This is a genomic window from Streptomyces sp. NPDC021080 (assembly GCF_044333225.1).
Classification (GTDB): domain Bacteria; phylum Actinomycetota; class Actinomycetes; order Streptomycetales; family Streptomycetaceae; genus Streptomyces.
Genome location: NZ_JBIRQM010000004.1, coordinates 304,069 through 361,739 on the forward strand (window position 1 = coordinate 304,069; position 57,671 = coordinate 361,739).

A 57,671-nucleotide genomic window follows, 5' to 3' on the forward strand; every position below is an offset into this window, starting at 1 on the left:
CGGCCCGCCGCCGGGCTCGTGGCCGCGCCCCCCCCCCCCCTGGTTCTTGGGGTACGGTGGGGCCCCCCCCCCCCCCCCCGCCCCCCCCCCCCCCCCGGGGGGGGGGGGGGGGGGGGGGGGCCCCCCCCCCGCCCCGGTGCGAGCAGGTCATCCGTCAGTTCGACGGACGCGGTGCCCTCAGGCCCAGGAACAGGCGGTCTCCGCGACGTCGTACTTGACGCCGGCGATCACCAGCTTCTGCAGACACAGCGCGTTGGGCGTGCCGTTGAGACTCGGCCAGCTGCAGGCGGTCCTCACCTTCGGTCCGACCACGTAGCCGTTGCCCCTCACCACTCCCTCGCACTGCTTGGGGGTGGCCGAGGCCGGGCTCGCCGCCACCAGAGGCACAGCCCCTACTGCGGCAATCACGCTCGCGGACAATACGATCCGCCTGATCTTCTGCGACAGCATGCCGCACCCTCCCGTTTCACTTCACCGAAAACCGAACACATGGTCGATGCGGTCGAGTTCAGTCGATCATCGGGGGAGGACCGCTTTCAAGGCCCGCCGTGAATCTGGCTCGATCGCTTCGCTCAGCGGGAGCCGGACCGGGCGGCACCAGCAACAAGAAGACGCCCGGCGGTCGTCCGCCGGGCGTCTTGTCGTTCTGGGGTGCGTCGACTACGCGGTCTTCGCCTCGCCCGGGCCGCCGCGGCGGGCGTCCCTCGGGATCAGGGTCGGGTTGACGTTGCGCAGGACGACGTCGGCGGTGATGACGACGCGGGCCACGTCCTTGCGGGACGGGACTTCGTACATCACGGCCTGGAGGACTTCCTCCATGATGGCGCGCAGACCGCGCGCGCCGGTCTGGCGCAGGATGGCCTGGTCGGCGATGGCCTCCAGCGCCTCACGCTCGAAGTCCAGCTCCACGCCGTCGAGTTCGAAGAGCCGCTGGTACTGCTTCACCAGCGCGTTGCGCGGCTCGACCAGGATCTGCAGGAGCGCCTCGCGGTCCAGGTTGTGGACCGAGGTGATGACCGGCAGACGGCCGATGAACTCGGGGATCATGCCGAACTTGACCAGGTCCTCCGGCATGACGGCCTCGAACTGGTCCTTGGACTCCAGCTCGCGCTTGGAGCGGATCGTCGCGCCGAAGCCGATGCCCTTCGCGCCGGCCCGGGACTCGATGAGCTTCTCCAGGCCCGCGAAGGCACCGCCCACGATGAACAGGACGTTCGTCGTGTCGATCTGGATGAACTCCTGGTGCGGGTGCTTGCGTCCGCCCTGCGGCGGCACCGAGGCCGTCGTGCCCTCGAGGATCTTGAGCAGGGCCTGCTGGACACCCTCGCCGGACACATCGCGCGTGATCGACGGGTTTTCGCTCTTACGGGCGACCTTGTCGATCTCGTCGATGTAGATGATCCCGGTCTCGGCCTTCTTGACGTCGTAGTCCGCGGCCTGGATCAGCTTCAGCAGGATGTTCTCGACGTCCTCGCCCACGTACCCCGCCTCCGTCAGCGCCGTCGCGTCGGCGATGGCGAACGGGACGTTCAGCATGCGTGCGAGGGTCTGGGCGAGGAGCGTCTTGCCGGAGCCCGTGGGACCCAGCAGAAGGATGTTGGACTTCGCCAACTCGATGGCGTCCTCGCGGTTCTGGCCCGTGCTGTTCTCGCCGGCCTGGACGCGCTTGTAGTGGTTGTACACCGCGACGGAGAGCGCCTTCTTGGCCGACTCCTGACCGACCACGTACCCCTCGAGGAACTCGTAGATCTCGCGGGGCTTGGGAAGTTCCTCCCAGCGCACCTCGCTCGTCTCGGCGAGTTCTTCCTCGATGATCTCGTTGCAGAGATCGATGCACTCGTCGCAGATGTACACACCGGGGCCTGCGATGAGCTTCTTGACCTGCTTCTGGCTCTTGCCGCAGAACGAGCACTTGAGCAGATCGCCGCCGTCACCGATGCGTGCCACGGTGTGCTTCCCCTTCGCCTGGGAGCCGCCTGGATCCAGCGGCTCCTGGTGCTGCCTTATGTCCGACGGTACCTTGCCGAGCCCCTCGTTCGGGCCCCCCTTGGCGCGGTTCACTTTGTCGTGAACCGCGCCAGGGAACGGCAGACGATACTGCGATACGTCACACGACCGCGGAGTTGTTCATCTTCCGGGTGGAGATGATCTGGTCGATCAGGCCGTAGGCCAGTGCGTCCTCGGCCGTGAGGATCTTGTCGCGCTCGATGTCCTCGCGGATCTTCTCGATCGGCGTGGTCGAGTGCTTGGCCAGCATGTCTTCCAGCTGACCGCGCATCCGGAGGATCTCGTTCGCGGCGATCTCGAGGTCCGAGACCTGACCGCGTCCGGTCTCGCTGTAGGGCTGGTGGATCAGCACACGCGCGTTCGGGAGCGCCATGCGCTTGCCCGGGGTGCCGGCGGCCAGCAGGATCGCGGCGGCCGAGGCGGCCTGGCCCATGCAGACCGTCTGGATGTCCGGCTTCACGAACTGCATCGTGTCGTAGATGGCCGTGAGGGCCGTGAACGAACCGCCGGGGCTGTTGATGTAGACCGAGATGTCACGGTCGGGGTCCATCGACTCCAGGCACAGCAGCTGCGCCATGACGTCGTTGGCGGAGGCGTCGTCGATCTGCACGCCGAGGAAGATCACGCGCTCCTCGAACAGCTTCGCGTACGGGTCGTACTCGCGCACGCCCTGCGAGGTGCGCTCGACGAAGCGCGGGATGACGTAGCGGGACTCCGCGCGAGGACCGGTGTACTCGGCCTGCGTGCGGGCGAAGAGGCCGCTGCCGGGGAAGTCGTTCACTGTGTCTCCTGGAAAACCTGAAAGGGCTGAGCGGTCGGCTGAGGGCACGCTGGGGGCCTCGCCCCACCCGGAGGACGGGAAGGGGCCCCGCGCCGCTCTCGGGGGCGCTGGAGGGGCTTACGACGCCCCGGTGCCGCCGCCGCCCGGCATTCCGGCAGCGGTGGGCACGATGTCGTCGATGAGGCCGTACTCCTTGGCCTCGATCGGGTCGAACCAGCGGTCGCGGTCCGAGTCACGCGTGACCTGCTCGACGGTCTGGCCGGTGTGGAAAGCGGTCAGCTCCGCCATCCGCTTCTTGGTGTGCAGCAGCCGCTCGGCGTGGATCTTGATGTCCGACGCGGAGCCCGCGAGACCCGCGGAGGGCTGGTGGATCAGGATCTCGGCGTTCGGCAGGGCGAAGCGCTTGCCGGGCGTACCGGCGCTGAGCAGGAACTGGCCCATCGAGGCCGCCATGCCCATGGCGATCGTCACCACGTCGTTCTTGATGAACTGCATGGTGTCGTAGATCGCCATGCCGGCCGTGATCGATCCGCCGGGGCTGTTGATGTAGAGGTAGATGTCCTTGTCCGGGTCGGCGGCAAGGAGCAGCAGCTGCGCCGTGATCTTGTTGGCGATGTCATCGTCGACCGCCTGGCCGAGGAAGATGATCCGCTCGCCGAGCAGTCGGTTGTAGACCTGGTCGCCGAGGCCACCACCGATAGGGTCGCCGGCAGCTGTGGGCATCAGATTCGTCACGTATCCACCTGCTCGTCTTACGACGGCGCCGGGCCGTCTCACGTCTTCTGCAGGGCCTGGGACCCCGGGTTCCGCGCCGCCTCCCGACGACGTCCGGAAACTCCCCTGCCCTCGTATTCATGGACCCTAACGCGCGGGTCCCTCCGGGGAATCCCGCAGAGGGAACTGTTCGCTGTGAGCGCATGTGCTGCGCCCGCCTCACCAGGTCCCGGTCCCGCCTCCCGGGAGGCCCGCGGAACTGGTGGCGCCCCCGGAAGGACCGCACCCGCCGAGGGCCCGGGGGCCTGGACGCGGCCGCGGCACCGTGGGGGTTGCCCGCGCAGTTCCTCGCGCCCCTGGGCATGCCCGTGGGGACCGGAGGAGAGATTCCCCGCCCGGGTACGCCGACGGGCCCCCGGGGACGTGAAGTCTCCGGGGGCCCGTCCAGGATTACTGCCGGGGCGATCAGGCCTCGGTGGTCTCCTCGGCGGCGTCGGTGGCCTCGACGGTCTCGGCCGTCTCGTCCTCCTCGTCGTCCAGGTCGACGATCTCGCCGTTGGTGTCCTTGACCGTGGCGGCCTCGACGACGACCGCGAGGGCCTTGCCGCGGGCGACCTCGCCGACGAGCATCGGGACCTGGCCGCCCTCGACGACGGCCTGGGCGAACTGGTCGGGGGACATGCCGGAGGAGGCCGCGCGCCGCATGAGGTGCTCGGTGAGCTCCTCCTGGTTGACGTTCAGCTTCTCCTTGTTGACGAGCTCGTCGAGGACGAACTGCGTCTTGATGCCCTTGACCGCGGCTTCCTTGGTCTCGGCGTCGAACTCTTCCTCGGTCTTGCCCTGGATCTCCAGGTACTTCGCGAGGTCGAGGCCCATCTGGCCGAGCTGGTGGTGCTCGAGGTTGTGCTTACGGGTGTTGATCTCGTCCTCGAGCAGCTTCTCGGGGACGGGCACCTCGACGAGCTCCAGCAGCTTCTCCAGGACGCGCTCCTGGGCCTGCGTGGCCTGGTCGTACTGCTTCATGTTCTCGAGGCGCTTGCGGCTGTCGGCCTTCAGCTCGTCGAGGGTGTCGAACTCGGAGGCGAGCTGCGCGAACTCGTCGTCCAGCTCGGGCAGTTCACGCGCGGCGACCTGGGTGACCTTGACGGTGACCTCGGCCTCCTTGCCGGCGGCGGAGCCGCCCTTGAGCTCGGAGGTGAAGGTGGTCTCGCCACCGGCCTCCAGGCCCTTCACGGCCTCGTCGATGCCGTCGAGCAGCTCGCCGGAGCCGATGGTGTACGAGACGCCGCTGGCGACACCGTCCTCCAGGACCTCTCCGTCGACCTTGGCCTCGAGGTCCAGGGTGACGACGTCCTCGTCCTGGGCGGCGCGCTCGACCGGGGAGGTCGAGGCGAAGCGCTCGCGCAGGTCCGAGACGGCCTTCTCGACGTCCTCGTCGCTGACCTCGATGGCGTCGACCTCGACCTCGATGCCGGAGTAGTCCGGGATCTCGATGGTCGGGCGGACGTCGACCTCGGCGGTGAAGTTCAGCGTCTCGCCGTCCTTCAGCTCGGTGATGTCCACCTCGGGCTGGCCGAGGACGTTCAGCTCAGCCTCGTTGACCGCTTCGGTGTAGAACTTCGGGAGCGCGTCGTTGACGGCCTCCTCGAGCACGGCGCCCCGACCGAACCGCTGGTCGATGATGCGCGCCGGGATCTTGCCCTTCCGGAAGCCCTTCACCGTGACCTGCTGGTTGATCTTCTTGTACGCCGCGTCGAGGCTGTCCTTGAGCTCCTCGAAGGGCACCTCGACAGTGAGCCGAACCCGGGTCGGGTTCAGGGTCTCCACGGCGCTCTTCACGGTTCGGTCTCCTTGTGGCTGACTTCTTGGGGGGTTCTGCTGCGTGCGCTGCCGGCCGGGCGGAGCCCTGGGCGGATTCCGCGGCCCTTGAGAGACGTAACAGTGCAGACATACGGGCACGCAGCTTGCATAGTAACCGCAGGCGGTACACGCCCCAAAAGGTGATCTTGTCCGGGCGGATCCTGAGCGGTCCTGCCGGTGGTCGGGGTGGCGGGATTTGAACCCACGGCCTTCCGCTCCCAAAGCGGACGCGCTACCAAGCTGCGCCACACCCCGTCGGTGCGACACGTAGGGTACATGCCCGCAGGCAGTGCGGCTGCCGCATTTCGCGAGCGCCGACGCGGACGGGAACGGGGTGTGCATTGCGGGCCGTCGACCCGCTACGATGCATTCTGTGCCGCGGTCGCTGACCTGCGGCGCACGCTGTGCGGGCGTAGCTCAATGGTAGAGCACTAGTCTTCCAAACTAGCTACGCGGGTTCGATTCCCGTCGCCCGCTCCAAAAGACGTAGAGCCAGGCCGGAGGATGGATTCCCCGCCTGGCTCTCGTCGTTTCCGGGAGTGTTTCCGGGGGCGTTCCGGGCACGGGCTTTCGTGCGGGGACTTTCGGGCGCGGAGGGTCCGCGACCGGCGCGCGGGCGGTGGCGCACGCTCTGCGCGAGTGATGGCGTACGCCCCCGCGCCCCGCGTATCCACCGTTCGGCGACGGGCGCTTTTCGCCGCGGCCCGTTCAGAAGCTGATCGAGTTGATGGTCTGCGCTATCGAGTCGAGGAACCGCTGAATGGACGGCGCCATGCCGGTCGACGCGAGGAAGAAGCCGAAGAGCACCGCGACGATGGCAGGCCCCGGCTTGATGGATCCCCCTCGGATCAGCACCACGAGGATGATCGCCAACAGCAGCACCACTGACAGCGAAATGGCCACAACTGATCACACCCTACGGTCGGTCCGCTCTCCCGCCCGGAGGTGCAGCCCCGCACACCCCCGCCAGAACCATCGTGCCACCAACCGGCCACTCGTATGCGGCGGGTGACGCATCGTTGGCCGACGGCAGCCTCCGGAGCGAGCCGGCGCCCCACCGGGAACGACACCGCACCGCCTCCCCGGGCCGCACCCGGCCTCGCCCCGCACGCCGCCCCGCGCCGCAATTCGACGGTGCGCCTCACAGCGAATTCCCAGCGACCGTTGCCATGTCCACACATCCCGTTCGCAGGTAATTCGAATTGTTGCCGCGCACACACCGCGAGCGGGGGGCGATGACGCCCGAAGAGTCAACAATCGGACATATCACCAGAGTCGCCCGCAGGCGTTATGCACTGCTTTATCGTCACGAACCAGGACAGAACACCCCCTTCCGGTAAGCAAATCGATATACGGAACCACTTGCGGATCGGGAGGCACACATCTCCGAATCCCGGGTAGGCGCAGGCGATAAGCAGGAATGACATAGGGCGTTTTACGAGAACGCACAGACGACGCTAGGGTGCCTCAGATGTTCCACGCCGCCACGCCCCCCGTTCGTGCAGCGAGGTCCAGAATCGTCCCCCGGAATTCTTGGCGGGAGGGCCTGTGACCAACTCGCTCCGACCCCACGGCCACCACAGATCACCGCTCCCCCCGGCCCAGCAGCCGGCGGACGGAGTGCCGAGCCCGCGCTCGCCCCGGACGTCCGCGACGACGGTCGCCTCCGCGGGCGCCGCACCGGGCGCCAGGCCCGCCAGACAGCGCGACGCATTCTTCGACAACGCCAAGTACCTGGCGATCGTGCTCGTGGCCATGGGTCACGCGTGGGAGCCGCTGAAGGGCCAGAGCCGCTTCCTGGAAGCGCTGTACACGGTCGTGTACACCTTCCACATGCCGGCCTTCATCATCATCTCCGGCTACTTCTCGCGCAGCTTCGACATGCGCCCCGACCGCCTGAAGCGACTGGTCACGGGTGTCGTCGTCCCGTACGTCCTGTTCGAGACGGCGTACTCGCTCTTCGACCGCTGGGCCGGGGGCGACTCGGACCAGGCGATCAGCCTGCTGGACCCCTGGTACCTCACCTGGTTCCTGATAGCGCTGTTCGTCTGGCGGCTGACGACCCCCCTGTGGAAGGTGGTCCGCTGGCCGATTCCGCTGGCGGTGTGCCTCGCCCTGCTCGCGTCCGTCTCGCCCGAGATCGGTGACGACCTGGACCTCCAGCGGGTGCTGCAGTTCCTGCCGTTCTTCGTCCTCGGTCTGTTCATGAAACCCGAGCACTTCCAGCTGGTGCGCCGCCGCGAGGTGCGTCTGCTGTCGGTTCCGGTCCTCGCCGTGGCGCTGCTCGTGGGCTACTGGGCGGTGCCCCGGATGAACACCGCCTGGTTCTTCCACCGCGACAGCGCGCAGGAGCTGGGTGCCCCCTGGTGGGCCGGGGTCGTCATGACGCTCGCGCTCTACGGCTGCTCGCTGGTGCTCACCGCGTGCTTCTTCGCCTGGGTGCCGCGGCGCACGTTCTGGTTCACGGCGCTCGGCGCGGGCACGCTGTACGGCTACCTGCTGCACGGTTTCGTCGTGAAGGCCTCCGAGTACTGGGGCTGGTTCGACCACGGATGGGTGCACGAGCCGCTCGGCGAGACGGCCGTGACGGTCCTCGCGGCCGCGCTCGTCACCACCCTGTGCACCAAGCCGGTGCAGCGGATCTTCCGGTTCTCGATGGAGCCGAAGATGGAGTGGGCGTTCAAGCGGGACGCGGCGGAGGTCGCCCGCGAACGGGCGAAGGCGTCCGCGTAGCCGGTCCACGGACGGAAACAGGGCGGGCCCGGGATCCCCGGGCCCGCCCTTTCCTCTGCGGAAGTCCTGGAAGCTCCTGAAGTCATGGGGTCATGGGGTCATGGAGCCCTGGAAGCCCTGTGGAAGCAGAGGACGGCGGTCAGCCCGGCGGCAGACCCAGCAGGCTGCGCATCGTCGCGTACTTCCTCGTCAGGCGGGCCCGGGTGAGTTCGTCGAGGACCGCGAGGCGCGACGGGTCGGAGTTGTGCGCCAGGTCGGACGCCTTGACCAGCAGGGCGCCCCGGGTGGTGCGGATGCGGTGCGCGTACGCCTCCGGGGACTCGCCCTGCGCCTTGGTGAGCGCCAGCACGATGTCCTTCGTACGAGGGCTCAGCGCGGCCTCGTCCAGCCAGTCCGCGGAGAGGGCGTCGTCCTCGACGGCGTCGTGCAGCCAGGCCGCCGCTATCTGGTCGTCGTCTCCCCCGCGTTCACGGACCCCGTCCGCCACGGCCTGGAGGTGCTCGGCGTACGGCCGGCCGGCCTTGTCGGTCTGGGCGGCGTGTGCCGCACGGGCGAGCGCCTCGACTTCGGCCAGGGTCAGGAGGGGTCGGGTCACGCGCTCGGTGTCTCCTCGGTACGGGCCGCCGCCCGGGTCGCGGGAATCCGCGGGGCGCGGGTCAGCGTACCGGGGTCAGACCGTCGCGGCAGATGAGCAGGAGGGCCCGGTCGTCGTTGACGTCCCTGGCCACCGCCTCGATGAGGTGCCAGGCGGCGCCGTGGAATCCGCCGGCGACATAGCGGTCGGCCTCCCCGGTGAGCCGGTCGATGCCCTCGACGATGTCCCGGTCGGCGGTTTCGACCAGTCCGTCCGTGAACAGCATGAGCACGTCCCCGGGCCGCAGCGAGCCCTTCACCGGGTCGAACTGGGCACCGTCGTACACACCGAGCAGGGGGCCTTCCGCGACCTTCTCCTCCCAGCGGCCGCTGCCCGCGCTGAGCTGGAGGCCCGGCGGGTGCCCGGCCGAGAAGAGTTCGTAGTCGCCCGAGTCGAGATCGAGCACCAGATGGATCGAGGTCGCGAAGCCCTCGTCCCAGTCCTGGCGCAGCAGATAGCCGTTCGCGGCGGGCAGGAAGGCGTGCGGCGGCAGGGAGCCGAGGAGGCCGCCGAAGGCCCCGGACAGCAGCAGGGCGCGGGAGCCCGCGTCCATTCCCTTGCCGGAGACGTCGGTGAGGACGACTTCGAGGGTCCGGCCGCCGTTCGTCCGGGCTGCCACGACGAAGTCGCCGGAGAAGGACTGGCCGCCCGCCGGGCGCAGCGCCATCTCGCGGTGCCAGCCCACCGGCAGCTTCGGGAGCTTGCTCTGCACGCGGATGCGTTCGCGCAGGTCGAAGAGCATGGTGCCGCCCCGCCGCCAGGGCACACCCACCCGGCTGCGGAACTGTGCGATCAGGAGTCCGAAGAAGCCGCAGGCCGCGACCACCAGGACCACGCCCGGGGTGACCCGGGAGGGGCCCTCGGTGTACGGGCCGAGCTTCACGGACTCCACTATCAGCGCGGTGGCGGCGGCCGCGTACAGCCCGAGCAGGCTGGCGGGCCGGAGCAGCAGTCCGCCGGCCACGATCGGCAGGACCAGGGCTGCGGGCGAGCACCACACCGAGTTGACCAGGGTCGTGGAGGCGATCACCGGGATCATGATCAGCAGACCGGCCAGCGCGATCCAGTCGGAACCGTCCCCGCGGAAGTAGTCGACGGCGGATCTGCGCAGCCCTGTGCGGGCCCGGTGCCATTGCATCTTCAACCGGGCCGTGAACGTATCGGCTTCAGCGCGCCGCTCTCGTCCTGCTGCCATTAGTTCGGGACCCTATCCATCGGACCAGGCGCTCGGCACGTGAGGTCCCACTTGTCCCCCCTCCGAGCGCTCAACTTCACAGAGAACTGCGACGGCACATTCCGGTCGGGGGCTGTCGCGGACGGGCGAAATTCCCTCGCTCGTACCGCATTGCCCTGGTAGGCATGGGCTATGACGACTGACGTTCGGGTGCTGCGGCAGGCCGACTGGGACGAATGGTACGAAAACCTGATCCGCGCGTTCGGAGGTGTGGCGGAGTCGTCCGAGGAGCGCGAACTGTGGAGCGCGCTCACAGAGTACGACCGTTCGCTGGGCGTGTGGGACGGGAAGGACTGTGTGGGTACGGCGGGGGCCTTCTCCTTCCGTGTCACGGTCCCCGGCGGCGCCTCGGTACCGGCGGCCGGGGTCACGATGGTCAGCGTCGCGGCCACGCACCGGCGGCGCGGGGTGCTCACCGCGATGATGCGCCGCCAGCTGGACGACGTCCGGGCCGGCGGTGAGGCGCTCGCCGTCCTCGTCGCGTCGGAGCCGGTGATCTACGGCCGGTTCGGCTACGGCATCGCGACCTCGTCGATCAGCGCGGAGATCGACACCGCCCGCGTGACGCTGGCCGTGCCGCCCGGGACCGACGACGTACGGCTACGGTACGCGGCGCCCGGGGACGTACTGGAGGCGTGCGAGGCGGTGTACGCGCGGGTCGTGCCGCAGCGGCCCGGGATGCTGGCCCGCCGCCCCGGCTGGCAGCGGCTCATGCTGCTCGACCCGGCGAGCGAGCGGAGCGGCGCCTCGCCGTTGCAGTGCGTGGTCGCCGAGCGGGACGGCGAGATCGTCGGGTACACGCGTTTCCGGGTCAAGCCGGAGTGGGGGCCCGCCGGGCACAACGGGGTCGTGACGACGGTGGACCTCGAGGGACTGGACCCGGCGGTGCGGGCCGCGCTGTGGCGGTTCCTCTTCGACATCGACCTGACGTCCACGCTGCGGACCCGGGGCCGTCCCGTGGACGAGGGCTGGCAGCACCTGGTCTCGGACATCCGCCGCTGCCAGCTGCGGGTGAAGGACTCGCTGCACGTGCGGCTCGTGGAGGTCGGGGCCGCGCTGGAGGCGCGGACCTATCAGGCCCCGGTGGACGTGGTGTTCGAGGTCGAGGACCCCTTCTGCCCCTGGAACGAGGGGCGCTGGCGGCTCACCGGCGACGCCAAGGGCGCGGTGTGCGTACGGACCGAGGACGCGCCCGATCTCGCCCTGAGCGTGCGGGAGTTGGGGGCCGCCTATCTCGGCGGGGTGTCACTGGCCTCGCTCGCGGCCGGCGGAAGGGTGCGTGAACTGCGGCACGGGGCGCTGGCGGAGGCCGCGACGGCGTTCGCCTCGGTGGTCGCCCCCTGGCTGCCGCACGGGTTCTGAGAGCCCGTCCGCTCCGGGCGCCGTCCGGATTCAGGCCCGCTGGCAGGCGGGGCACCAGAAGAGGTTGCGGGCGGCGAGGTCGGCGGTGCTGATCTCGCCGCCACAGATGTGGCAGGGCAGGTCGGCCCTGCGGTAGACGTAGACCTCGCCGCCGTGGTCGTCCACGCGCGGCGGGCGGCCCATCGCCTCCGGGGTGTGCTCCGGACGGACCGTGTCGATGCGGTTGTTGCGGACGCCCTCGCTCATGAGGTCCACGAGGTCGGCCCAGATCGCGTCCCACTCCGCGGCGCCGAGATCCTTGCCCGCGCGGTACGGGTCGATGCCGTGCCGGAAGAGGACCTCCGCGCGGTAGACGTTGCCGACGCCCGCGACGACCTTCTGGTCCATCAGCAGCGCGGCGATCGTCGTACGGCTGCGGGAGACGCGGCGGTAGGCCGCCGCGGGATCGGCGTCCGGGCGCAGCGGGTCCGGGCCGAGGCGGTCGTGTATCGCGCGCTTCTCGTCGTCCGTGATCAGCGCGCAGGTGGTGGGGCCGCGCAGGTCGACGTACGCGGTCTCGTTCACCAGCCGCAGGCGGACGGTGTCGGTGGGCGGCGGGGCGGGTGTGCCGCCGAAGCCGACCTTGCCGAAGAGACCGAGGTGGATGTGGATCCACCGCCCCGGACGGAACCCGAGGAACAGGTGCTTGCCGTGGGCCTGCGTCTCGGCCAGGACCGATCCGTCGAGGAGGGCCGCGGCGTCACCGAACCTGCCCTGGGGGCTGGTGACGCGGACGCCGCGGCCACCGAACGCGGCGAGGTAGTCCTGCGCGAGCCGGTGAATGGTGTGCCCCTCGGGCACCGTTCCTCCTGCTGTCCGTCCCGTCCGGCGGTCCGGGCGGACCGCCGGTCCGCCGCCCGTCGGTGCTACGCCTGCGGCTGCTGCGGGTGGTGGGCCGGGATCGGCGGGAGTTCCCGGGTCTTCTCGTAGTCCGCGAGCATCTCGATGCGGCGGACGTGACGCTCCTCGCCCGTGAAGGGCGTGCCGAGGAAGGTCTCGACGAACTTCGTCGCCTCTTCCTCGGTGTGCATACGGGCGCCGACGGAGATGACGTTCGCGTTGTTGTGCTCGCGGCCCAGTGCGGCGGTCTCCTGGCTCCAGGCGAGCACGGCCCGTACACCGGCGACCTTGTTCGCGGCGATCTGCTCGCCGTTGCCGGAGCCGCCGATGACGACGCCGAGGCCATCGGGGTCGGCCGCGGTGCGCTCCGCCGCGCGGAGGCAGAACGGCGGGTAGTCGTCCTGGGCGTCATAGATGTGGGGCCCGCAGTCGACGGGCTCGTGGCCGGCGGCCTTGAGCCACTCGACGAGGTGGTTCTTCAGTTCGAGACCGGCATGGTCGGATCCGAGATACACGCGCATGGTCCGAGTGTGACACGGCCGTTTCCGGTCGGCCGCGCCGGGTCCCACACGGCAAAACTGCGAGACAGCCTACAGAACCTCAAGGAAACCTCAAGTAACGATCTGGATTCAAAGGTTCACGAATCCATTTGCCTCCGTTTCACTGGACCAACTTGTACGCCGACCCTCACGACGGATCGGCGGGCGCCCCGTACACCGCTCGTACGGGTCGGGCGCTCTGTACGGGAATCTGCTCATCCGGCGCAAAGGAATCCCCTTCATGACCTCGCAGCCGACCCCCGCGAAGGCCGCTCAGGCCCCCGGAGGCCCCGGAGAACCCGGTGGCGGCCTCCAGGCCGGACTCAAGAACCGTCATCTGTCGATGATCGCCATCGGCGGCGTCATCGGCGCCGGGCTCTTCGTCGGCTCCAGCACCGGCATCGCCACCGCCGGCCCCGGCATCCTTCTCTCGTACGCCCTCGTCGGCACGCTCGTGGTGCTGGTGATGCGGATGCTCGGCGAGATGTCCGCCGCCAATCCGACCTCGGGCTCGTTCTCCGCGCACGCCGACCGCGCGCTCGGCCGCTGGGCGGGCTTCTCCATCGGCTGGCTGTACTGGTTCTTCTGGGTGGTGGTGCTGGCCGTGGAGGCCACCGCCGGAGCCAAGATCCTCGAAGGGTGGATGCCCGCCGTACCGCAGTGGGGCTGGGCGCTCATCGTGATGGTGGTGCTGACGGCCACCAACCTGGTCTCGGTCGGCTCCTACGGCGAGTTCGAGTTCTGGTTCGCCGGGATCAAGGTCGTGGCGATCGGCGCGTTCATCGTGGTCGGCGCGCTCGCGATCCTCGGGGTGCTGCCGGGCGTGGACGCGCCGAAGGCCGGTCTCGGCAATCTGACCGGCCACGGCGGCTTCCTGCCGCACGGCCCCGGAGCGATCCTCACCGGCGTGCTGCTGGTCGTCTTCTCCTTCATGGGCAGCGAGATCGCGACCCTCGCCGCCGGTGAGTCCGAGGACCCGCAGCGGGCCGTGACCAAGTCGACGAACAGCATCATCTGGCGCATCGCCGTCTTCTACCTGGGCTCGATCCTCGTCGTCGTCGCCCTGCTGCCCTGGAACGACCCGTCGATCAAGGACAAGGGCTCGTACGTCGCCGCCCTGGACTCCCTCGGCATCGCGCACGCCGGTCAGATCATGAACGTCATCGTGCTGACGTCCGTGCTGTCCTGCCTCAACTCCGGTCTCTACACCGCCTCCCGGATGGCCTTCTCGCTCGGTCAGCGCGGGGACGCGCCGAAGGCGTTCGCCCGCACCACGCGGCGCGGTGTGCCGATGACCGCCATCCTCGTCTCGGTGGCGTTCGGCTTCCTGGCCGTCTTCTTCAACTACAAGTTCCCGGACTCGGTCTTCCTGTTCCTGGTCAACTCCTCCGGCGCGGTGGCCCTGTTCGTGTGGCTCGCCATCTGCTTCTCGCAGCTGCGGATGCGGAAGATCATCCAGCGCGAGGCGCCGGAGAAGCTCGTCGTGCGGATGTGGCTCTACCCGTATCTGACCTGGGCGACGGCCGCGATGATCGTCTTCGTGCTCGGCTACATGCTGACCGACACCGAGCACGACGGCCGGGAGACCGTGCTGCTGTCGCTGCTCGTCGCGGCGATCGTGCTGGTCATCGCCTTCGTCCGGCAGAAGGCCGGCGCGGGTGCCCGTTCTTCCGCGCAGCCGGTCGCGAGCGACTCGCGCGAGGAGACCCGGGCCGAGGTCGGCGCCTGACCCGCCACCGAGGCCTGAAAAGGGGAGGGCCCGCGGCGATCCGCCGCGGGCCCTCCCCTTCTTTCACGACCGGTGCGTCACGGCCGGTGCGTCACGGCCGGTGGGGCCGTCGCCGCACCGGCGTGGGCGTCACTTCTTGTCGACGAGCTTCCACGCGGTGGGCAGGATGCCCATCGCCAGGGCGGCCTTGAGGGCGTCGCCGATCAGGAACGGGGTGAGGCCCGCCGCGACGGCCGCGCTCGCCGACATGCCGGTGGCCAGGGCCAGGTAGGGCACGCCGACCGCGTAGATGATCGCCTCGCCGAGCAGCATCGTGCCCGCCATGCGCAGCACGGAACGGTCGGCGCCGCGGCGGGCCAGGGCGCCCACGACGGTCGACGCGAGCAGCATGCCGAGGATGTAGCCGAAGGACGGGGCCGAGGCGCCGGAGCTGCCCTCGGCGAACCACGGGACGCCGACCATGCCCGCCAGCGCGTACACCGCGAGCGACAGGAAGCCGCGGCGCGTGCCGAGCGCCGTGCCGACGAGCAGCGCGGCGAAGGTCTGGCCGGTCACCGGCACCGGGGAACCCGGGACGGGCAGCGAGATCTGGGCGGCGAGACCGGTGAGCGCGGCACCGCCGAGCACGAGGGCGGCGTCACGGACGCGGGAGGCCGGAAGAAGGTCGGCGAGGACCTCACCGGGGCGGGAGGGCGTGGCGACAGCGGTGCTCATGAGGACTCCGGCGAACGGGGGTACCCCCTCGACTCGTGAGAGCCCGGGGGGAGGACAGGGTCGGAACACGGCGACGCTATCCCAGCGGCATACGGGTGATCACCGTCAGCGCTCGACAAAGCACGGAGCGGGGCCTTGGTGGGCTCCTTACAAAGAGTGCCTGGTACACCTGCCCGAAGGTGATGCTGGTCACTGAGGTGACGTCGTTTTCGCTACGGGCAGGTTCGAGACCTGGACTGTGGAGACTCACCAAAGACCGCGTCGGGCGTTTCATCGACGGGCGGCGGGTGGAGCGGGAACGGGCGGGTGGAACGGAAACGGACCGCAGGTGGAGCGGGAACGGGCCGCAGGTGGAGCGGGAACGGGCCCGGGCTGTCCGGTCCTTGGGCGCACCTGGCAGGTCCCCCGGTCGGCCCCTACCCTTCACCCATGGTTCCCCAGGCCCTGAACTTCGCGTCGCGTCGCTATGTCGACCTGCGACGCCAGGGCACGGCCACCTGTCGCCGCCCGTCCTGAGGCGGGGCGGAGCGGATCCGGCTCGCCGAGACCACAGCGGACCACACCAGGCGCACGCCGCGTCCGTCGCGGCGGGGCGTACGTGACGGCGCTCGGCCGGACCAGCTCCCGAGGAAGTACTTCATGGCCAGTACGGTGGCACCCCCTTCCACGTCCTCTCCCTCCCCCGTCCTCGACCGGCGCCGGGCGAGCGCCAGCGTGATCCTGCGGTCCGTGCTGGAGCACGGGCCCGTCGCCCGCAGCACCATCTCCCGGCTGACCGGGCTCTCCCCCGCGTCGGTGACCGACTACTGCGCCCGGTTCACCGAACGGGGCCTGATACGGGAGGCCGCCGCACCCCGCCGGTCGGGCGGGGTCGGGAGGCCGCATCTCCCGGTCGACCTGGACCACTCCCGTTTCGTGGTCGGCGGGGTGCACGTGGCCGTGCCGTACACGACCGTCGCCCTCCTCGACCTGCGCGGACGGGTCCTCGTCGAGCGTCGTCTGCGGCACGACAGCACCGAGCCGGGCCTCGTTCTCGCGAACGCCGCCGACGCGATCACCGCCCTCCTCGCCGGCGTTCCCGGCCGCAGAGCCCTCGGCATCGGGGTGGCGGCCGGCGGCTGGGTGGACCCGGACTCCGGCACCGTCGTGGAACACCCGCTGCTGGGCTGGCGTGACGTGGCCGTCCGGGAGGCCGTCGCGGCACGCACCGGGCTGCCGGTCCATGTGGACGGCCACGGGCGGGCGCTGGTCAACGGGGAGCGGCTGTTCGGACGGGCCAGGGGCGGCAGAAGCGTGCTGCACCTCTTCGTCGGCAACGTGGTGGACGCCGCCTTCGCCACCCACGACCAGGTGCACTACGGACCGCGTTCGCAGGCCGGCGCGATCGCCCATCTGCCCCTGACCGGCGGGTCGGAGCGGTGCGACTGCGGCCGGACGGGGTGCCTCCAGGCCGAGCTGAGCGAACGGACCCTGAGCCGGCGGGCCCGGGAGCGCGGTGTCACGGACGGCTCGAATCCGATGCACGTGGTCTTCGCGGCGGCGGCCGGCGACCCGCTGGCCGTGGAACTGCTGACGGAGCGGTCCCGGATGGTCGGGCGGGCGGCGGGGCTGCTGCTCGACGTGCTCAACCCGGAGACGGTCGTCGTCGCCGAGATCGGCGTCATCCACCGGGAGGACTGCCTTCGCGCGCTGCGCGAGGCGGTGGGACCGGAGCGGGCGTCCGCGGTCGTCCCGACCAGCTTCCCCGATTCGGTGCTGGCCGTGGCGGGCGGTTCGGTCGTGCTCGACGTCCTGTACCGGGATCCGCTGGGCGCTCCGGGCTCCCCACCAGGGGTCAATTAATTCAGAAACTCGGAATGTTGACAGGCCTCGTTCCCGGACAGGAGCATCATGGGCATGAGCAGCGCGCGGGTGCAGGTTCCGCTCACCAAGTGCCGTGTGGTCGACCTGATGCGGGTCGCACGCACACGTTGTTGCTGACCCTTTCCCACCGGCCGGCTCTCGCTGACCCGTCGTCACCGACCCACGGTCACCGACGCACCGTCACCGACACCTGGTCCCCGGCACCTTGTCGCCGATCCCTTGAGACGTTGATCCGCCGGCGCGGCTGATCCGTCGTACCCGGGATCGGCCGGCCGACGCCTTCGCAGGGCCGTTCGGCCGCCGTCGCCCGGTCACCCCGTCGCCTCGGGCACGCGACCGGCGTGTGTCCTTATCGGCGCGCCCGCCTCGTCGTCCGGCTTCGCCCTGCCCGGAACGTCGCGCGCCCTCCCGCCACTTGGATCTACGGAGTCCCTCCATGCCACCACTGTCCGCACGGTCGACCCGTTCGCTCTCGCTGCTGTCCACGTCCGGTGTCGACCGGCGTGTGTTCCTCTCCACCCTTCTCGGCGCCGCGGCCGCGGCCGGGCTGAGCGGCTGCGCCGGTGCCAGTGCGGCCGGCAGCCGGTCCCAGGGCGACCTGTCGGCGCCCCTGGCCGACAAGGTGCCGCAGGGCACCAAGCTCTCGATCGCCTCGTACCAAGGTGTCCAGCAGCTCCAGTTCAAGCTGGCGGGGCTGTCCGAGCTGCCGTTCACCGTGTCCGACTGGGTGAACATCGGCGCCGGCCCCGATGTCATCAACGCCTTCCGCGCCAAGTCCCTGGACGTCTCCAACAACGCGGGCATCCCGCCGATCCAGGCGCACTTCCAGGGCTTCGACGCGAAGATCGTCGCGATCGACGTCACCCGCAAGCCCAACTACCTGTTCGCCACCAAGCCCGGCAGCGACATCCGGGACGTGCGGGGTTTCAAGGGGAAGAAGCTGGCCTTCTCCCAGGGCCAGGCGCAGGGGGTCGTCCTGCTGCGCGCCCTGAAGCAGGCGGGCCTCGCCTACGACGACGTGACGCTCGTACCGCTGACCAGCAACCAGTTCCTCACCGCGCTCCAGGCGGGCCAGGTGGACATCGCCCCGCTCGCCAACAGCCAGGCGCCGGCCTATCTCAAGCAGTACGGCTCCAAGGGCGCCCGCGCCGTCACCACCGACGTGGTGGACCTGCTCAACCTGCTCTGGGCGCCCACCTCGGTGCTCGCCGACCGCGCGAAGGCGGCCGCGGTCGCCGCGTACATCCCGCGCTGGGCGAAGGGCCAGGTGTGGGCGTACGAGCACCCCGACACCTGGAACGAGGAGTTCTACGTCAAGACGCAGAACCTGACCCTCGACCAGGCACGGTCGATCACCGCTCTCGCCAACAAGCCGTTGTTCCCGCCGAGTTGGGACGAAGCCGTCAAGTGGGAGCAGGAGACCGCCGACCTGCTCGCGGAGGGCGGCTTCGTGAAGAGGTTCAAGGTCGACTCGCTCTTCGACCGGCGCTTCGAGGCCGTCGCGGCCAGGGCCGTCCCCGCGGAATACCGGCGGTGACGGCGATGACCACCGAGACCACGGCCCCGGCCACGACCGGAACCGGGACCACGCGGCCCTCCCCCGCGACCGGGACCGCCCTCCCCGCGGCCCCGTCCGCGGAGGCGGACGGCACCACCGCCGCGGACCCCGTCGCCGCCCCGTCCACCGACGCGGGAAGGGGCACCCTCCCGTCCCGCCGGGCTTCCCGCGGCCGGCGCCGCACGCTCGCACCCGGCAAGCGGCTGCCCGCCTCCCGGCTCATCGGTCCGGCGCTGTTCCTCGCCCTGTGGGCCGTCGCGTCCGCCGCCGGACAGCTGGATCCCGGCGCGATCCCGGCGCCCTGGACGGTGCTGAGGACCACCGGACACCTGTGGACCGACGGCACGCTGCCCACCGACGTGCTGACGTCCCTGGAGCGCGCGGGCTACGGGTTCGCCCTCGGCCTGACCGCCGGCGTCGTCCTCGCCCTCGCGTCCGGGCTCAGCCGGGTCGGGGAGGCGCTGATCGACGGGACCGTGCAGCTCAACCGGGCGATCCCGACCCTCGGCCTGATCCCGCTGTTCATCCTCTGGCTGGGCATCGGCGAGACCTTCAAGATCGCGATCATCGCCATCGTCGTCTACATCCCCATCTATCTGAACCTGCACTCCGCCCTGTCCGGCATCGATCATCGGTTCGTGGAACTCGCCGAGGTCCAGGGGCTGTCGAGGCTCCGCTTCATCCGGGAGATCGTGATCCCCGGCGCGCTGCCCGGCTTCTTCGTCGGGCTGCGGCTCGGCGTGACCGGCTCCTGGCTCTCCCTGGTCGTCCTGGAGCAGATCAACGCCACCAGCGGCCTCGGTTACATGATGTTCCAGGCCCAGAACTACGGCCGGACCGACATCATCCTCGTCGGTCTGCTGATCTACGGCATCTTCGGGCTCGTCTCCGACAGCGCGGTTCGTCTCGTCGAACGAAAGGTGCTGTCGTGGCGACGCACACTCAGCAGCTGACCCGGCCCCACACCCGATCCCACACGGTCCGACTGCGCGGACTCACCCGGTCGTTCGAGGGCCGTACGGTGCTCGACGGAATCGACCTCGATCTCCCGGCGGGCCAGTTCACCGCCCTGCTGGGGCACAGCGGCTCCGGCAAGAGCACCCTGCTGCGCGCCATCGCCGACCTCGATCACGGTGTCGCCGGAAGCGGAGAACTCACCGCTCCGGAACGGGTGTCCGTCGTCTTCCAGGACTCCCGGCTGCTGCCCTGGCGCCGCGTCCTCGACAACGTCCTGCTGGGCACGGACGGCCGGGAGGCGGCGGAGAAGGGCCGCTCCGCCCTCGCCGAGGTGGGCCTCGCGGGGCGCGAACGGGCCTGGCCCAACGAACTGTCCGGGGGCGAGGCGCAGCGCGCAGCCCTGGCCCGCTCACTCGTCCGGGAACCCGAACTGCTCCTGGCCGACGAACCGTTCGGGGCGCTGGACGCGCTGACCCGGATCCGGATGCATGTGCTCCTGCGCGAACTGTGGGAACGCCACCGGCCGGCCGTACTGCTCGTCACGCACGACGTGGACGAGGCGATCGTGCTGGCCGACCGGGTGCTCGTGCTCGACCACGGCCGTATCGGCCTCGACCTGTCCATCGACCGCCCGCACCCCCGCTCGTACCGCGATCCCCTGCTCGGCGCCTACCGCGAACGCCTGCTGAACGCCCTCGGGGTGACCGAGGACGTGACAGGACCGTCCGCCGGACCGGACGCGACGGCGGACGCCGCCGACGGCGACGAACACGGCACGTCCGCACCCCGGAAGGAGCAGCACCCGTGACCAGCCCGCGCCGGCTCCATCTCAACGCCTTCCTGATGAACACCGGCCACCACGAGGCCTCCTGGCGGCTCCCGGAGAGCGACCCGTACGCCCATGTCGAGACCGCCCACTACGTGCGTCTCGCGCGGATCGCCGAACGCGGCACCTTCGACTCGCTCTTCCTCGCCGACGGCCCGGTCCTGTTCAACAGCGTGGGCCAGCGGCCGTCCGGCGCGCTCGAACCCATCACCCTGCTCACCGCGCTGGCGACCGCCACCGAGCACATCGGCCTGATCGCCACCGCTTCCACGTCCTACAACTCCCCCTACAACCTGGCCCGCAGACTCGCCTCCCTCGACCACATCAGCGGCGGCCGGGCGGGCTGGAACATCGTCACCACCGCGGGCGCGGAGGCCGCCCGCAACTTCGGTCTCGACGACGAGCCCGCCCACGCCACCCGCTACGAGCGCGCCGCCGAGTTCCTGGACGTGGCGCTCAAGCTCTGGGACAGCTGGGAGGACGACCTGGTCGTCGCCGACAAGACGGCGGGTGTCTGGGGCGACCCCGGCAAGATCCATCCCGCGCGTCACAAGGGGACGTACTTCAGCGTGGAGGGCGCCCTCAACGTGCCCCGCACCCCGCAGGGTCATCCGCTGCTCGTGCAGGCCGGCTCCTCGGAGGACGGCAAACGGTTCGCGGCCCGGTACGCGGAAGCGGTGTTCACCGCCCAGCAGACCCTCGCGGGTGCCCAGGACTTCTACGCCGACCTCAAGTCCCGCACCGGGCGGGCCGGCCGGAACCCGGACCACGTCAAAGTGCTGCCCGGCATCGTCCCGGTCGTCGGCTCGACCGAGGCGGAGGCGCGCGCCCACGAGCGGGTCCTGGAGGACCACATCGTGTACGAGCACGGGCTGAACCGTCTGGAGCACCTGCTCCACCTGGAGCCGGGCACCCTCGACCTGGACGCGCGGCTGCCCGACGGCCTGCCGCCGGAGAGCGCGATCGAGGGGGCCAAGAGCCGCTACACCCTCGTCGTGGAGCTCGCCCGGAGCGAGCGGCTCACCGTCCGCGAGCTGATCGGCCGGCTCGGTGGCGGGCGGGGCCACCTGACCTTCGCCGGCACGCCCGAGCAGGTCGCCGACACGATCGAGGAGTGGTTCCGCGGCGGCGCCGCCGACGGCTTCAACATCATGCCCGCCGTGCTGCCGTCCGGCCTCGGCCTCTTCGTGGACCAGGTGGTGCCGATCCTGCGCGAGAGAGGCCTGCTCCGCCGGGAGTACGGGCCCCGGCAGACCCTCCGGGAGCGCTACGGGCTGCCGCGCCCGGCCAACCGGTACACCGCGTCCCCGGCCCCATCCCCGTCCCCTTCCCCGGTCGGCACACCGGCGACCGTCCTCGCCTGAACCGGTCCCGAACCGGTCCCGAATCCGGCGATCCCCCGCACCTCTGTACCCCCCATACCCCGTACTTCCGTACCTCCGTTCCCTCGTTCGTCCGTACCGAAAGGACCCGCAGCCATGACCGACATCGAGATCCAGAAGGTCACCGCGCACATCGGTGCCCGTGTCCTGGGCGTCGACATCTCCAAGCCGCTGGACGACATCACCGTCGCCGCCCTGCGCAGCGCTCTCAACGAGCACAAGGCGCTGGTCTTCGACGACGTCGACCTGGACGACGAGGGCCAGCAGGCCTTCGCCCGTCACTTCGGCGACCTCACCACCGCGCACCCCACCGTGCCCGCCGTGGACGGCGCCCCGAACGTACTGCCCGTCGACAGCGAGCGGGGCCGTGCCAACCACTGGCACACCGACGTGACCTTCGTGCTCAACCCGCCGCAGGCCAGCACCCTGCGCAGCATCACCGTCCCCCCGTACGGCGGTGAGACGCTCATCGCCAACTCCGCAGCCGCCTACCGCGATCTGCCCGAACCGCTCCGCGCGTTCGCCGACACCCTGTGGGCCGAGCACACCAACGACTACGACTACGCGGTGCCGGACGAGAACATCGACGAGGAACAGGCCGCGCAGCGCGCTCAGTTCACGTCCATCACGTTCCGCACCGCGCACCCGGTCGTCCGGGTCCACCCGCTGACCGGTGAACGCGGCCTGTTCATCGGCGGGTTCGCGCAGCGGATCGTCGGGCTGTCGGTGGGCGAGTCCCGCAAGGTCCTCGACCTGCTGCAGGCGTACGTCACCCGGCCCGAGAACGTCCTGCGCTGGCGCTGGTCCCCGAACCAGCTGGTCCTGTTCGACAACCGGATCACCCAGCACTACGCGATCGACAACTACGACGGCCGGCCCCGCCGTCTGCACCGGGTGACGGTCGCCGGTGACGTCCCGGTCGGTGTCGAGGGCAAGGAGAGCCACTCGATCACGGGCGACGCCTCGCACTACACGTCGGTGGCCGAGTGACGCCCCTCCTGTGACGCCCCTCCTGTGACGAGGCACGACGGCCCCCGCGAGGCAACCCCTCGCGGGGGCCGTCCCGTCACGGTCCGCACGGCACGTTGAGCGAGACCAGGGCGGCCGACCCGTCCTCCATCCGGAGTTCGGTGATCGCCGCGTTGCGCAGGCTCGGCAGGACGCGGCGGTACTCGCCCAGCGGAATGGACAGGGCCGTGCACAGCACCAGGCGCAGCAGGGTGTTGTGGGCGACGACCAGCACGCGTCCGCCGGGGTGGGCGTCGGCGACGCGCCGCAGGGCGCGTGTTCCCCGGGCCGCCGCCGTGCGCGGATCCTCCGCCTCGGGGAACGGGTAGGACACCGGATCGGCCCGGTACGCCTTGGCCCGGACCGGGTTCTCCAGCTCGAACTCGGCGAGCGTGCGGCCCTCCAGCACCCCGAAGTCGCATTCGCGCAGGCCGGGGTCGCGCCGGGCCACCAGCCCGAGGGCGCGGCACGCGGGCTCCGCGGTGGCGATGGCGCGGGACATGGTCGAGGTCCAGATCGCGTCGACGGGGTGCGCGGCGGCCCAGCGGCCGAGTGCCTCCGCCTGTTCGCGGCCCTCCTCGGTGAGGTGGACGTCGCTCACTCCGGCGTAGCGGTTCTCCGCGTGCCAGACGCTCTGTCCGTGCCGGGCCAGGAGGAGGGTCGTACTGCGGCTCGTAGTACTCATGAGGCCGCAGTATCCAGGTCGGGCCGGGTCCACGGGTGCACCACGGAAAGTCCCGGGACACGGCGGACCGTTTCGCCCCGCCTGCGGCCCCGCTGACGCATACGCTCGCGGGACCGGCGTTCGGCACCCGGATGCTTCGCTCCTCGCTTCCCGTCCGCCGCGCCGGCGACGGTTCTCACACGGAGGTGTCGTCGTGGATGTGCGCTGCCCGAACTGCGGTGGACCGCTGCAGCCGTTCCGCAGGCTCACCAGGGACGAGCAGGAGGAGGTGCGGCGGATCAAGAAGGTGGACGACCCGGCCGCCTACCATCGCTGCGCCCGGGAAGGCTGCCGCCGCTTCCAGCGCTGGAGCAACTGGCGCGACGGCGACGACTTCCCGGAGCCCGGGTCCTCGTGACCGGCGGCCGGTGACCGTCCTCCCCGGGCCCGGCCCGCAGAGCGCCTACAGGTTGCTGAAGTCCGGTCCGGCCGTCCGCGTGCGCTTGATCTCGTAGAAGCCCGGCACCGAGGCGACCATGAGCGTGCCGTCCCAGAGCTTGGCGGCCTCCTCGCCCTTGGGGGCCGGGGTGACGACCGGGCCGAAGAAGGCGAGCTGCTCGCCGTCGGAGCCGGGGACGGCGATGACCGGCGTGCCGACGTCCTGGCCGACCTTGTCGATGCCCTCCTTGTGGGAGGCGCGCAGCTCGGCGTCGAACTCGAAGTTCTCCTGGTCGGCGTAGTCGATCAGGTCGGCGGGCAGCCCCACCTCTTCGAGCGCGCCGGCTATCGCCTCCTTGGTCGGGCCCATCCCGTCGTTGTGGAAGCGGGTGCCGAGCGCGGTGTACAGCGGGCCGAGGACGTCGTCGCCGTGCTTCTGCCAGGCGGCGGTGACCACCCGGACGGACTGCCACGCGGTGGTCGCGAGCATCTCGCGGTAGTGGTCGGGCAGCTCGTCGAGCTTGGGCTCGTTCAGTACGGCGAGGCTCATGATGTGCCAGCGGACCTCGATGTCGCGGACCTTCTCCACTTCCAGCACCCAGCGCGAGGTCATCCAGGCCCAGGGGCACAGCGGATCGAACCAGAAGTCGACGGGGGTCTTGCCGGATGTGGTCTGAGCGGTCTGCTCGGGCATGGCTCTCCTCGGAACGCGGTGTTTCCCGTGCGAACACCGGCACGCGCCCGCGCCATTCCCGCGCATCCGTGCGATTCCGGGGCCGTCATGGGGATTCCCCTGTGTCGCCGCCGCCGCGCCGCCCGCCGTAAGGAGCGCATGGCAGGATCGGCCCTGTTCGCACATGTCTATGACGCCATGAGGGAGTGCCGCCGTGCCCGGTGAGAATCTGTCCCGCGACGAGGCCCAGGAGCGGGCGGCGCTGCTGTCCGTCGACAGCTACGACGTCTTCCTCGACCTGCGGTCGGCCGTCGGGGAGAGGGAACCCGCAGGAACGGCCGGCGAGCCCCGCACCTTCCGCTCGGTCACGACGCTCCGCTTCCGCTGCGCCGAGCCGGGCGCGGCGAGCTTCGCGGACCTGATCGCGCCGAGTGTGACGGCCGTCTCGCTCAACGGCAGGGACCTCGACCCGGGGGAGGTCTTCGACGGCGCCCGGATCCGCCTGGAGGACCTCGCCGCCGAGAACGAGCTGGTCGTCGACGCGCAGTGCGCCTACTCCCGCACCGGCGAGGGCATGCACCGCTTCGTCGACCCCGAGGACGGCGAGGTGTACCTGTACACGCAGTACGAGCCCGCCGACTCGCGGCGCGTCTTCGCGAACTTCGAGCAGCCGGACCTCAAGGCGCCGTTCCGCTTCGAGGCGCGGGCCCCCGAGGGCTGGACCGTCTGGAGCAACGGGGTCGGCGAGCTCGTCGACGGTGTGTGGAAGTTCGCCGAGACGAAGCCGATCTCGACGTACATCACCGCGGTCCTGGCGGGCCCGTACCACCATGTGACGGACTCCTACGCGCGCACCTTCGAGGACGGTACGACGCTGGAGATCCCCCTCGGCGCGATGTGCCGCAAGGGCCTGGCCCCCCACTTCGACGCCGACGACGTGTTCCTGGTGACCAAGCAGGGCCTGGACTTCTTCCACGACCACTTCGACTACCCGTACCCCTTCGGGAAGTACGACCAGGCGTTCGTGCCCGAGTACAACCTCGGCGCGATGGAGAACCCGGGGCTCGTCACCTTCCGCGAGGAGTACATCTTCCGCGGCAAGGTGACCCAGACGTCGTACGAGGCGCGGGCGAACGTCATCCTGCACGAGATGGCGCACATGTGGTTCGGCGACCTCGTCACCATGGTCTGGTGGGACGACCTGTGGCTGAAGGAGTCCTTCGCCGACTTCATGGGCACGTTCGCGAACGTGGGCGCGACCCGCTTCACCGACGCCTGGATCACCTTCGCCAACCGCCGCAAGGCCTGGGCCTACCGCGCGGACCAGCTGCCGTCCACCCACCCGATCACGGCCGACATCCGTGACCTGCAGGACGCCAAGCTGAACTTCGACGGCATCACCTACGCCAAGGGCGCCTCCGTCCTGAAGCAGCTGGTGGCCTACGTCGGACAGGACGCCTTCCTGGAGGGCGCCCGCCGCTACTTCAAGCGCAACGCGTACGGGAACACCCGCCTCGGCGATCTGCTGTCGGCCCTGGAGGAGACGAGCGGACGGGACATGGCCGCCTGGTCCCGGTCCTGGCTCCAGACCGCGGGCGTCAACTCCCTGACCCCGCAGGTGATCCTGAGCGCGGAGGGACGCATCGCCGAGCTGACGGTGCTCCAGGAGGCCCCCGAGTCCCACCCCGAACTGCGCCCGCACCGCGTGGCCGTGGGCCTGTACCGGCGCGAGGACGGCTCCGGGCCGCTCGTCCGGTACGCGCGCGCCGAGGTGGACGTCGACGGGCCGCGCACGGTCGTCACCGAGCTGGCCGGCGCCGAGGCCCCCGAGCTCGTCCTCGTCAACGACGACGACCTCACGTACTGCAAGATCCGTTTCGACGAGGGCTCGCTGGCCACCCTGCGCGAGGCGCTCGGCGAGATCACCGACCCGCTCGCCCGGGCGCTGTGCTGGTCCGCGCTGTGGAATCTCACGCGCGACGCGATCGTGCCCGCCCGGGACTTCATCGCCCTGGTGCTGCGCTTCGCGGGCCGCGAGTCCGACATCGGCGTCCTGCAGATGCTGCAGGCCTGGGCGAACTCCGCGCTCGTCAACTACGCGGCGCCGGACTGGCGCGAACAGGGCGGAGCGCTGCTCGCCGAAGGCGCGCTGAAGGAACTGCGGCTCGCCGAGGCGGGCGGGGAGCACCAGCTCGCCTGGGCCCGCTTCTTCGCCGTCGTCGCCTCCTCCGAGGCCGATCTCCAGTTGCTCCAGGGCCTGCTGGACGGGACGGCGAAGATCGACGGGCTCGACGTCGACCAGGAGCTGCGCTGGGCGTTCCTGGAGCCGCTGGCCGCGCACGGCGCCGCCGACGAGTCCGTCCTCGCCGCCGAACTCGCCCGCGACGACACGGCCTCCGGCAAGCGGCACCAGGTCCGCTGTCTGGCCGCCCGCCCCTCGGCCGCGGTCAAGGCACAGGCCTGGGCGGCGGTCGTCGAGTCCGACGCGCTGTCCAACGCCCTCGTCGAGGCGACCATCTCCGGCTTCGGCCAGCCGTCCCGGCGAGACCTGCTCGCGCCGTACGGCGAGAAGTACTTCGCCGCCATCGACCGCGTCTGGGCGGAGCGGTCCATCCAGATCGGCATGGACGTGGTCAGGGGCCTGTTCCCCTCGCTCCAGGACTCCCCGGAGACCCTGGCCGCGACGGACGCCTGGCTCGCGGCGCACGAGGACGCGCCGCCGGCGCTGCGCCGGCTGGTGCTGGAGTCGCGGGACGATCTGGCGCGGGCGCTGCGGGGGCAGGCCTGCGACATCGCCGCCGCGGGCTGATCACCGGTCCGATCGGGACCCGCACCGCGGAGGGCACCGGCGCCACGGGCGTCCGGCGCCCTCCGCGGTGTGCCGGTCCGACGGCGTCCCCGGTGTGCGGCAACCGGCTGATCCGACGCGCACACGCGCACACGCGCGCATTGGTCCACTGATCCGATGCGCGCACCGGTCCACTGATCCGATGCGCGCACCGGTCCGCTGATCCGACGCACGCATTGGTCCGTTGATCCGACGCACGCGTTCGTCGACTGATCCGATGCGCGCACCGGTCGATTGATCCGATCCACGCATTGGTTACGAAATGCAGGTATTCAGAGCCGTAACCCCTATGAACACGCGCCCGGACCAGCGGCTTTCAGCGGTCGAACATACATGCCTTTGGTAGCGATTGTCCCGATTCACCGACGGGCGGGTAACAGCGGTTAGAAGGCGGCACCCGGGCGGGAACTCCCGGACCATGAACCACAGCGCCCCGCTCTCCCCCCGCACCCTCCGCCACCCGTCCCCCGTACGGCAGCGGGTCATGACCACCGCCCAGTTGCGCGACCGCGGCGTGACCACCGCCGACGCCAACGAGCGGTGCCGGCCCGGCGGGCCCTGGCAGCGGATCCTTCCCGGCGTCCACCTTCTGCACCCCGGACCGCCCACCCCCGAGGAGCGGCTGCACGCGGCACTGCTCTACACCGCCCGTCCCCCCTCCGCCCGGACGGCGCCCCTCGTCCCCGCCCAGCCGGGCTCCGAGGAACCACGCGCCCCCAGGCCCCCCGCGGACGCGCTGATCACCGGCCTGGCGGCGCTGGCCCTGCACGGCTTCTCCTGCGCCCCGCCGCTGCTCTCCCTCGACACGATCGACGTCCTGGTCCCCCGTATGCGCCGGCTGCGCTCGACCGGCTGCGTCCGCATCGTGCGTACGACCGTGTTACCGGAGCCCTCGTTCGTGGCCGGAGTCCCGGTCGCCGCCGTCCCCCGCGCGCTGGCCGACGCGATCGCGGAGCTGTCCGACGCCGAGGCCGTGCGCGGGCTGCTGACGGAAGCGGTGCGCCACGGCCTGTGCGAACCGCGCTCGGTCGTGGAGGAACTGACGGCGGCCCGGCTGCTCGACCGCCCGCACGTGATCGACGCCGTGGACACGCTGGTGGCGGAGGGCAGGGCGATCGCGGAGGGCCGTCTGTACCGGATGGTGTTCGACCACGGGCTGCCCGACCCGGTCTGGAACGTCGCCCTGCGGCTTCCCGGAGGCCCGGACCTCGGGGCTGTCGACGCGTACTGGCCCGAGCAGGCGGTGGCGGTCGAGCTGGACACCCGGCCCCTGCTGCGGGGAGCGGAAGCCGGACGGTCCGAGCAGGCCCACAGGCGCGAGCGCCTGGAGCGGCTGGGCATCACCGTCGTCCACATCACCCCGCGGAAACTCAGGGACGCGATGGAACAGCAGGCCACGCTCGTACGCACCGCGCTCATGGCGGCGAACGACCGCGATCCGGCCGCGTATGTCGTGGTGCGGCCCCGGTGGTGACGGACCGGACCGCGCCCGGAGGGGAGGGAGAGGGCCCGCGGCCTGTTCGCGTGGGCCCTCTCCCGCGTTCCGGTGGTGTTGTCAGTGCGCCGATCTACTGTGGTGCGAGCGGGAGTTCTCCGGCCGGAGCCGACCGGGTCCCCCTGCTCCGACGAGCCGGAACAAGCGACAGGAGAGTGCGATGACCACCCTGCCCGAGCGCCCGAACACGGCGCTGCTGGTGATCGACATGCAGCACGGAGCGGTGGACGGCGCCCACGGCCTGGCGGGGGTGATCGCGAACATCGGCACCCTCGTCTCCAGGGCCCGCGCCGAGGCGGTGCCGGTGATCTGGGTGCAGCACTCCGACGACCAGATGAAGCACGGCAGCGCTTCCTGGCAGTACGTGCCGGAGCTGGTCCGCGAGGAGTCGGAGCCCGTCGTCCACAAGAACTACGGCGACTCCTTCGAGGCCACCGATCTGGAGGACCTGCTGGCCGAGCGGGTCGTCGGCCATGTCGTGGTCACCGGCGCCCAGACGGACATGTGCGTCCGCTCCACCCTCCACGGCGCCTTCACCCGCGGGTACGACGTCACGCTGGTCGGCGACGCCCACACCACGGAGGACCTCACCGCGTACGGCGCCCCCGCCCCGGCCGAGGTCGTCGCCCACACCAACCTGTACTGGCAGGAACAGCGCGCGCCCGGCCGGCGCGGGAACACCGTCGAGACGGCGAAGGTGATCTTCGCCGCGAGAGCCGACGGCTAGGAGCGCGCCTGGAACGCGCCGGGAGCGGCTCGCCGGGACGGCGGTGTCCCGCAGAACTCCGCCTCGACCACCGCCTCGGCGTTGCCGGTCCAGTCGCCGTTGAAGTTGAAGGCGATGGAGTGGCGGCCGTCCGCGGTGGTGACGGCCGCGGAGGTCGAGCCGTGGATGCCGCCGTCATGGCCCCAGACCCGGACGCCGCAGCTCAGCGTTTCCTCCAGGAGGCCGAGGCCGTAGCCGCCGTTCGGGACGCCGTCGATACGGACCGTCGTCTTCATCTCCTTGAGCTGCTCGCGCGGCAGGAGCCTGCCGCGCAGGAGGGCGGAGTAGAAGCGGTCCAGATCGGCGCTGTCGGAGATCATCTCCCCCGCGGAGGAGGCCATGGAGGGGTTCAGGGCGGTGACGTCGTAGGTCGGTCCGGTCGTCGTCTCGGCCAGCTTGGAGTACGCCCTGCTGTGCGGCCCGGGGACCGTCGCCCGGGTGCCCGGCAGCGAAGTGGCGTGCAGATGGAGGGGCTTGATGATCCGGTCGCGGATCTGGGAGGCGTAGGAACGGCCGGTGACCTTCTCGATCACCATGCCGGCCAGGACGTAGTTGGTGTTCGAGTAGTTCCAGGACGTGCCCGGGGCGAAGTCCGGCTTGTGGGACAGGGCGACGGCGACGATCTGCTGCGGCGTCACGGTGTCGTAGCGGTGGGCGAAGAATCCGTCCTTGGCGAAGTGCGCGGCGACGAAGTCCTCGTCGGTGGTGTAGTTGAAGATCCCGCTGGTGTGGTTGAGGAGCTGGCGGATCGTGATCCTCGTGCCGTCGTTGCCGTTGCCGTGCACCACGCCGGGCAGCCAGGTGTCCACGGTGTCGTCCAGCGACAGCCGCTTCTCCGCCTCCAGCTGGAGCAGGACGGTGGAGACGAACGTCTTGGTGATGCTGCCCACCCGGTAGCGGTCGGCCGTGGAGCGCGGTGCGCCGGTCCGCAGGTTCCCCACGCCCGCGGTGGCGGACCAGGTGCCGTGCCGGTCCACGGCCGTCGCCGTCACCCCCGGCACACCGTCGCGCACGGCCACCTCCATGGCCTTCCGGGTCGGTGTGTGCCGGCCCGTCGCGGGCGCCGCCGCCGCGACCCCCGCCTGCGTCACCGCGACTCCCGCGACGATCGCCCCCACCAGTGCCGTACGTACCCTCATGTGTTTCCCCGTCTCGCTGTGGAACTCGGTCGAGGGGACAAACTCGAAGGCGCGGCGGCGGGTTGCCCGGACGGCGCGGGTTGATCCTTTTTCAGCCTTTCTTCAGGATCAGCTCGGTGTTGCGGTCGTGGGAGGTGCCCGACAGGTCGGTGCGGGCGCCGGGGGCGTTGAAGGAGAGCTCGCGGTACAGCGCCGCGAGGCCCGTCTGGGTGAGGTCGGAGAAGTCCGTGGCGTGCGGGGCCGCGGACTCGACGAGGGTGGTGAACAGCGAGAGCGTGCCGTCCTTGTTGTCCACCAGCTCGATGACGCGGGCGAGCTGGGGGAAGTCGACGTGGGAGGCGGTGCAGATCTCCCAGAAGGAGCGGTTGCCGGCGGCGGCGTGCGGGATGATCTCGTTCTTGTGGGTGTGGCCGTTCACCCAGGCCAGGGTGTTGGCGTACTTCGCGAGGAGGGTGACGATCTCTTGCCCGCCGTGCCGCTGCTCGGCCGGGTGGGCGGGGTCGGCGTGGGTGTTGCGCATGGTCTTGCTGGTGTGGTGGCTGAAGACGACGACGTAGGAGTCGGCGTTGTCGCGCAGGGTCTTCTCCAGCCAGCGCAGCTGCGCCGTGCCGATGGAACCCTCGTAGTGGCCGCCGGGGTCGGTCGTGTCCAGGCTGATGCCGATGACGTCCTCGGCGATCCGGAACGTGTAGTACTGGGTGCCCGCGGAGAGGTTCGCGGAGGAGTAGCCGTGGCCGATCGGGCCTGGTCCGGTGTGCGCCGGGTCGAGGTGTGCCTTGATGTACTCGGCGGGGGTGAACGGGGCGCGCTTCTCGTCGGGCGTGACGGAGCGCATCTCGCGGGTGTGCGCCCGGAGCAGGTCGTGGAACGCGGCGCCCTTGGGGCTGCTGCCGTTCTTGATGCTCTTGGCGAGCGCGGTGGCCTCCGCCGTGCCCAGGGACATCAGCTTCTTGCCGCCGACGGCGAACTCGGTGAGGTACGAGTCTCCGCGTGATCCGTAGCAGCCGAGCGGGAGCGCGTCGTGGTTGCCGACGGTGGAGTACCAGGGCAGGCTCAGGCCGGGGCTGCGCAGCTCGCGGATCGCCGCCTCCAGGAAGCCCTGGACGCGCGGGAAGCCGAGCTGCTTGTCGGCGTCGCGCAGGGCGGAGTCGGGCTGCCAGTAGGTCTTCAGGCCGCTGGCCTGGACGCCCTCGTAGTGCCGCGGGTCACCGCTGTTCGGGGTGATGCGGCCGCCGCTCATGACCGTCAGGAACCACTCCAGTTCCGTCTTGGAGTTGTTGTCGGTGTTGTCCCCGGTGGTCATGACGAAGTGCAGCGGAGAGCCGGTGACGGGGGCTCCGTGCAGGGCGTTGACCCGCTCGATCAGCGAGACGGCGCCCGCGACGGTCAGTGTCTCCTGGGGGCGCCAGGCGCTCTTGTTCTGGGCGCGCAGATACTCCAGGCGCAGCGGGTGCTGGGCGTCGGTCAGGTGCAGGTCGGTGAGCTGCACGAACGCGGCGAAGGCGGTGCGCCGGTCGGCCCGTCCCGCCTTGGCCGCGGCGAGTTCGTCGCGCACGACCCGCTTCCAGCCGGCGCCGTCGCCGAGCCGGCGGTAGCCGGTGGAGCCGGAGCGCGGGGCGGCCACGCCGCTCAGGGTCGTGCCGCGGGTGTACGGGGCGAGCGGGGCCGGGGCGGTGCGGACGGCCGCCTGGCCCTGGGAGTGGGCGACGGAGTCGGCGACGGGTGCCTGGGCGGCCGTCGTCGCGTGCGCCGGGGCCTGCGGGCGCAGGGCCAGACCGAGGCCCGCGGTAAGGGACACCGCTCCGGTGGCGGCCAGCAGGGCACGGCGGTTGAGGGCGGGTGCGGTGGCGACAGAGCGTGTGCGCGGCATGGCGCGGTCTCCCCGAGTACGAACGCGTCGACAGTGGCCGCGGGGTGCTCGACGGTCGAACTCCCCGCTCGTACTGGATCGTTGGCACTGGGGATGACCTGCGCGTTAACTGGACGGCAACGGGCGACGCCGATCACCGTACGTCGATCTCGGCGCCCCCTGGGCGTCCATGGAGTCCTGTCCGAACGGCCGGTGGGGGGTCACTCCGTGTTCATCTTGCGGGGTAGGGGAGGTGGATCCGGGGACGCCGCCCGGCCGTTCGCGGATTCGCCCGCCCGTCACGGATTCGCCGGCGAGTACGCGGGCGGGGACCAGCGCAGCGGGCTGGCGGCGGGTGTCTCGACGGCTTCGGCGAGGGTGAAGCGGACGGTGCGTTCGCCGTCGGGGGCGAACTCGGTGCGGGCCGTGCCGGTGAGCTGGAGCGCCGTTCCCGATGTCCAGTCCAGGAAGAGCAGACCGGCGCGCGGGTCGGCCGTGAGGTTGCCGAGGCTCAGGAACATGGAGTTCCCGGGGTAGTCGTGCCAGCTCAGTTCGCCGGGCGAATCGACGTGCACGAAGCCGGGGTTACCGCCGCGGTGGCTCGCGTCGGCGCCGTGGGCGTGGACGGTGGCGAGGAAGAAGGTGTCGGCCCTCTCGATGAACTCCCGCTGGGAGGTGGTGAGTTCCGTGCCGTGCCGGGGAGTTCCGGCCGTGCGTCCGGCGACCGTCTCGTACGTCTCCCTCTTCTGGATGTACTTGGGGCAGTTGGCGAAGACCCGGTCGGCCTCGACCGCGAAGCCGCGCGGGGCCGGCCGGACCCGTCCGCCCAGGCGCATCCGGCGACGGGTGCGCGGGTCGAGGGCGATGGTGCCGACGGCGGTGTCCTCGGTGGAGAGGGCCGCGGTGAGCGGATCGCCGACCGGGAGCCCGCCCGCGACCGAGATCCGGTGGGTCCCGGTGGCCCGTACGAACCCTGGCGCCCCGGTGAGCGGCGAGGCCCACACGCCACCGCCTCCCGTGGCCGCCGCGCCGACGACCAGCAGGGGCTGGAGTTCGAGGAAGGCGGCGGCCACCGGCCGGATGCCCTGGCCGACGGCCCGGCCCACGTGATCGGCGAGGTCCCGGACGCCGACGCGGTCCTGGATCGTCCGCGAGCCCGAGTGATACGTCATGACCCCTCCCGAAGCTAGAAGAAACCGCAGGTCGGCGCGGACGCATGCGGCGCCGGGGCCTCCTCGGCGCCGCTCGCCGCGAAGATCTCCAGGCGGGTGCCGTCCGGATCGTGGAAGAAGATGCCGCCCGAGGCCGCGCCCTCGTGGTGGGCGACCACGCCGTCGTGGGCGAACGTCACGCCGTGGTCGCGCAGGGCGCTCTCGTACTCCCGGACCCGCTCGACGGTGTCGACCTGGAGGGCGAGGTGGTGCAGGCCCGCCCGGCCCGGGGCGAACCCGTCGCGGGCCTGCTGCCAGAGCGTGAGCACCGGACGGCCGTCCCCGGACAGGGACCCGAGGAACGCGTACCGGCGCTCCCCGTCGTCGCCCTCCTCGCCCTCGCCGAGCACCCCGAATCCGAGGACGTCGCGGTAGAAGGCGAGCGAGCGGTCGAGGTCCGTGACGTTCAGGCCGACGTGGCCGGTGCGCAGCGTCATGACAGTCCCTTTCTGCCGTTGGCCGCCCCATCGAGAGGCTAACCCTTGTCATCGACATTAAAGGTTAGAACCGAGAGCGTCAACCGGTGACCTACTCTTGAGTGGTTAGCAGCGAAGGGAGACTCCATGTCCACCAGCCCCGACCCCCGGCCCCTCACCGGTGAGCCGGTCTCGCTCGACCTGCTCAACACCCGCTGGGTCCACGACGGCGCGGTGCGGGACCTGCTGGCCGACACCGAGGGCCTCGCGGTGTGGCTGGCGGGCAACGGGCTCGACTTCCCGGCCGACGACACCGTCCTGCGCCACACCCTCGAAGCCCGCGACGCCCTGCGTGCCGCGGTCGACACGCCCCACGGGCAGGCCGACGACCCGGACTCCCGGTTCCCGGCACAGGCGGCCGCCCGCGTCGACGCCGTCCTCGCGCACGGACGCGTCCGGCTGACGCTGACCGACCGGGGACCCGGCGGGACGCCGGAGTTCGACGACCCCTCCTGGGGGCCGGCCTGGCTCGCCGCGCGCGACTACCTGGAACTGCTCCGGGCCGCCCCGGACCGCATCCGCCGCTGCGCCCACGAGGCGTGCGTCCTGCACTTCTTCGACACCTCACGCAACGGCACCCGCCGCTGGTGCTCGATGGCGGCCTGCGGCAACCGCGCGAAGGCGTCCCGCCACTACGCGCGCACAAAAGAGAGCTGAATCGACAAAGAGAGACATCCGAGCCGTCCGGGATATCCCCTCATAGCAGGTCATCAACGACATGACGCATGGCGGAAGTACGCCATGCGTCCATCCCTGCTTGGTCAACTCTCCCCAAACAACTGCCCCTTGGGTAAAGCTGAGCGGTCATCCGGGTCCACATTCCGGACTGATGCGACCGGTGCCGCAAGAACAGCCGGAACCGGCCGTTCCACGCTCGTTCCTTTACCTACAAGGGATGCAGATGACCTCCGACCCTCAGCGCGCACCGATATCGGGCGCGAGACGCGTGGCCCGCCTGGCACTGGCAGCGGGCCTGGTGGCCGCGCTCTCCGCGGCCGGGCCGATACCCATGGCCTTCTCCGCGGACACGGGCGCGCCCACGGCCGACCCGGGCACCAAGTCCGCCGCCGCCAAACTCGGTTCGGACGACGCCGACCTCCTCGCCGAGGCCAAGGCCGACGGCGACAAGAACGTCACGATGATGATCGCGACGGCTCCGGGCCAGACCGAGCAGGTCGCCGAGGAGCTGGACGCCGTCAAGGGCGGCTCGGTGGGCCGCAGTTACGACAAGCTCGGTTACGTCCGCGCCACCGTCCCGACGAGCAGGGCGGACGCGGCCATCGCCGCCGCCGCGAAGCTCTCCTCGGTGCACGGGATCGACCTGCGCCAGGAGATCGCGCTGGACGACCCGACCCCGAGCGCCGACACGGCCAGGCACGGCAGCAACACCTCCACGGCCGCCGCCTACTCCGGTCCCGGCAAGAACACCCCCGCCGAGAACCCGTACAACCCGTCCTTCGAGACGGGCGCGGTCGACTTCGTCAAGGACCACCCGAAGGCGGACGGCCGGGGCGTCACCATCGGCATCCTGGACTCCGGTGTCGACCTGGGCCACCCCGCCCTGCAGAAGACCACCACCGGCGAGCGCAAGATCGTCGACTGGGTCACCTCGACCGACCCGATCCTCGACAGCGACGCGACCTGGCGCCCGATGGTCACCCCCGTGGCCGGGCCCGCCTTCACCTACAGCGGCAAGACGTGGACGGCGCCGGCGGGTTCGTACGAGATCAGCACGTTCAAGGAGTCCGCGACCGCGGGCGGCGACGCCCAGGGCGACGCGAACCGCGACGGTGACACCACCGACGCGTGGGGCGTGCTCTACGACCCGGCGGCGGGCACGGTCACCGTCGACCTGAACAACAACAACGACTTCACCGACGACACGCCGATGAAGCCGTACAAGGACGGCTTCCAGATCGGCTACTTCGGCACCGACAACCCGGCGACGGACGTCGTCGAGCGGCAGCCGTTCGTCGTCGAGATCCGCAAGGACGTGCCGATGGACCCGTACGGCGGGTCCTGGGTCGGCAAGAAGGCCGACTTCGTCAACATCGGCGTCATCGAGTCCGAGCACGGTACGCACGTCGCGGGCATCACCTCCGCCAACGGCCTGTTCGGCGGGAAGATGAACGGCGCCGCGCCCGGCGCGAAGATCGTCTCCTCGCGGGCCTGCACCTGGACCGGCGGCTGCACCAACGTGGCGCTCACCGAGGGCATGATCGACCTCGTCGCCAACCGCGGCGTGGACATCGTCAACATGTCCATCGGCGGTCTGCCCGCGCTCAACGACGGCAACAACGCGCGCGCCGAGCTCTACACGCGTCTCATCGACACCTACGGCGTCCAGCTGGTGATCTCCGCGGGCAACTCCGGCCCCGGCGCCAACACCATCGGCGACCCGGGCCTGGCCGACAAGGTCATCTCGGTCGGCGCGACCATCTCCAAGGAGACCTGGGCCTCCAACTACGGCTCGGCGGTGGAGAAGAAGTACGCGATGCTGCCCTTCTCCTCGCGCGGCCCGCGTGAGGACGGCGGCTTCACTCCGACGCTGAGCGCGCCCGGCGCCTCCATCAACTCCACCCAGACCTGGCTGCCCGGCTCCCCGGTCGCCGAGGCGGGCTACACCCTGCCGGCCGGTTACTCGATGCTCCAGGGCACCTCGATGGCCTCCCCGCAGGCCGCGGGCGCCTCGGCGCTGCTGCTGAGCGCCGCGAAGCAGAAGGGCATCGCCCTCACCCCGGCCACCCTGCGCACCGCGCTGACGTCGACCGCCGACCACATCAAGGGCGTTCAGGCGTACGAGGAGGGCGCGGGCCTCATCAACATCGGTGACGCCTGGGACTCGATCAGGGACGGCGCCACCGCCCACGACTACACCGTCAAGGCACCGGTCGACACCGCGATCGACTACGCGCTGAAGACCCCGGGCTTCGGCACCGGCCTGTACGACCGCGAGGGCGGTCTCAAGGCCGGCCAGCGCAAGACGTACGACATCACCGTCACGCGCACCTCGGGCGCGGACCGGCCGGTCCGGCACGAGCTGTCCTTCGCGAACAACGCCGGCGGCACCTTCCGGATCCTCGGCAAGGACGAGGTGAACCTCCCGCTGAACCAGCCGGTCACCGTCAAGGTCCAGGCCGCGCCGGAGTCCGCCGGGCTCAAGAGCGCGATCCTCGAGGTCGACGACCCGCGCACCGAGGGCGTCGACAAGCAGATCCTGTCGACCGTCGTGGTCTCCTCGCCGGTGAAGTACACCTACAGCAAGTCGAGTTCGGTGCAGCGCAACAGCACCACCTCGTACTTCGTGACGGTCCCCGAGGGCGCCACGTCCCTGGAGGTCGCGATCGGCGGGCTCAAGGACAAGAGCCAGACCCGGTTCATCGCGATCCACCCGTACGGCGTCCCGGTCGACAACACCAGCACCCCGTACTGCTACAACAACTACCTCGACGGCAACGGCTGCAAGCCCGACGTGCGTTCGTACGCCGACCCGCAGCCCGGCGTCTGGGAGATCGAGGTCGAGGCGCGCCGCACCTCGCCGCTGCTCGACAACCCGTACAAGCTGGACGTCGCCGTGCTCGGTGCGGCGTTCGACCCGGCCGTCGTGACCGTCCCCGAGGCGAAGGTCGGCACCCCGGCCACCGCTTCCTGGACGGTGAAGAACAACTTCGCCGCGCTCGACGGCACGCTGAAGGGCGGTCCGCTCGGTTCCTCCAAGAACGCGCGGCCGACCATCACCGAGGGCGCGACGCAGATCACCACGGTGGACGTGCCCGCGGGCGCCGCGTCGCTCGACGTGGCGATCGGGAACGTGTCGGACAACGCCGCCGACCTCGACCTGACGGTGAAGAACGCCGCCGGGACCGTCGTCGGGCAGTCGGCGGACGGTGACTCGGAGGAGGCCGTCTCCATCGCCAACCCGGCCGCCGGGACGTACACCATCGAGGTCGCGGGCTACTCCGTCCCCTCGGGTTCGACCGCCTACGACTACCGGGACGTGTTCTTCTCGACCGCGCTCGGCACGGTCTCGGTGGACGGCTCCACCCCGGTGAAGCTCGCCACCGGCGCCTCGGCCACGGTGTCCGGTTCGGTCACCGCCGCCGCGGCGGCGCCCGAGGGACGCGAGTTCTTCGGTCAGGTCCAGCTGGTGAACGCGCGCGGCACGGTCGCGGGCATCGGCAGCGTGAAGATCGACAAGGTCACGCCGTAGCGGCGTGATCCCCGGCCGCGCGAGCGGCCCGGGGCACGGGGCGGGCGTCCGGGACCGGACGCCCGCCCTTTCGTGTCACGCCCACCCGGCCGCCGCCCTCCGCCGGCAGGCCTTCCGCGGACCGCCTTTCCGCAGGCCGGTCCCCCACGGGCGGCTTCCCACGGCCCGGTCTTCCGCGGGCGGCCCGGCGCCCGCCGGGTGTCACTGCTCGCACCTCAGGCTCCGGGACTGGGGAAGCGCCTTGACGATCCAGGACCGGTCGTGGGCGATCTGCTGCTCCCCGACGGTCCAGATGTCGGGCGTCGACGCGCGCCGCTGGATGCCGACCAGGACCTCGTCGCCCCGGTGCAGCCGCGGATCGACGTCCTGGTCCATCAGGAAGGTGACCTTCTTCTCGCCCGTGGCCGGCTTGTAGTAGTGGTAGACGTCGAGCGTGATCCGGTCCTGCGCGGTGCCGGGAACCGCGGCCACCCGGGTGACCGTGCCCTCCACGAGCAGCCGGGAGCAGGCGATGTAACCGGGCGCGCTGAGCGAACCCGCGTCGCCGCTGTCCGCCTTGGCGTCACTGGAGGCGGAGTTCTTGTTCGCCGCGTCCGACGCGCCCTGCGCGGCCAGCCAGCCGATCCCGACCACGAGCGTGGCCATCGCGGCCGCCACCAGCGTGCCGACGACGAGGGCGCCCGGATGCCGGGAGCGTTTCTTCGGGGTGCCCCCCGGCCGGCCGCCCCCGGACGCCCGCGGCCCCCGGGCCCGCCGGTACCTCCCGGACGCCCCGGGCTTCTGCGCCCGGACCGGCCCGGTCGGCCGCCCTGCGTCCGCCAGCGCGTCCCCGATGACGATCAGCTGCTCCCGCAGCACGTCCACGTCCGCGGCGGCCGACCGGTGCTCGGCCATGAACAGGACGTCGTAGCGAGCGCCCTCGGGCAGCTCGGCGTCCGTGATCGCGGCCAGCAGCGGGTCCAGACCTTCGTACTCGGCCACGTCACACCACCTCGTCCTCGTGCAGGCGGGCGCGCAGCGCGCGGACCGCCGTGTGCAGCCTGCTCTTGACCGTGCCCTCGGGCACGCCGAGCTCCTCGGCGATGTCCCGCACCGGCAGGTCGGCGTAGAACCGCAGGACGAGGACCTGGCGCTGTGCGTCGGGCAGTTCGTCCAGGCCCTGGGCGACGGCCAGCGAGAGCACGCTGGACTCCTCGTCGGAGGGCTGCTCCAGCTGGCGCAACGAGGCGAGACGCTCGCCCAGCCGCTCCTGCCGGCGCTTGGCCCGGTGCCAGTCCATCGCCAGGTTCGAGGCGACGACCGCGGCCCAGGCGGACACGTCGCGCGGCGCCTCGTCCCCCTTGGCGGCACGCTCCAGCAACCGCAGCCGGACCTGCTGTACCCCGTCCGGCAGGTCCGCCTGCGGTACGCCGCCGAGCGCGAGCACCGCCCGCACCCGGCGTTCCTGTGTCGCGTCCAGGGGATCGTCCGCCCCCGGTGTCCGACGTGGCTTTCTGCGCAGCACAGCCACCCCTCCCCTCCCCGCGTCCCCTCTACGACGCCGGTGCGGGCCGAAACGTTCGGCCGGGTTCGAGTCGTACGTCACATCGGCCGCCGTCCGTGGCCGCGCCCGCACCGTACGGCTTGCGGTCGCCCCGTGTCGCCGGGCGATTTCTTCGTACCCGGACGCCCGGACGCCGCAGGATCGGGGTCCCGTGGCGCGTGTCCCGGCGTCCCATCCCTTGAGCGGCGCGGCGAAAGGATTGGACACGTGGACCCGGGTCAGACGCATGATGGAAGCGCTGGACCACGTAGAACGCACGTCAAGGGAGTCGCCGTGAGGGTCGGAATCGTCGGAGCCACCGGTATGGTCGGCACAGCCATGCGCCAGATCCTCGTCGAGCGGGACTTCCCGGTCGACGAACTGCGTCTGTTCGCCTCGGCCCGTTCGGCCGGGACGGTCGTCGACGGGGTCACGGTGGAGGACGCTTCCACGGCGGACTACTCGGGCCTGGACATCGTGCTGTTCTCGGCGGGCGGCGCCACCTCCAAGGCGCTGGCCGAGAAGGTCGCCTCCCAGGGCGCGGTCGTGATCGACAACTCCTCCGCCTGGCGCAAGGACCCCGAGGTCCCGCTCGTCGTCTCCGAGGTGAACCCGCACGCGATCGCGGACCGTCCCAAGGGCATCATCGCCAACCCGAACTGCACGACGATGGCCGCGATGCCGGTCCTGAAGCCGCTGCACGAGGAGGCGGGCCTCGAAGCCCTGATCGTCGCCACCTACCAGGCGGTGTCCGGCTCGGGCGTCGCCGGTGTGGCGGAGCTGCACGGCCAGGCCCTGAAGGTCGTCGGCGATGCCGACCGGCTGACCCACGACGGCGAGGCGGTCGACTTCCCCGAGCCGCAGGTCTACAAGCGCCCCATCGCCTTCAACGTGCTCCCCCTCGCGGGTTCGATCGTCGACGACGGTCTGAACGAGACGGACGAGGAGCAGAAGCTGCGCAACGAGTCCCGCAAGATCCTGGAGATCCCGGCCCTCAAGGTCTCCGGCACCTGTGTCCGTGTCCCGGTCTTCTCCGGCCACTCCCTGCAGGTGAACGCCCGCTTCGCCCGCCCGGTCTCCGTCGAGCGCGCCACCGAGCTCCTCGCGGGCGCCCCGGGTGTCGTCCTCTCCGACATCCCGACGCCGCTGCAGGCCGCCGGCAAGGACGCCTCGTACGTCGGGCGCATCCGGCAGGACGAGACCGCCGAGCACGGCCTCGCGCTGTTCATCTCCAACGACAACCTCCGCAAGGGTGCCGCGCTGAACGCGGTCCAGATCGCGGAGCTGGTGGCGGCAGAGCTGAACGAGGGCTGACACCCCGATCCACCGCACGCCGAAGGGGGCGGGGCACCGGCCGGTGCCCCGCCCCCTCGGGGTTCCACGTGCCCGGGCGGTCGCCGCCCGGGCGTGCCTAGGCGGTCGTCGCCGCCGCGTCGGCCGCCTGCGCCTTCAGGGCGCGCTCGACGCCGGAGCGGGACTCCGAGACGAGCCGCCTGAGGGCCGCGTTGGGCTCGGCCGAGGCCAGCCACGCGTCCGTCTTGGCGAGGGTCTCCTCGGCGATGTGGACGCCCGGGTAGAGACCGGTCGCGATCTGCTGCGCGATCTCGTGCGAGCGGGTGTCCCAGATCTCCTTGACCACGGAGAAGTACTTGTCCGTGTACGGGGCGAGCAGCTCGCGCTGGTCGGCCTGGACGAAGCCGCCGATGACCGCTTCCTGCACGGCGTTCGGGAGCTTGTCGGACTCGACGACCGAGGCCCACGCCTCCGCCTTCGCCTCCTCGGTGGGACGGGCGGCGCGGGCGGTGGCCGCGTGCCGCTCACCGGCGGCGGTCTTGTCCCGCTCGTACTCGGCGGCGATCTCCGCCTCGTCGAAGCGTCCGACGGCCGCGAGCCGCTGCACGAACGCCCAGCGCAGCTCGGTGTCGACGGCGAGGCCCTCGATGGTCTCGCGGCCTTCGAGCAGCGCCTCCAGGAGGTCGAGCTGCTCCGGCGTGCGGGCGGTCGCCGCGAAGGCACGGGCCCAGGCGAGCTGGTGGTCGCCGCCGGCCCCGGCCGCGCGCAGGTGGGCGAGCGTGGCGTCCGTCCAGCGGGTCAGCAGCGCCTCGCGGGCGGCCGGGTCGGCGTACAGCTCGATCGCGAGCTTCACCTGCCGGTGCAGCGACTGCACGACACCGATGTCGGACTCCTTGCCGATGCCGGACAGCACCAGCGCGAGGTAGTCGCGGGTGGCGAGTTCGGCGTCGCGGGTCATGTCCCAGGCAGAGGCCCAGCACAGGGCGCGCGGCAGGGAGGACGCGAAGTCGCCGAGGTGCTCGGTGACGAAGGCCAGGGAGTCCTCGTCGAGGCGGACCTTGGCGTACGACAGGTCGTCGTCGTTGAGCAGGATCACGGCGGGGCGGCGCTTGCCGGTGAGCTGCGGCACGGCGGTCAGCTCACCGTCCACGTCCAGCTCGACACGCTCGTCCCGGACGAGCTTGCCGCTGTCGGCGTCGAGCTCGTACAGGCCGACCGCGATGCGGTGCGGGCGCAGGGTCGGCTCGCCCTGGGCGCCGGCGGGCAGGGCCGGGGCCTCCTGGCGGATGGCGAAGGAGGTGATGACGCCGTCGGCGCCGGTCTCGATCTCCGGGCGCAGGATGTTGATGCCGGCGGTCTGGAGCCACTTCTGCGACCAGGTGCCGAGGTCGCGTCCGGAGGTCTCCTCCAGGGCGCCGAGCAGGTCGGACAGGCGGGTGTTCCCGAACGCGTGGGCCTTGAAGTAGGCCTGGACGCCGCGGAAGAACTCGTCCATGCCGACGTAGGCGACGAGCTGCTTGAGGACGGAGGCGCCCTTGGCGTACGTGATGCCGTCGAAGTTGACGAGCACGTCGTCGAGGTCGCGGATCTCGGCCATGATCGGGTGGGTGGAGGGCAGCTGGTCCTGCCGGTAGGCCCACGTCTTCATGGAGTTGGCGAAGGTGGTCCATGAGTGCGGCCACCGGCTGTCGGGGTGGTAGGCCTGGCAGGCGATGGAGGTGTAGGTGGCGAACGACTCGTTCAGCCACAGGTCGTTCCACCACTCCATGGTCACGAGGTCGCCGAACCACATGTGGGCCAGCTCGTGCAGGATCGTCTCGGCGCGCAGCTCGTAGGCGGCGTCGGTGACCTTGGAGCGGAAGACGTACTGGTCGCGGATGGTGACCGCGCCCGCGTTCTCCATCGCGCCCGCGTTGAACTCGGGCACGAAGAGCTGGTCGTACTTCCCGAACGGGTAGGCGTAGTCGAACTTCTCCTGGAACCAGTCGAAGCCCTGCCGGGTGACCTCGAAGATCGCGTCCGAGTCGAGGAACTCGGCGAGCGAGGGACGACAGTAGATGCCGAGCGGGACGGTCTGTCCGTCCTTCTCGTACACGCTGTGCACGGAGTGGTACGGGCCGACGATCAGGGCGGTGATGTACGTCGAGATCCGCGGCGTCGGCTCGAAGACCCAGACGTCGTCCTTGGGCTCCGGGGTCGGCGAGTTGGAGACGACCGTCCAGCCGGTCGGCGCCTTCACGGTGAACTGGAAGGTGGCCTTCAGGTCGGGCTGCTCGAAGGACGCGAAGACGCGGCGCGCGTCGGGCACCTCGAACTGGGTGTACAGGTAGGCCTGCTCGTCGACCGGGTCGACGAACCGGTGCAGGCCCTCACCGGTGTTGGTGTAGGCGCAGTCGGCGACGACGCGAAGGACGTTGCGCCCCTCCAGGAGGCCGGGCAGCGCGATCCGCGAGTCCTCGAAGACCTCGGCCGCATCGAGCGGGTCGCCGTTGAGGGTGACTTCGTGGACGGCCGGGGCGACCAGGTCGATGAAGGACTCCGCGCCGGTCTCGGCGGAGTCGAAGCGCACCGTGGTCACGGACCGGTAGGTGCCGCCCTCCTGCGCGCCGGAGAGGTCGAGTTCGACCTCGTACGAGTCAACGGTGAGCAGCTTCGCCCGCTGCTGCGCCTCTTCGCGGGTCAGGTTTGTGCCAGGCACGCGGTCATCTCCTCGTTATGTGTGGGTTGCGCCATCCTTCCACGGGACCCGCACGGAACGCGATGTCCGTTTACCGCCGGTGCCGGGGCGTCACGGGCGTGAGCCTTGGGGCATGACGACCTACACCGCACGGCCCATCGGTCCGGCCGCACTGAAGGAGCTCCGCGACACGGACGACGCCGGCCGCCGGCCCGTTCCGCCGACCGACGAGGAGGGCGGGTCCCCGCTGCGCTGCTGCCTGCGCCGCAGCGAGCCCGGCGAGCGCATCCTCCTGGTCTCCTACGCCCCGTTGCGCCGCTGGGCGCGGGAGACGGGCGCCGAGCCGGGCCCGTACGAGGAGACCGGTCCGGTCTTCATCCATGCGGACGAATGCGCGGGCCCGGCCACGGACGCCCTCCCGTTCACGAACGCCCACCGCACGGTCCGCCGCTATTCGGCCCGGGGCCACATCCTGGACGGCCGGCTGGTCGAGACCGCGGACGCGTTCGGCGAGGCCTTCACGGCGGCGTTCGCGGACCCGGAGGTGGCACTGGTCCATGTACGGGCGGTGGAGTACGGCTGCTTCCTGTACGAGGTGCGCCGGGGCTAGGGGGGTCGGGGTCAGGGGGTGCCGGGGTCAGGGGGTGCCGGGTGGGACCGGTCGCTCCGGGCCGTGGCGTCCGCGGCTCCCACGGCGGCGGTGAGGGCCGCCTCGACCGCGGCGGCGTCGGGGGACTCGGCGGCCCAGGCCACATGTCCGTCGGGCCGCACGAGCACCGTGGTGCGGCGCTCGCCCGCCCAGCGTTCCACGGCGAGACGGCCCGCTCGTTCCCCGGCCCGCCCGGTCTCCCCGGCCTCGTGCGCCCGCGGGGCGATCAGGACGAACCTCCCGCCCCGCAGGGCCTCGTAGAGCCGGCCGCTCGTCAGGGCGAAGTCGGGGGCGCGCGTGCCGGCCAGCCGGTGAGCGCCGCGCGGTGCCCCGTAGGCGTATCCGATCCCCGTGATCCGGCCGAGCGCCCTGCGGCGCGCGGGGCCGACATGCCCGAGGAGCGCGGTGATCGCCGCGCGCAGCGCGCGCGTCCAGGGGTACTTGGCCATCGCGAGGCGCACGATGCCGCCGCTGCTGCGCAGCACGGACGCGCCGACGGGGTGGCGTTCGGCCTGGTAGGTGTCCAACAGGGCCGCGTCCACCTGCCCGTGGAACACGGCGGCCAGCTTCCAGCCGAGGTTCGCCGCGTCCTGGAGTCCCGTGTTCATGCCCTGGCCGCCGGCCGGGGTGTGCACATGCGCGGCATCGCCCGCGAGGAAGACCCGGCCCACGCGATAGGCGGGCACCTGGCGCTCGTCGCTGTGGAAACGGGACATCCAGCGGGCGTCGCGCATGCCGTAGTCGCGCCCGAGCGCCAGCCGGGCGATCTCCCTGACCTCGTCGAGTACGAGCGGCTCGCCGTCCGGGACGTCCCGGCCCCGGTGCCAGCCGATCACGCGGTGGTAGCCGTCGCCGAAGGGGGCGATGAAGGCGAACGCGTCACCGACGGCGTCGGCGGTCAGCAGCGACTCCGGCTCCTCGTCGAGCCGGACGTCCGCGAGCACGACGGACCGGATGACCGACCGTCCGGGGAACGGCAGCCCGATCGCCGTCCGCACCGCGCTGCGCATTCCGTCCGTCCCGACGACGTAGTCGGCCCTCAGCTCGTTCGGCCCGCCGTCCGGGCCGCGGACCTCGAGCGTCACCCCGTCCGCGTCCTGCCGCAGTCCGGTGGCCTCCGTCCCGTACCGGAACCGCACCCCGGCGTCCTCCGCCCGGTGCAGCAGCGCCTCCTCCACCTCGTACTGCGGAATCACCAGGAGGTGGTTGAAGCGGGAGGGCAGTGTGTCCAGCGCGAGCGCGAGGGAGCCGAAGAGCCGGACGCGGTCGAGGGCCTCGCCCTTGCGCTCCAGGGCGTCGGCGAGCCCGCGGGCGTCGAACTGCTCCAGCGTGCGGGCGTGCAGGACGAAGGCGCGGGAGAGATTGCTGATCCCGCGGGGGCGCTTCTCGACGAGGGTGACCGGAACGCCGGCAGCGGCGAGGTCGCCGGCCAGCAGCAGGCCGGTCGGGCCCGAGCCGACGACGGCCACCTGACGCGGGGTGGCGGTGCCGGGTGCGGTCGTGGTGCGGGGTGCGTGCGTGTCGCCGGTCATGACGGCCTCCTCCTGATGCCCATACCCGTCGGCCGGCCGCGGCTGCCGTGGAGAACGCGCCGAACCGTGGGGAGATCGTGGCCTGACCGGACCCGCCGGTGCGGCGCCGCCCGACGGCGCCGCACCGGGAGAACCGGAACGAGCGAAGGCCCGACACGGGCGGTTGACTTGGGACGACCGGAGGACCGGGCGGCTCACCCGGAACGGGGTGCGCCGGGCCGGGCGAGGTGCAGGCCGGGGCGCCCCTCCCGGGACGGCCGGAAAGCCGGGCCGGATCCACCCGGGACGGGCTGCGCCGGGACAGGCGAGGGGCAGACCAGGGCGGCTCACCCACGGCGCGGTACACGGGAACGGGCGGAGGAGCGGGGCGCCCCTCCCGGGACGGGCGGAAAGCCCGGGCCGGATCCACCCGGGACGGGCTGCGCCGGGACAGGCGAGGGGCAGACCAGGGCGGCTCACCCACAGCGCGGTGCACGGGAACGGGCGGAGGAGCGGGGCGGCCCTCCCGGGACGGGCGGAAAGCCGGGACGGGTGGAAAGCCGGGCCGGATCCACCCGCGGCGGGTGCGCCGGGACGGGCGGAAGGACGGGGGACTCACCCGGGGCGGGGTGTCTCCGCGACGGGCCGAAAGCCGGGAGCTTGCCCGGGGCGGGGTGTCGTCGGGAGCGCGAAGGGGGAGTCCCCGCGCCGGTCGGTGCGGGGACTCCCCCTTCGGAGAGTCGGTGGAGCGAGGGGCGCTCAGCCCTGCTTCGGCTGCTTGTGGGACTTGTCGAGGACCATCACGAGAGCGGTGATGCCCGCGAACAGGGCGATCGGCAGCACGACGTAGAGGCCGAGCGTCTCGATCACGCTCAGGCCGGAGCCGGGGTCGTCGCCGTCGTCGCGGGTCAGCGCGAGCGCGGGGGACGACATGAGCAGCATCATCAGCGTCGTACCGGCCGCCAGGGCACCGGCGCGCAGAGCGTTCTTCTTGTCCACGGTGCAAACGTAGCGAACACCCGACGGGGCCGCGCGCCCGGGGGTGCCGTACGAAGGTCACGGGGCCCGGCGCGGGGGTTCCGGGGGACTCCCGGGCCCTCCGGAAGGGCCGCTCTCCGCCCGGACCACGTCGATCAGGGCGTGCAGCCGGGGCGAGGCGGCCAGCTCCTCCAGGGTCACCGGGCGGCCCTCCGCGTCGGCGATGGGCAGACGCCAGTTGGGGTACTCGTCCCAGGTGCCCGGAAGGTTCTGCGGGCGGCGGTCGCCGACGGTGTCCGGGAGCCAGATACCGACCAGCCGGGCCGGGGTGCGCAGCAGGAAGCGGTGCACGGCCTGGATCTCGGCCTCCTCCGCCGAGGCCGGGGACCCGCCGCTCGGGCCGCGCAGCAGACCGAGCCGGGAGAGCAGCGCCAGCCACTCCCGGACGTCCGCGGCGGCGTCCGCCCGTTCCTCGTCGAGGGGGCGGGTCGACAGGCCGAGCCGGTCGCGGAGTTCGACGTGCTCGCCGGTGAACCGGGCCGCGGTGGACGGCAGGTCGTGGGTGGTGGCGGTGGCCAGACAGTCGGCACGCCAGCCGTCGGGCGGCAGGGGCAGGCCGTCCCCGTCCCAGTCGCGTTCGAACCACAGCACCGAGGTGCCGAGCACTCCGCGTTCCTGGAGCGCCTCGCGCACGCCGGGTTCGACGGTGCCGAGGTCCTCGCCGATCACCAGCGCTCCGGCCCGCGAGGCCTCCAGGACGAGGATCGCGAGCATCGCCTCGGCGTCGTGGCGGACGTACGAGCCCTCGGTGGGCGGCTCGCCCTGAGGGATCCACCAGAGCCGGAACAGGCCCATGACGTGGTCGATGCGCAGGGCGCCGGTGTGCCGCAGGAGCGCGCGCAGCAGCCGGCGGTAGGGGGCGTACCCGCAGGCGGCGAGCCGGTCGGGGCGCCAGGGCGGCAGACCCCAGTCCTGGCCGCGGGCGTTGAAGGCGTCCGGGGGCGCGCCGACGGACATGCCGGCCGCGAAGTACTCCTGCTGGGCCCAGGCGTCGGCTCCGTCGGGGTGGACGCCGACGGCGAGGTCGTGCACGAGCCCGACGGCCATGCCCGCGTCGCGCGCGGAGCGCTGGGCGCGGGCGAGCTGGGCCTCGGTGAGCCAGGCGAGCCGGCTGTGGAAGTCGACGCGGGCCGCCAGTTCGCCCCGGGCGCGGACGGTCGCCCGCGAGCGGGGATCGCGCAGCGCCACGGGCCACTTCCGCCAGTCGGAGCCGTGCACCTCGGCGAGCGCGCACCAGGTGGCGTGGTCCTCCAGCGCCCGGCCCTCCTCGGCGAGGAAGTCGGCGTACGCGGCCTGCCGTCCGGGCCCGAGCGGTACGGCGCACACCATTTCGAGCGCCTCGCGCTTGAGGTCCCACACGGCGTCGCGGTCGATCAGCGCGCCCTTGCGCAGTACGGCGTCGCGCAGCCGTTCGGCGCGCTCCAGCAGCGCGGACAGCCGGCCCTGGTCCTCGGCGTACGGGTACTCGGGGACGTCCTCGACGCGCAGGTGCACCGGGTCGGGGAAGCGGCGGGAGGAGGGCCGGTACGGGGAGGGGTCGGTGGGGTCACCGGGTACGGCCGCGTGCAGCGGGTTGACCTGGACGAATCCGGCACCCAGTGCCCGCCCCGCCCAGGCGGTCAGCTCGGCGAGGTCACCGAGGTCTCCCATGCCCCAGGAGCGGCGGGAGAGCAGGGAGTAGAGCTGGACGAGCAGGCCGTGGGCGCGGCCGGGCGGCGCGGGCAGCCGGGCGGGGGCGACGACGAGGTGGGTGTCGGCGGCGCGGCCGTCGGGGGCGGTGGCCCGCAGCCTGTGGACGCCGGGCGGGAGCCGGTCGGCCGAGGTCCGCGACTCGCCCTGTTCGGTGGTGATCCGCAGGCGGGTGCCGTCCGGCAGTGCGGCGAGCGGGGCGGGGACGAGACCGCCCCAGCACACCAGGGTCGGCGGCAGCAGCCGTTGCGCCGTCTCGGCGTCGTGCAGCGCGAGGGCGTCCCGGACGGCGTCCGGGGTGCTCGCGTCGACGCCGAGGGCCGCCAGGATCGCCACGAGCGCGGTGTCGGGGGCCGTGACCGTGCGGCCCGGGGAGGGACTGTAGGCGGGGGCGACGCCGTGCAGTTCGGCGAGCCGGGACAGGGGCGTCCGCGGGGCCGGCTCCGAGGCCGTCCGCGGCGGGTCGGCGGGCCCGGTGGGTGCCATCAGACCCCCGACGCGGCGCCGGCCGAGGTGGGCTCGCTCGTCAGGTGCGCGGCGTCCGCGAGCGGTGGCTCACTGGTCAGCGGCTCGGCGTCGGGCAGCGGGGGTTCGCTGGTCAGTGGCGCCGCCGAGCAGACGCCCTCCGAGCCGGACGGCCCCGGGTCGGCGCCCTCGGGCTCGGCGGACGCGCGGCCCGCGCGCGGGCCGGGGACGGACGGCCCGGCCGCGCGTTCGGACAGGGCCGTGAGGAGAAGGTGTGCCGATGCGGCCACGGGGGCCTCCTTGTCGAGGTCGGATGCGGCGGCCGGGGGCATTCCGGTGGTTCGTGCCGGAAACGGATGCCCCGGGCGGTCACCGCAGCCCTACCCCGTGGGCGCGAGAGCAGACGCACCCGGACGGACAACGTGCTTCTGGTCACAGTCCGTCGCCGTCCCGCATACCCTGGCCGCGCCTCCAGGCTGGGGCAATCCTCGCACTTCGGCCACTCTCGTTGACACCCTCACCACCCGAATGGTGGGCTCGGACGCCAACCGGCGCCGCCGCCGGAACGGTGGGCTACGAGGGGGAACCGTGCGACTCGGGCGTGGAAAAGGAGCGGCCGCACTCGCGTTCGCCGTGGTCGCGAGCGCGTTCGCCACGGCTCCCGCGGCCGTCGCGGCGCCGCACGGCCCGGCGGCCTCGGCGGACGAGCCCACCGGGAGCGCGGTGCCCGCCGTCTGGCCCCGCCCGCAGTCACTGCGCGCGAACGGCACTCCGGTCACGGTCACGGACGAGGTCGTCCTGGTCACCCCGGCACCGGAGGCGGCCTTCGGTCCGGCCGCCGGCGCGCGGTCCGGCTCCGTGTCCGGCGCGTACTCCCCGGGCGTGCCCCTGACGCCGTACGCCCCCGGCGTGGGCATCGACGCGAACGGCCCGGACGACGACCTCGACCCGTACGCCCTCGAGGCGTTGCGCGCGCTGCTGCGGCAGGCCGGCGCGCGCACGATCACGACGGCGCGTGACGGTGACGCGCTCCCGGCGCACGCCCTGGTGGTACGTCTGGGCACGGACCCGGCGAACACCGGCGGGCGGGGCGCGGGGTCCTTCGGCGCCGCGCGCGCCGCGTCGGGCTCCCTGGAGCGGGCGCTCACCGCGCTCGGTGCGGCGCCCCGTGACGACCTCCCCTCCGGCGGCTACCGGCTGGCCGTCGGCCGCGCCGACGGCCGGGACACCGTCGCCCTCGCGGGGGTCGGCGAGGACGGCCTGTTCCACGCGGTGCAGACGCTGCGCGGGCTGCTCGGCACCGACGGCCGGATCGCCGGTGCCGTCGTCCGGGACTGGCCCGGCACCGCCGTACGGGGTGTCACCGAGGGGTTCTACGGCAGCCCGTGGACCCCCGAACAGCGCCTCGCGCAGCTGGACTTCATGGGCAGGACCAAGCAGAACCGCTATGTCTACGCGCCCGGCGACGACCTCTTCCGGCAGGCGCGCTGGCGTGAGCCGTACCCGGCCGGGGAGCGCGCCCGCTTCCGGGACCTGGCGGAGCGGGCGCGCCGCAACCACGTCACGCTGACCTGGGCGGTGGCCCCCGGGCAGGCGATGTGCTTCTCCTCGGACGCCGATGTGAAGGCGCTGACGCGCAAGCTCGACGCCATGTGGGCGCTCGGGTTCCGGTCCTTCCAGCTGCAGTTCCAGGACGTCAGTTACACCGAGTGGCACTGCGGGGCGGACGCGGACGCCTTCGGCTCCGGTTCCGAGGCGGCGGCGAGGGCACAGGCGCGGGTGGCGAACGCCGTGGCCCGGCATCTCACCGCCCGCCACCCGGACGTGGCCGCGCTGTCCCTGATGCCGACGGAGTACTACGAGGACGGTTCGACCGACTACCGCCGGCGGCTGGCGCGCGCCCTGGACGAGAACGTCGAGGTCGCCTGGACCGGCATCGGTGTCGTGCCGAGGACCATCACCGGCGGCGAACTGGCGCGCACCCGCACGGTGTTCGGCGACCACCCGCTCGTCACCATGGACAACTACCCCGTCAACGACTACGCGCAGGACCGGGTGTTCCTCGGCCCCTACCAGGGGCGCGATCCGGCCGTGGCCACGGGTTCGGCGGCTCTGCTGGCGAACGCGATGCCCCAGGCGGAGGCCTCCCGCATCCCGCTGTTCACGGCGGCCGACTACGCGTGGAACCCGCGGGACTACCGGCCCCAGGAGTCCTGGGAGGCCGCGATCGAGGATCTCGCGGGCGACGACGCCCGCGGCGCGGACGCGCTGCGCGCGCTGGCCGGGAACGAGACGTCCTCCGTCCTCGGCGGCGAGGAGTCGGCGTACCTGCGCCCGCTCATGGAGGCGTTCTGGCAGGCGCGCACGACCGCGGACCGGGCCGCGGCCGACCGGGCGGGCGAGCGGCTGCGCGCGGCGTTCGCGGTGATGCGCGAGACGCCCGAGCGGCTGGCGGGCCGTCCGATCGCCACCGAAGTGCAGCCCTGGACCGAGCAGTTGGCCCGCTACGGCGAGGCCGGTGAGACGGCCGTCGCGCTGCTCGACGCCCAGTCGAAGGGGGACGCGACGGCGGCGTGGACGGCGTACCGGGCGCTGGACCGGCTGCGCACCGAGCTCGCCGCGAGCGAGGTGAGCGTCGGCACGGGCGTGCTGGACCCGTTCCTGACGCGGGCCCGCACGGCGTACGAGCAGTGGGCGGGCCTCGGCAACGAGTCCTCCTCCGGCCACGGCGCCCCGCAGAACCCCGGGACGACGGGGGACGGCGGCACGGGGACCGGCGACGGCGCGACCGGGGACACGGGCGGGGGCGACGGCGCGGACGAAGGCGAGGCCGGGAAGGGCGACGCCACGCCCGGGGACGGCACCGGACGGGACGGCCGTGTCGTCCTGCTCCCGCGGCCCCGCGTCCTCACCGACGTGAGCGTGCTCACCGACCCCGGCACGAGGGGCTTCGTGGAGGCGTACGTCCCGGGCGAGGGCTGGCGCTATCTCGGCGACCTCGACGCCGGGGGCGCGACGGAGATCGGCGCCGCGCAGATCGGCATCATGGGCGTGCGCGTGGAGGCACTGCGGGTCGTCGGCCCGCAGCGGTCCCAGGTCCGCCATCTCGTGCCCTGGTTCGCCGACACCCCCGCCGCGGCACTCGACCTGGACCGCTCCACGGCGGACGTGGAGATCGGCGGCACCGAGCGGATCACGGCCCGGCTGAGGTCGCTGCGTCCCACCGGCTTCAGCGGGGAACTGACCGCGCGGGCGCCGAAGGGCATCCAGGTCAAGGTCGCGCAGCCGTCGCCGACCCTGGCGCGCGGCGCCGTCGTGGACAGCCCCGTGGAGGTCACGGTCCCGCCGGGGACGCCGTCGGGCACGTACGAGGTGACGGTCTCCTTCGGTGCCGAGACCCGCACCCTGACCGTCCGCGCCTTCCCGCGCACGGCGGGCCCCGACCTGGCCCGCACCGGCACGGCCTCCTCGTCCGCCGACGAGACCCCCGACTTCCCGGCCTCGGCGGCCGGCGACGGCGACCCGTCGACCCGCTGGTCCTCCCCCGTCGACGACGGCGCCTGGTGGCAGGTGCAGTTCGCCGAGCCCGTACGCCTCGGCCGGCTCGTGCTGAGCTGGCAGGACGCCCACCCCTCGGCGTACCGCGTCCAGGTCTCCGCCGACGGACGCGTGTGGCGCACCGCGACCACGGTGAACGACAGCCGCGGCGGCCGGGAGTCCCTCCGCTTCGACGAACACGACGTCCGCTACGTACGCGTCCAGGGCATCCGGCGGGCCACGGCGTACGGGTACTCGCTGTGGTCGGCGGAGGCGTACGCGGTCGCGGAGGCGGCCGACGGACAGGAATCCGCCGCGCCGTGAACCGACCGCCCCCGAGCCGTCGATAGACGGGGTGTGAGACTGTTCCGCCCCCGAGGGGGCCACCGGGAGGACGATTCGGACGCGGCGCTGCTGCGGGCCGTCTCGGACGGCGACTCGGCGGCGATGGCCGCACTGTACGACCGGCACGCCGGCTGGCTGCACGCACGGCTGACCCGGCGCTGCGCCGACCCCGAGACCGTGCGCGAGGTGCTGCAGGACACCTTCGTGACGGTGTGGCGGTCGGCGGGCGGCCACCGGGGCACGGAGGCCGGCGGCTGGCTGTGGACCATCGCCGCACGGCGTCTGGTGGACGCGCGGCGGGTCCAGGAGCGGGCGGACCGCGTGGAGTACGCGGTGCCGCCGCCCGCGCCGTCCGCCGAGGACCGCGTCCTGGCGGGGCTCGAGTTCGGCGACGTGGGCACGGCGCTGGACCGCATCTCCCCCGAACTGCGCGAGGTGTTGAGGGCCACGGTCGTCGACGGGCTGACCACGCGCGAGGCCGCCCGGCTCCTCGGCATACCCGAGGGCACGGTCAAGACCCGCGCCCTGCGCGCCCGCGCCGAGCTCCGCAAGGCCCTCGCCCAGTTGAACCCGCCCCAGGGCGCCCGTACGCGTCCGACCCTGGCCCCGTCCCCGCTGGGAGGCCCGGCATGACCGGTTGGCACGCCCCCGACGACCTCGTCACCCGCTACGCGGACGGTTCCCTCGCGGAGACGGACGCCTGGTCCCTGGAGAAGCACCTGGAGCACTGCGGGCGGTGCGCCGTGCGCGTCTCGCACGCGGTGCGGGCGGGCGCGGCGGGGCCGGTGCTGGCGGACATCCGCGCCGCGGTCCTGACGGCCGCGCCCGAACCGGCACCGGCCGCCGCGGCCGTCCTGGCCGCCCGGGTCCGCACGGCTCCCGCGGCCGTACCCGCGCCGGACCGCGCTCCGGCGCCGCCGAGGGCCGCGCGGGCCTTCGGGGGGCGGCTCACCCGGATCCTCTGGGCCGCGGGCCCCGCCGTGCGCGGGACCTGGGCCGGGGCCGTGGTGCTCGTCGCCCTGGGCGCCGTCGCCCTCGCGTACGGGGGCGGCTGGGCGGGGGCACGACCCCTGCTGCTGGCGCTCGCTCCCGTCGTCCCGGTGGCCGGGGTCGCCCTCTCCTACGGCCGGCACGCCGATCCGCTCCACGAGATCGCCGCGTCGACTCCCTCGGGCGGGCTGCGCCTCCTGCTGACGCGGACGGCCGCCGTGCTGGCGGTCAGCGCGCCGTCGCTGACGGTGGCGGGGCTGCTCCTGCCGTCCGCCGGCCCGCGGTTGCCGGCGGGACCCGCGACGGCCGGCTGGCTGCTGCCGGGGCTGGCCCTGACCCTGGCATCGCTCGTCCTCTCGGGATACCTGGGCTGCCGTACCGCGACGGCGGTGGTCGGCGGCGGGTGGCTGCTCGCCGTCTCGGCTCCCCTCCTCGTGTCCACCGGCACCGGTCTGACGGCCGGTCTCACCGAGCAGCTCTCCCTCTACTTCACCGGCGCCCCCTCGCAGGGCGGCTGGGCGGCGGCGACCGTGCTGTGCGCCCTGCTCCTCGCCGCGCGCCGCACCGCGTACGACCGTCTGGAGACGATGTGAACAGGCACGACACAACCGCGGTACCGCCCTTCGGCGGCGCCGAGCACCACTCGGCAGCCCCGGCCGGACACGAACGGAACGGCTCGGGGGACGCCGCCGTGCGGGCCTGCGGGCTGACGGTCCGGCATCGCAGGACCACCGCCCTGGACGGTGTCGACCTCGACTTCGGGCTCGGCGTCCACGGTCTGCTCGGCCCCAACGGCGCGGGCAAGACCTCCCTCGTCCGCGTCCTCGCGACCGTCGCGGAGCCCACCGCGGGCCGGGTGGAGCTGCTCGGCAGCGGCCTTCGCGGCCACCGCGAGCGCGGCGCGGTCCGCCGCGAACTGGGCTATCTGCCGCAGGACTTCGGGTACTACCCGGGCTTCACGGTGCGGGAGTTCGTCGCCTACGTGGCCTGGCTGAAGGAACTGCCGGGGGCCGGGGCCGACGCCGCGGTCGAACGGGCCGTGACCCGCGTCGGCCTCGCCGACCGCATCGACGCCAAGGTCAAGACCCTGTCGGGCGGCATGATCCGGCGCGTCGGCATCGCGCAGGCCATCGTGAACGACCCCCGTGTGCTGCTCCTCGACGAGCCCACCGCGGGCCTCGACCCGGAACAGCGCGTCGAGTTCCGCGCGCTGCTGCGGGAACTGGGCCGCACCGCCACCGTGATCGTCTCCACCCACCTGGTCGAGGACGTGGCCGCGGCCTGCACGGAGGTGACGCTGCTCGAAGCCGGGCAGGTCGCCTACCGCGGCACGCCCCGCTCGCTGGCCGCACTCGGCGCGGACGGCCACGAGTCCGACGGCAACGCCATCGAACGCGGTTACACGGCGGCCCTGCGCGGCCACCGCGCGGCGACGGGGGCGGGCCGATGAGCGCCCACACCCAGCCGGACGCCGTACAGCACGGGCCCGGCCAGGACGGCCACGGGATCCCGCGGCCGGACGGCCGGCCCGCTCGCAGCCCCCGTTCCGCGCCGCACCCCCTGCGCGCCGAGTGGCTGCGGGGCTTCGCACCCTGGGCGGGCACCGGACTGCTGCTCGCCCTCGCCTGGGTCGTGGCCGCCAAGGCGGACCAGTGGCAGGGGAGCTGGGGGGAGACGACGGAGACGCTGACCACCGCCGCCGCCGTGATCGGCGTACCGTTCGCGCTGGCCGCGGGCGGCTGGCAGGGCGGCAGGGAACGCAGACGCCGGATGACGGAACTGCGCTCCTCCACCGCCCGTACGCCGCTCGTCCAGCTCCTGGTGGCCGCCCTGCCGCTCGCCGGCTGGCTGGTCGCGGCCCATCTCCTGGTGGTCGCCGGAGCGCTGGTGGCCTGCGCGGCATACGCGTCGGCGGGCGGACCCGCGTACATCGTGTTCGCCGGGAACGCCCTCACGCTCGCCGCCTGCACGGTCCTCGGTCACACGGCCGGGCGGGCGGTCCCCTTCCGGCTGACCGCTCCCTCGCTCGCGATCGGCGGATACGTCGCCGCCAGTCTCGGCATCGAGCGGTCCGGCCCCCGCTACCTCGCGTTCTGCATGGTCCACGTCCTCGGCGACTACGACCTCGCCGTCTGGTGGTACCCGCTCGTGTCGGCCCTGTGGGCGGCCGGGCTCGCCGCCGCCGCGGTCCTGGCCCTCACCGCGTACCGCCGGGCCACCGCGCTGCTGCCGCTCGCGGCCGCTCTCGGCGCCGCCGTCCTCCTCGTCCAGACGGGCGACGGCCTGCTGCGCGACAACCCGCTCTCCCACCGCCAGGTGTGCGACACCTCGACCACTCCGGACATCTGCGTCAACGCCACCTATCCGGGCATGCTGCCGGAGGTGACCCGGGCTCTGTCCGGCCTGACCGGCCGCCTGAAGGGGGTGCAGAACCTGCCGGTCCGCTACGAGGACCTGTGGCGGTCCCCGCACCGGGACGAGGCGGAGCTGCCGAACCTCACTCCCGTCGGCTGGAGCATGGTCCGCGGGAAGGTGACCGATCCGCAGCGGTACGCGTGGGAGGCGGCCCAGATGCTGGTCCGCCGGGACTGTGACAAGGCGCCGCCCGCGGACCGGATCGCGGTCACCGACGAGGCCGTACTGCGCTGGCTGGCCCCGGACCGCCTGTCCGCGCGGATACGCACGGACGACGTGACGAGGGCACGGAAGGAGGGGGACGCGGAGAGGCTCGCGTGGTACCGGGCAGAGGAAAAGGCGTACGAGCACCTCACCGCGATGAGCGACGGCGAACGCCGTTCCTGGCTCGGCCGCTACTTCGCGACGGCCGCCGAGTGCAGCCCCGAGCCGAGCGAGGTGCCGTCGCTGTGAACGCCCGACGGACCTCCCTGCCGACGCGGTCCGCGCCCGGACACCGGTTCCGCACCCTGGCCCTGTACTCCCGCTCGCGCGGCATCCCGACCACCCTCGCGGCCCTGGCCTGCGCCGGGCTGCTCACCGTGTGGATGGCGAGCCGTCCGGACACCTACCTCGACCCGGACCGCAGGGTCCCGCTGGTCGCGCTCGCCCCGCTGCTGGCCTCGGCGGCGACCGGCGCGAGCCTCCACTCGTACACCCGTGAGCTGGACGACACCGCCGTACGCCGCTGGTGGCCCCGGCGCCTGGCCCACCTGCTGTTCCTCAGCGCCCTCTCGGCCGCGCTGCTGGCGCTCGCCGTGCCCGGACACGCGCAGGAGTTCGGCGCGGCGGCGATGGTCCGCAACACGCTGGGTGCCATCGGGATCACGGCGGGCGGGGCGGTGCTGGTCGGCGCCCGGCTCAGCTGGATGCCGACGACGCTGTACTTCAGCTCCGTGTACCTCTCGGCTTCCTCTCCCCGTGTGAACAACGCGACAGTCGTGGCCTGGCT

The 57,671-nt window shown here is 72.1% G+C and carries 47 protein-coding genes and 2 tRNA genes (1 of these 49 running past the window's edge); 24 read left to right on the forward strand and 25 right to left on the reverse strand.

What is annotated here, in order from left to right:
• Positions 1 to 177 precede the first annotated feature (177 nt).
• The 6 genes from ACH4S8_RS12070 to ACH4S8_RS12095 all read right to left on the reverse strand — a co-directional run bounded on the left by ACH4S8_RS12070 (position 178) and on the right by ACH4S8_RS12095 (position 5,617).
• A complete protein-coding gene (locus ACH4S8_RS12070) occupies positions 178 to 408 on the reverse strand; it encodes a hypothetical protein (RefSeq protein WP_398392672.1) in 231 nt (76 codons plus the stop codon).
• 252 nt (positions 409 to 660) lie between these two features.
• Positions 661 to 1,947 carry an ATP-dependent Clp protease ATP-binding subunit ClpX gene (gene clpX, locus ACH4S8_RS12075; protein WP_398392674.1) on the reverse strand — a complete coding sequence of 429 codons (1,287 nt, stop codon included), beginning with the start codon at positions 1,945 to 1,947 and terminating at the stop codon, positions 661 to 663.
• 160 nt (positions 1,948 to 2,107) lie between these two features.
• On the reverse strand, positions 2,108 to 2,788 hold the full coding sequence (locus ACH4S8_RS12080) for an ATP-dependent Clp protease proteolytic subunit (protein ID WP_339129346.1): 681 nt from the start codon (positions 2,786 to 2,788) through the stop codon (positions 2,108 to 2,110).
• A gap of 117 nt (positions 2,789 to 2,905) precedes the next feature.
• Positions 2,906 to 3,511, reverse strand: a complete 606-nt coding sequence (locus ACH4S8_RS12085) for an ATP-dependent Clp protease proteolytic subunit (protein ID WP_037618823.1) — start codon at positions 3,509 to 3,511, stop codon at positions 2,906 to 2,908.
• A 456-nt stretch (positions 3,512 to 3,967) separates the two neighbouring features.
• The gene (tig, locus tag ACH4S8_RS12090) at positions 3,968 to 5,341 is read right to left on the reverse strand and encodes a trigger factor (protein ID WP_398392677.1); all 1,374 of its coding nucleotides are present in this window, start codon (positions 5,339 to 5,341) and stop codon (positions 3,968 to 3,970) included.
• Between the two features lie 199 nt (positions 5,342 to 5,540).
• A tRNA-Pro gene (locus ACH4S8_RS12095) sits at positions 5,541 to 5,617 on the reverse strand.
• A gap of 151 nt (positions 5,618 to 5,768) precedes the next feature.
• Between ACH4S8_RS12095 and ACH4S8_RS12100 the strand changes: the two genes are divergently transcribed.
• A tRNA-Gly gene (locus tag ACH4S8_RS12100) sits at positions 5,769 to 5,842 on the forward strand.
• A gap of 228 nt (positions 5,843 to 6,070) precedes the next feature.
• On the opposite strand, the gene ACH4S8_RS12105 is transcribed toward ACH4S8_RS12100, so the two are convergent.
• A complete protein-coding gene (locus ACH4S8_RS12105) occupies positions 6,071 to 6,265 on the reverse strand; it encodes a hypothetical protein (RefSeq protein ID WP_398392679.1) in 195 nt (64 codons plus the stop codon).
• Between the two features lie 645 nt (positions 6,266 to 6,910).
• Between ACH4S8_RS12105 and ACH4S8_RS12110 the strand changes: the two genes are divergently transcribed.
• Complete coding sequence (locus ACH4S8_RS12110) at positions 6,911 to 8,095, forward strand: acyltransferase family protein (protein WP_398392681.1); 1,185 nt, start codon at positions 6,911 to 6,913, stop codon at positions 8,093 to 8,095.
• A gap of 139 nt (positions 8,096 to 8,234) precedes the next feature.
• Here ACH4S8_RS12110 and ACH4S8_RS12115 read toward each other — a convergent pair whose 3' ends face one another.
• Together ACH4S8_RS12115 and ACH4S8_RS12120 are read right to left on the reverse strand one after the other, a co-directional pair.
• On the reverse strand, positions 8,235 to 8,690 hold the full coding sequence (locus tag ACH4S8_RS12115; protein ID WP_398392683.1) for an HD domain-containing protein: 456 nt from the start codon (positions 8,688 to 8,690) through the stop codon (positions 8,235 to 8,237).
• Between the two features lie 61 nt (positions 8,691 to 8,751).
• The gene (locus ACH4S8_RS12120) at positions 8,752 to 9,924 is read right to left on the reverse strand and encodes a PP2C family protein-serine/threonine phosphatase (RefSeq protein ID WP_398392685.1); all 1,173 of its coding nucleotides are present in this window, start codon (positions 9,922 to 9,924) and stop codon (positions 8,752 to 8,754) included.
• 171 nt (positions 9,925 to 10,095) lie between these two features.
• Between ACH4S8_RS12120 and ACH4S8_RS12125 the strand changes: the two genes are divergently transcribed.
• Positions 10,096 to 11,325, forward strand: coding sequence for a GNAT family N-acetyltransferase (locus ACH4S8_RS12125; protein ID WP_398392687.1), 1,230 nt, complete (start codon positions 10,096 to 10,098; stop codon positions 11,323 to 11,325).
• Between the two features lie 30 nt (positions 11,326 to 11,355).
• On the opposite strand, the gene ACH4S8_RS12130 is transcribed toward ACH4S8_RS12125, so the two are convergent.
• Positions 11,356 to 12,165 carry an Fpg/Nei family DNA glycosylase gene (locus ACH4S8_RS12130; RefSeq protein WP_398392689.1) on the reverse strand — a complete coding sequence of 270 codons (810 nt, stop codon included), beginning with the start codon at positions 12,163 to 12,165 and terminating at the stop codon, positions 11,356 to 11,358.
• Between the two features lie 65 nt (positions 12,166 to 12,230).
• Entirely contained in the window at positions 12,231 to 12,725 is a 495-nt protein-coding gene (locus ACH4S8_RS12135) for a ribose-5-phosphate isomerase (RefSeq protein WP_398392691.1), read from the reverse strand.
• A gap of 259 nt (positions 12,726 to 12,984) precedes the next feature.
• Between ACH4S8_RS12135 and ACH4S8_RS12140 the strand changes: the two genes are divergently transcribed.
• Positions 12,985 to 14,472 carry an amino acid permease gene (locus tag ACH4S8_RS12140; protein ID WP_398392693.1) on the forward strand — a complete coding sequence of 496 codons (1,488 nt, stop codon included), beginning with the start codon at positions 12,985 to 12,987 and terminating at the stop codon, positions 14,470 to 14,472.
• A 129-nt stretch (positions 14,473 to 14,601) separates the two neighbouring features.
• On the opposite strand, the gene ACH4S8_RS12145 is transcribed toward ACH4S8_RS12140, so the two are convergent.
• A complete protein-coding gene (locus ACH4S8_RS12145) occupies positions 14,602 to 15,186 on the reverse strand; it encodes a biotin transporter BioY (RefSeq protein ID WP_398392695.1) in 585 nt (194 codons plus the stop codon).
• Between the two features lie 639 nt (positions 15,187 to 15,825).
• Here ACH4S8_RS12145 and ACH4S8_RS12150 point away from each other — a divergent pair.
• From ACH4S8_RS12150 to ACH4S8_RS12175, 6 genes are all read left to right on the forward strand, one after another.
• Positions 15,826 to 17,028, forward strand: a complete 1,203-nt coding sequence (locus ACH4S8_RS12150) for an ROK family protein (RefSeq protein WP_398392697.1) — start codon at positions 15,826 to 15,828, stop codon at positions 17,026 to 17,028.
• Between the two features lie 457 nt (positions 17,029 to 17,485).
• Positions 17,486 to 18,586 carry an ABC transporter substrate-binding protein gene (locus ACH4S8_RS12155; protein WP_398392699.1) on the forward strand — a complete coding sequence of 367 codons (1,101 nt, stop codon included), beginning with the start codon at positions 17,486 to 17,488 and terminating at the stop codon, positions 18,584 to 18,586.
• Positions 18,587 to 18,591: 5 nt separating this feature from the next.
• A complete protein-coding gene (locus tag ACH4S8_RS12160) occupies positions 18,592 to 19,560 on the forward strand; it encodes an ABC transporter permease (RefSeq protein WP_398392701.1) in 969 nt (322 codons plus the stop codon).
• Positions 19,536 to 20,372, forward strand: a complete 837-nt coding sequence (locus ACH4S8_RS12165) for an ABC transporter ATP-binding protein (protein WP_398392703.1) — start codon at positions 19,536 to 19,538, stop codon at positions 20,370 to 20,372. Before ACH4S8_RS12160 ends, ACH4S8_RS12165 begins: the two co-directional genes overlap by 25 nt.
• The gene (locus tag ACH4S8_RS12170; RefSeq protein WP_398392705.1) at positions 20,369 to 21,754 is read left to right on the forward strand and encodes an LLM class flavin-dependent oxidoreductase; all 1,386 of its coding nucleotides are present in this window, start codon (positions 20,369 to 20,371) and stop codon (positions 21,752 to 21,754) included. The genes ACH4S8_RS12165 and ACH4S8_RS12170 overlap by 4 nt, the downstream gene beginning before the upstream one ends.
• A gap of 114 nt (positions 21,755 to 21,868) precedes the next feature.
• The gene (locus tag ACH4S8_RS12175; protein WP_398392708.1) at positions 21,869 to 22,762 is read left to right on the forward strand and encodes a TauD/TfdA dioxygenase family protein; all 894 of its coding nucleotides are present in this window, start codon (positions 21,869 to 21,871) and stop codon (positions 22,760 to 22,762) included.
• A 76-nt stretch (positions 22,763 to 22,838) separates the two neighbouring features.
• On the opposite strand, the gene ACH4S8_RS12180 is transcribed toward ACH4S8_RS12175, so the two are convergent.
• On the reverse strand, positions 22,839 to 23,465 hold the full coding sequence (locus tag ACH4S8_RS12180; RefSeq protein WP_398392710.1) for a histidine phosphatase family protein: 627 nt from the start codon (positions 23,463 to 23,465) through the stop codon (positions 22,839 to 22,841).
• A 193-nt stretch (positions 23,466 to 23,658) separates the two neighbouring features.
• On the opposite strand from ACH4S8_RS12180, the gene ACH4S8_RS12185 reads away from it, so the two are divergent.
• A complete protein-coding gene (locus ACH4S8_RS12185) occupies positions 23,659 to 23,862 on the forward strand; it encodes a hypothetical protein (protein ID WP_398392712.1) in 204 nt (67 codons plus the stop codon).
• A 45-nt stretch (positions 23,863 to 23,907) separates the two neighbouring features.
• Here the strand turns inward: ACH4S8_RS12185 and ACH4S8_RS12190 are convergent, their stop codons facing one another.
• Positions 23,908 to 24,576, reverse strand: a complete 669-nt coding sequence (locus tag ACH4S8_RS12190; protein WP_398392714.1) for a DsbA family protein — start codon at positions 24,574 to 24,576, stop codon at positions 23,908 to 23,910.
• Positions 24,577 to 24,769: 193 nt separating this feature from the next.
• Here ACH4S8_RS12190 and pepN (ACH4S8_RS12195) point away from each other — a divergent pair, with 193 nt between their 5' ends.
• From pepN (ACH4S8_RS12195) to ACH4S8_RS12205, 3 genes are all read left to right on the forward strand, one after another.
• Positions 24,770 to 27,364: an aminopeptidase N gene (pepN, locus tag ACH4S8_RS12195; protein WP_398392717.1), complete on the forward strand. Its 2,595-nt coding sequence runs from the start codon at positions 24,770 to 24,772 to the stop codon at positions 27,362 to 27,364.
• A 457-nt stretch (positions 27,365 to 27,821) separates the two neighbouring features.
• On the forward strand, positions 27,822 to 28,877 hold the full coding sequence (locus ACH4S8_RS12200) for a hypothetical protein (protein WP_398392719.1): 1,056 nt from the start codon (positions 27,822 to 27,824) through the stop codon (positions 28,875 to 28,877).
• 181 nt (positions 28,878 to 29,058) lie between these two features.
• On the forward strand, positions 29,059 to 29,625 hold the full coding sequence (locus ACH4S8_RS12205) for an isochorismatase family protein (protein ID WP_398392721.1): 567 nt from the start codon (positions 29,059 to 29,061) through the stop codon (positions 29,623 to 29,625).
• Here the strand turns inward: ACH4S8_RS12205 and ACH4S8_RS12210 are convergent.
• The 4 genes from ACH4S8_RS12210 to ACH4S8_RS12225 form a co-directional block, all read right to left on the reverse strand.
• On the reverse strand, positions 29,622 to 30,803 hold the full coding sequence (locus tag ACH4S8_RS12210) for a serine hydrolase domain-containing protein (protein WP_398392723.1): 1,182 nt from the start codon (positions 30,801 to 30,803) through the stop codon (positions 29,622 to 29,624). The two genes, ACH4S8_RS12205 and ACH4S8_RS12210, sit on opposite strands and share 4 nt — an antisense overlap.
• A gap of 91 nt (positions 30,804 to 30,894) precedes the next feature.
• Positions 30,895 to 32,673, reverse strand: coding sequence for a TIGR03767 family metallophosphoesterase (locus ACH4S8_RS12215; protein WP_398392725.1), 1,779 nt, complete (start codon positions 32,671 to 32,673; stop codon positions 30,895 to 30,897).
• 278 nt (positions 32,674 to 32,951) lie between these two features.
• Positions 32,952 to 33,824, reverse strand: a complete 873-nt coding sequence (locus ACH4S8_RS12220; RefSeq protein ID WP_398392727.1) for a pyridoxamine 5'-phosphate oxidase family protein — start codon at positions 33,822 to 33,824, stop codon at positions 32,952 to 32,954.
• A gap of 14 nt (positions 33,825 to 33,838) precedes the next feature.
• Positions 33,839 to 34,300, reverse strand: a complete 462-nt coding sequence (locus tag ACH4S8_RS12225) for a VOC family protein (protein ID WP_398392729.1) — start codon at positions 34,298 to 34,300, stop codon at positions 33,839 to 33,841.
• 126 nt (positions 34,301 to 34,426) lie between these two features.
• Here ACH4S8_RS12225 and ACH4S8_RS12230 point away from each other — a divergent pair, with 126 nt between their 5' ends.
• Positions 34,427 to 34,996, forward strand: a complete 570-nt coding sequence (locus tag ACH4S8_RS12230; protein ID WP_398392731.1) for a CGNR zinc finger domain-containing protein — start codon at positions 34,427 to 34,429, stop codon at positions 34,994 to 34,996.
• Positions 34,997 to 35,240: 244 nt separating this feature from the next.
• Positions 35,241 to 38,549, forward strand: a complete 3,309-nt coding sequence (locus ACH4S8_RS12235; RefSeq protein ID WP_398392733.1) for a S8 family serine peptidase — start codon at positions 35,241 to 35,243, stop codon at positions 38,547 to 38,549.
• Between the two features lie 201 nt (positions 38,550 to 38,750).
• Here the strand turns inward: ACH4S8_RS12235 and ACH4S8_RS12240 are convergent, their stop codons facing one another.
• Positions 38,751 to 39,530, reverse strand: coding sequence for a hypothetical protein (locus ACH4S8_RS12240; protein WP_398392735.1), 780 nt, complete (start codon positions 39,528 to 39,530; stop codon positions 38,751 to 38,753).
• 1 nt (position 39,531) lies between these two features.
• Positions 39,532 to 40,059: a sigma-70 family RNA polymerase sigma factor gene (locus tag ACH4S8_RS12245; protein ID WP_398392737.1), complete on the reverse strand. Its 528-nt coding sequence runs from the start codon at positions 40,057 to 40,059 to the stop codon at positions 39,532 to 39,534.
• A 306-nt stretch (positions 40,060 to 40,365) separates the two neighbouring features.
• Here ACH4S8_RS12245 and ACH4S8_RS12250 point away from each other — a divergent pair, with 306 nt between their 5' ends.
• On the forward strand, positions 40,366 to 41,385 hold the full coding sequence (locus ACH4S8_RS12250) for an aspartate-semialdehyde dehydrogenase (RefSeq protein WP_398392740.1): 1,020 nt from the start codon (positions 40,366 to 40,368) through the stop codon (positions 41,383 to 41,385).
• A 97-nt stretch (positions 41,386 to 41,482) separates the two neighbouring features.
• Here ACH4S8_RS12250 and pepN (ACH4S8_RS12255) read toward each other — a convergent pair whose 3' ends face one another.
• Positions 41,483 to 44,062 (reverse strand): aminopeptidase N, encoded by a 2,580-nt coding sequence (gene pepN, locus ACH4S8_RS12255; protein ID WP_398392742.1) that lies wholly within the window; start codon positions 44,060 to 44,062, stop codon positions 41,483 to 41,485.
• 112 nt (positions 44,063 to 44,174) lie between these two features.
• On the opposite strand from pepN (ACH4S8_RS12255), the gene ACH4S8_RS12260 reads away from it, so the two are divergent.
• Entirely contained in the window at positions 44,175 to 44,651 is a 477-nt protein-coding gene (locus tag ACH4S8_RS12260; protein ID WP_398392744.1) for a DUF1203 domain-containing protein, read from the forward strand.
• Between the two features lie 11 nt (positions 44,652 to 44,662).
• Here ACH4S8_RS12260 and ACH4S8_RS12265 read toward each other — a convergent pair whose 3' ends face one another.
• The 4 genes from ACH4S8_RS12265 to ACH4S8_RS12280 form a co-directional block, all read right to left on the reverse strand.
• A complete protein-coding gene (locus tag ACH4S8_RS12265) occupies positions 44,663 to 46,222 on the reverse strand; it encodes an FAD-dependent monooxygenase (RefSeq protein ID WP_398392746.1) in 1,560 nt (519 codons plus the stop codon).
• Between the two features lie 738 nt (positions 46,223 to 46,960).
• Entirely contained in the window at positions 46,961 to 47,200 is a 240-nt protein-coding gene (locus ACH4S8_RS12270; protein ID WP_328669148.1) for a hypothetical protein, read from the reverse strand.
• 57 nt (positions 47,201 to 47,257) lie between these two features.
• Positions 47,258 to 49,414, reverse strand: coding sequence for a 4-alpha-glucanotransferase (gene malQ / locus ACH4S8_RS12275; RefSeq protein ID WP_398392749.1), 2,157 nt, complete (start codon positions 49,412 to 49,414; stop codon positions 47,258 to 47,260).
• Entirely contained in the window at positions 49,414 to 49,683 is a 270-nt protein-coding gene (locus ACH4S8_RS12280) for a hypothetical protein (protein WP_398392751.1), read from the reverse strand. The genes malQ and ACH4S8_RS12280 overlap by 1 nt, the downstream gene beginning before the upstream one ends.
• A 298-nt stretch (positions 49,684 to 49,981) precedes the next feature.
• On the opposite strand from ACH4S8_RS12280, the gene ACH4S8_RS12285 reads away from it, so the two are divergent.
• From ACH4S8_RS12285 to ACH4S8_RS12310, 6 genes are all read left to right on the forward strand, one after another.
• Entirely contained in the window at positions 49,982 to 53,254 is a 3,273-nt protein-coding gene (locus tag ACH4S8_RS12285; RefSeq protein ID WP_398392753.1) for a beta-N-acetylglucosaminidase domain-containing protein, read from the forward strand.
• 33 nt (positions 53,255 to 53,287) lie between these two features.
• Positions 53,288 to 53,908, forward strand: coding sequence for an RNA polymerase sigma factor (locus ACH4S8_RS12290; protein WP_398392755.1), 621 nt, complete (start codon positions 53,288 to 53,290; stop codon positions 53,906 to 53,908).
• Positions 53,905 to 54,858 (forward strand): zf-HC2 domain-containing protein, encoded by a 954-nt coding sequence (locus ACH4S8_RS12295; RefSeq protein WP_398392757.1) that lies wholly within the window; start codon positions 53,905 to 53,907, stop codon positions 54,856 to 54,858. The genes ACH4S8_RS12290 and ACH4S8_RS12295 overlap by 4 nt, the downstream gene beginning before the upstream one ends.
• A gap of 98 nt (positions 54,859 to 54,956) precedes the next feature.
• On the forward strand, positions 54,957 to 55,715 hold the full coding sequence (locus ACH4S8_RS12300; RefSeq protein ID WP_398393164.1) for an ABC transporter ATP-binding protein: 759 nt from the start codon (positions 54,957 to 54,959) through the stop codon (positions 55,713 to 55,715).
• Positions 55,712 to 57,133 (forward strand): hypothetical protein, encoded by a 1,422-nt coding sequence (locus ACH4S8_RS12305; protein ID WP_398392759.1) that lies wholly within the window; start codon positions 55,712 to 55,714, stop codon positions 57,131 to 57,133. Before ACH4S8_RS12300 ends, ACH4S8_RS12305 begins: the two co-directional genes overlap by 4 nt.
• On the forward strand, positions 57,130 to 57,671 hold the 5' portion of the coding sequence (locus ACH4S8_RS12310; RefSeq protein WP_398392761.1) for a hypothetical protein. The gene runs 112 nt beyond the window's last position; only the first 542 of its 654 coding nucleotides appear in the window; the start codon lies at positions 57,130 to 57,132; the stop codon falls past the right edge of the window. Before ACH4S8_RS12305 ends, ACH4S8_RS12310 begins: the two co-directional genes overlap by 4 nt.

Coding starts and splice junctions, on each gene's coding strand:
- ACH4S8_RS12085 (WP_037618823.1), bottom strand. CDS start 3,511: ATGCCCACAGCTGCCGGCGACCCTATCGGTGGTGGCCTCGGCGACCAG.
- ACH4S8_RS12120 (WP_398392685.1), bottom strand. CDS start 9,924: ATGGCAGCAGGACGAGAGCGGCGCGCTGAAGCCGATACGTTCACGGCC.
- ACH4S8_RS12125 (WP_398392687.1), top strand. CDS start 10,096: ATGACGACTGACGTTCGGGTGCTGCGGCAGGCCGACTGGGACGAATGG.
- ACH4S8_RS12135 (WP_398392691.1), bottom strand. CDS start 12,725: ATGCGCGTGTATCTCGGATCCGACCATGCCGGTCTCGAACTGAAGAAC.
- ACH4S8_RS12140 (WP_398392693.1), top strand. CDS start 12,985: ATGACCTCGCAGCCGACCCCCGCGAAGGCCGCTCAGGCCCCCGGAGGC.
- ACH4S8_RS12145 (WP_398392695.1), bottom strand. CDS start 15,186: ATGAGCACCGCTGTCGCCACGCCCTCCCGCCCCGGTGAGGTCCTCGCC.
- ACH4S8_RS12150 (WP_398392697.1), top strand. CDS start 15,826: ATGGCCAGTACGGTGGCACCCCCTTCCACGTCCTCTCCCTCCCCCGTC.
- ACH4S8_RS12155 (WP_398392699.1), top strand. CDS start 17,486: ATGCCACCACTGTCCGCACGGTCGACCCGTTCGCTCTCGCTGCTGTCC.
- ACH4S8_RS12160 (WP_398392701.1), top strand. CDS start 18,592: ATGACCACCGAGACCACGGCCCCGGCCACGACCGGAACCGGGACCACG.
- ACH4S8_RS12175 (WP_398392708.1), top strand. CDS start 21,869: ATGACCGACATCGAGATCCAGAAGGTCACCGCGCACATCGGTGCCCGT.
- ACH4S8_RS12180 (WP_398392710.1), bottom strand. CDS start 23,465: ATGAGTACTACGAGCCGCAGTACGACCCTCCTCCTGGCCCGGCACGGA.
- ACH4S8_RS12190 (WP_398392714.1), bottom strand. CDS start 24,576: ATGCCCGAGCAGACCGCTCAGACCACATCCGGCAAGACCCCCGTCGAC.
- ACH4S8_RS12200 (WP_398392719.1), top strand. CDS start 27,822: ATGAACCACAGCGCCCCGCTCTCCCCCCGCACCCTCCGCCACCCGTCC.
- ACH4S8_RS12205 (WP_398392721.1), top strand. CDS start 29,059: ATGACCACCCTGCCCGAGCGCCCGAACACGGCGCTGCTGGTGATCGAC.
- ACH4S8_RS12210 (WP_398392723.1), bottom strand. CDS start 30,803: ATGAGGGTACGTACGGCACTGGTGGGGGCGATCGTCGCGGGAGTCGCG.
- ACH4S8_RS12215 (WP_398392725.1), bottom strand. CDS start 32,673: ATGCCGCGCACACGCTCTGTCGCCACCGCACCCGCCCTCAACCGCCGT.
- ACH4S8_RS12220 (WP_398392727.1), bottom strand. CDS start 33,824: ATGACGTATCACTCGGGCTCGCGGACGATCCAGGACCGCGTCGGCGTC.
- ACH4S8_RS12225 (WP_398392729.1), bottom strand. CDS start 34,300: ATGACGCTGCGCACCGGCCACGTCGGCCTGAACGTCACGGACCTCGAC.
- ACH4S8_RS12230 (WP_398392731.1), top strand. CDS start 34,427: ATGTCCACCAGCCCCGACCCCCGGCCCCTCACCGGTGAGCCGGTCTCG.
- ACH4S8_RS12235 (WP_398392733.1), top strand. CDS start 35,241: ATGACCTCCGACCCTCAGCGCGCACCGATATCGGGCGCGAGACGCGTG.
- ACH4S8_RS12260 (WP_398392744.1), top strand. CDS start 44,175: ATGACGACCTACACCGCACGGCCCATCGGTCCGGCCGCACTGAAGGAG.
- ACH4S8_RS12265 (WP_398392746.1), bottom strand. CDS start 46,222: ATGACCGGCGACACGCACGCACCCCGCACCACGACCGCACCCGGCACC.
- malQ (WP_398392749.1), bottom strand. CDS start 49,414: ATGGCACCCACCGGGCCCGCCGACCCGCCGCGGACGGCCTCGGAGCCG.
- ACH4S8_RS12295 (WP_398392757.1), top strand. CDS start 53,905: ATGACCGGTTGGCACGCCCCCGACGACCTCGTCACCCGCTACGCGGAC.
- ACH4S8_RS12305 (WP_398392759.1), top strand. CDS start 55,712: ATGAGCGCCCACACCCAGCCGGACGCCGTACAGCACGGGCCCGGCCAG.